This window comes from Pseudomonas ficuserectae (assembly GCF_024584585.1).
Classification (GTDB): Bacteria; Pseudomonadota; Gammaproteobacteria; order Pseudomonadales; family Pseudomonadaceae; genus Aquipseudomonas; species Aquipseudomonas amygdali.
The window spans coordinates 2,016,566-2,073,993 of the sequence record NZ_CP085684.1 but is presented as its reverse complement, the minus strand read 5'-3'; the positions used below and the strand labels follow the sequence as shown (position 1 = coordinate 2,073,993).

Genomic DNA, 57,428 nt, shown 5'->3' with positions numbered 1-57,428 from the left:
CCGCCAGCACTCCCCAATCGATACCCGACGCCGAGACCGTGCGAGTCATTACCGCAGCAATCGGTTTGGCATTGACCGATGTCAGGGTGCGCGCCAGCAGTAGCTCGACCCAGGAGAACATGAAGCAGAAAAACGCGGTAACACCGATACCCGAGCCAATCAGTGGTATGAAAATCTTCACGAAAAACTTGGGAAAGCTATAACCGTCGATGTAGGCCGTTTCATCGATTTCCTTGGGAACGCCGGACATGAAGCCCTCCAGAATCCATACCGCCAGCGGAACGTTGAACAAGCAATGCGCCAGTGCAACGGCGATGTGCGTGTCAAACAGGCCAATGGACGAGTAGAGCTGGAAAAACGGCAGCAGGAACACGGCCGGTGGTGCCATGCGATTGGTCAGCAGCCAGAAGAACAGGTGCTTGTCGCCGAGAAAACGATAGCGAGAGAACGCGTAGGCTGCCGGAAGCGCAACGCTCAGCGATATCACGGTATTGAGGCACACGTAGTACAGCGAGTTCAGATAACCGCTGTACCAGCTTTCGTCGGTGAAAATCACCTTGTAGTTGGCCAGGGTAAAGTCCTGCGGCCACAGGGTCAGGCCACCGAGGATCTCGGTATTGGTCTTGAACGACATGTTGATCAGCCAGTAGATCGGCACCAGCAGAAACAACAGGTAAATCCACAGCGGTATGATTTTGCGCAGACTCATGACCAGCCCCTCAATTCTTTTCGCTGTGAGTCATGGCGGTGTAGAACACCCATGACACCAACAGAATGATCAGGAAATACACCAGCGAGAACGCCGCCGCAGGCCCCAGGTCGAACTGCCCGAGCGCCATGGTGGTCAGGGTCTGACTGAGGAACGTAGTGGAGTTGCCAGGACCGCCACCGGTGAGCACGAACGGCTCGGTGTAGATCATGAAGCTGTCCATGAAGCGCAGCATCACCGCGATCAATAGCACGCTTTTCATCTTCGGCAGCTGGATATGCCGGAAGATGGCCCAGCCGGAGGCACGATCAATCCGCGCCGCCTGATAGTAGACATCCGGGATGGCTCGCAGCCCTGAATAGCACAGCAAAGCCACCAGCGAAGTCCAGTGCCAGACGTCGATGACCAGCACTGTCACCCAGGCATCCGAAGCATTGGCGGCGTAGTTGTAGTTGATGCCAAGCACGTTGTTCAACGTGTAACCCAGCAAGCCGATATCGCCACGGCCGAAGATCTGCCAGATGGTACCGACCACGTTCCACGGAATCAGCAACGGAATGGTCATCACGATCAGGCACAACGATGACCAGCGACCTTTGGTGGGCATGGTCAGAGCAATCGCGATACCCAGCGGGATCTCGATCAGCAGCACGCAACCCGAGTAAATGAACTGGCGCAGCAGCGAATCGTGCAGGCGCGGGTCCTGCAAGACCTGACGGAACCAGTCAGTACCAACAAAATAGCGGCTGGACTGGTCGAAGATGTCCTGCACCGAGTAGTTGACCACAGTCATCATCGGGATAATCGCGCTGAATGCCACCAGCAAAAACACCGGCATCACCAGCCACCAGGCTTTGTTGTTCTGCACCTTACGCATGGGACACCTCACTGGCCGGGCCGGCTTCAAGCAGGTAATCGTCGGCATAGAGCATCAGCCATTGCCCTGGAAAGCTGATCCAGGCCTGACCGTGCGGCACCGGTTTGTCTTCCTGCAAACGAACCTTGAGCAGTTGCCCGGCCAGTTTCAGGGTAATGATCTTGTAGGTACCGAGGTCTTCCACATAGGTCACGTCGGCGCACATCGCATCGTCGTAAGGCCCGTCCCAGACATGCACGAACTCTGGACGAATGCCCACTTTCAGGCTTTTCCACGGTGTACTGGCAAGCTTTTGCTGCAACGACTCAGGCAGCGGCAGATGAATGTCGGCAAAACCGACACCGCCCGGTTGAGGCGTAACGTCAATCAGGTTCATGCCAGGGCTGCCGATGAAATAGCCGACAAAGGTGTGCGAAGGCTTCTCGAACAGCTCCCGCGGCGTGCCGAACTGCACAATCTGTCCGCCATACATCACGGCGATCTTGTCGGCGAAAGTCGACGCCTCCAGTTGATCGTGGGTGACGTAAACCATGGTGATATTGAACTGCTCGTGGATCTGCTTGAGCTTGCGCCGCAGCTTCCACTTCAGGTGCGGGTCAATCACGGTCAGCGGTTCGTCGAAGAGGATCGCCGACACGTCATCGCGCACCAGCCCGCGACCCATGGAGACTTTCTGCTTTTCGTCCGCGCTGAGGTTGCGCGCTTTCTTTTTCAGCAGCGGCTGCAGGTCCAGGACATCGGCAATTTCATTGACCTTGATGAGAATCCGCGCCTCGTCCAGGCCCTGATTGCGCAACGGAAAGGCCAGGTTATCGAACACGGTCATGGTGTCGTAGATCACTGGAAACTGGAAAACCTGAGCGATGTTGCGACGCTCCGGGGGCAGTTCGTTGACCACTTTCGAGTCGAACAGCACTTGCCCTTGAGAGGGACTGAGCAGCCCTGAAATAATATTGAGCAACGTTGACTTGCCGCAGCCGGACGGCCCGAGCAGCGCGTAAGCCCCGCCCTGCTCCCAGATGTGGCTCATCTCGCGAATTGCATAATCGTCAGGACCAGGCTTGGCGCTGTAACTGTGCGCCAGGTTCTGCAAGCGGATCTCGGCCATCAGGCAACCCTCGCCATGCGCAGGCCCGGCGCCTGAATCAGGCCGCCCTGCTGATCGAATACAAATAATTTGTGAGTCGGGATGTACACCCGAATCGATGCGTCAACGTCGTAGGCATGCACGCCCGGCAGGTGCAAAACCATTGAAAACAGCTCGTTTCGCACATGCAGAAAGGTTTCCGAGCCGCTGATTTCTGCCAGCTCGACGGTGACCGCCAGCTCCAGATCATCATCGTTGGAAGGCACAAGGCTCAAATGGCTGGGGCGCACGCCAAAGCGGTACTCACCATCCCCGACGGCCCGCAGGTCGACGTTGAGCGGGAAATGCACAAAGTTGGCGAAGCTGACCTCATTACCGTCTATTCGACCCGGCATCAGGTTGATCGGCGGTTCAGAGAACAGCTCGGCCGCCAATACCGTGCTCGGCCGGTGATAGACCTCGGGAGTCTTGCCGCTCTGCACCACCCGCCCTTCATGCAGAATGGTGGTGGTGCCACCCAGCGCCAGCGCTTCATTGGGCTCGGTAGTGGCATAGATTGCGATGGTATGGCGGGCTGCAAACAGCTCGCGCATTTCCTGACGCAGCTCTTCACGCAGCTTGTAATCGAGGTTGACCAGCGGTTCATCGAAGAGGATCAGTTCGGCGTCCTTGACCAGCGCTCTGGCCATAGCGGTGCGCTGCTGCTGCCCACCGGACAGTTCGAGGGGATGGCGTTGCAGGAATTTTTCGATGCGCAACATCTTCGCCGTTTCCTGCACACGGCTGTGGATAACATCCTTGGACAGACCGGCCTGACGCAGCGGCGAGGCGATGTTTTCGAACACCGTCATGCTTGGGTAATTGATGAACTGCTGATAAACCATCGAGACGTTGCGCAGACGAACCGGTCGATTTGTAACATCGACCCCGTTCATCAGCACCCGCCCGCTGTCAGGCTTGTCCAGCCCGGCCATCAGGCGCATCAGGCTGGTTTTGCCGGACAGGGTTCGCCCCAGCAGAACGTTGAAAGATCCTGGCTCAAAGCTCAGGGAAGCGTCGTCGATCCAGACCTGACCATCGACGGCGCGACTGACGTGCTCCAGCGTGAGTGACATGGCGTGTCCTTTGTTGTTTTTTTCTTAAGGGTGAATGCGTGACTGTTTGCAGATAGCGACATTCGTGCCAGCTCGGCCAGACTGCTTGCGAGCCGCGAAACAGAGCCTTCCCCCGTATTCAGGGGGCGAAAGCGCTTTCACAGCTGAACAATAATGAACAGTAAACACTGAACACTTGAACAAAATGAACATTGACTTTGAACAAAACTGAACGACACTGGACGGACGTTGCGGGCAAGGATGGTCACGCCGACGGGACCTAAAAACAAAAACAAAACGTCATATTCGCAGGCATCCTCATGTCTCAATCCAGCGCTTCGCTCGTTCACGACATCATCATTCAGGATTCATGGAGGCGCTGCCGGGATTTCGGTCTCAGCCATCAGACGCGCCCTTCATTCGGCCAATTGCCGAACGCTGAGGTTTCCAGGCTGCTGGAGCGCCATCACGGGCTGGTGCAGACCACCCATCAGGAAGTCCTGCCGGTTTATGAAAACATTCTGAGCAACTCCAATTGCCTGATTCTGCTGGCCGACCCTCAAGGCCAGTTGCTCAAATCCTGGGGCGAGCAACGCTTCGTCGAGTCTTCTCAGGCACAGGGCTTCATGGCTGGCGCCAGCTGGAGCGAACGGGGCACCGGCACCAATGCCATCGGCACAGCACTGGCCTGTGAGCAGGCCATTCACATTGAACCGGACGAGCACTTCCTCAAGGCGAATCGCTTCATGACCGGTTCAGCTTCACCGATCTTCGATGCCGATCGGCGGATCATTGCCGTGCTGGATGTATCCAGTGACAGTTTCCTGCCCCCCTCGCATACCCTGGGTATGGTCAAGATGATGAGCCAGTCGGTGGAAAACCGACTGATCCTCGATCAGTTCCGCGACTCCCACTATCAGTTGATCTTCAATACGGGCCTGAACAATCTCGACAGCCAATGGGCAGGCCTGCTGATTTTTGACGAAAGCGGCCAGATCCTTTGCGCCAATCGACGCGCTGACAATTTGTTGGGGACGACGCCGTCCGGTGCCAGTATCGAAACGTTGTTCAAATGCCCGATCCTGCAACTGCTCAGCGAGACAGAAGCGCGGCCGTTTGCGCTGCACGCGTTTGGCAACAATCGCTTTCAATGTCTGCTCAAGCGTCCGACCCGCAAGCCGCTGAAGCTGCACAGCGTCCAACCGGCTCAGGCACCTGTCGCGCCGCGGAGCCTGGATCTGGAGGCGATCAGCCTGGGTGATGCAAAAATCGAGAAAGCCGTGAATCAGGCGCAGCGGCTGCTGGAAAAAGACATCCCGCTGCTGATCCACGGGGAAACCGGGGTCGGCAAGGAAGTGTTTGTCAAAGCCCTGCATCAAGCCAGTACTCGCACCACTCAGCCGCTGATCGCTGTCAACTGCGCGGCGATCCCGGCCGAACTGGTCGAGGCCGAGCTATTTGGCTATGAAAGGGGGGCGTTCACCGGTGCCAGTCAAAAAGGCAGCATTGGCCTGATTCGCAAAGCCGACAAAGGCACGCTGTTTCTGGATGAAGTCGGTGACATGCCCCTGCCGGTACAGGCGCGATTGCTGCGTGTGCTTCAAGAGCGCTGCGTTCAGCCGTTGGGCAGCAGTGAATTATATCCGGTAGACATACGCCTGATTTCAGCCACCAATCGCAGCCTGCGCGATCAGGTTCAGACGGGGCACTTTCGCCAGGACCTTTATTATCGAATCAGTGGGCTCAACATCGAGTTGCCGCCGTTGCGCGAGCGCACCGACAAACATGCACTCATCCAGCGTATTTGGGAACGGCATCGCGACGCTCATCAACGGGCGGGGTTTTCCCGGGAAGTGCTCGAGTTATTCGAACATCACCCGTGGCCGGGCAACATTCGTCAGCTCAACAGCGTGATTCAGGTGGCGCTGGCTTTGGCAGATGAACAGCCGATCAGTACCGAGCACCTGCCGGAGGATTTTCTGCTGGATATGGGCATGGATGAGGACTGCCGAGAGCCGGTGAAAACTCAGGAATCCACTGTGCGCCTTCACACGACAGAAGACCTGAGCCAACTGTTTCAAGCGGCTGGCGGAAATATTTCACAGCTGGCAAAACGTCTGGGGGTAAGCCGCAACACGCTGTACAAGCGGTTGCGGGAACAGCGGATTGTCTAGTTTTTGGCTTTCGGCAGACCGCACATCGAGGATCGGACGCGGAGCGTCCAGACCAGCATGCCCACGCAGAGCATGGGCACGATAGTCTTCCGGGTCATTTCGTTCCCATGCTCCGCGTGGGAATGCACTTCGTGACGTTCCGCGTCACTAGCCGCCTTATTTGATCAGTCCGCCAGACGCCAGGTCGTGCCGCCCTTGCCGTCTTCCAGCAGTACGCCCATGGCGGTGATCTGGTCGCGAATCCGGTCGGATTCGGCCCAGTCCTTCGCCGCACGTGCAGCCAGACGTGCCTGAATCAGCGCTTCCACTTGCGCTGCATCGACCCGCCCTTCCGCGCCTGCACGCAAAAAGTCGTCGGCTTCGAGCTGCAGAACACCCAGCACACTGGCCAACTGCTTCAAGCGCGCCGCCAGACCCGCCGCTGCGGTGACATCGGATTCACGCAGGCGGTTGATCTCACGGACCATTTCGAACAGTACCGCACACGCTTCCGGCGTGCCGAAGTCATCATTCATCGCAGTGCTGAAACGCTCGACGAACGCTTCCCCACCCGCAGGCTCGGCAACCGGCAACCCCTTGAGCGCGTGATAGAAGCGTTCCAGCGCCGCCTTCGACTCACGCAGGCTGTCTTCGGAGTAGTTGATCGCGCTGCGGTAGTGGCTGGATACCAGCAGGTAACGCACCACTTCCGGATGGTATTTCTCCAGCACGTCGCGGATGGTGAAGAAGTTGTTCAAGGACTTGGACATCTTCTCGCCATTGATGCGAATCATCCCGCAGTGCAACCAGGCATTGGCGTAGGTCTTGCCGGTGGCCGCTTCGCTTTGGGCAATTTCGTTTTCATGGTGCGGAAACTCCAGATCGCTGCCGCCACCATGAATATCGAAGGTGTCACCCAGGCAGCAGGTCGACATCACCGAGCATTCGATATGCCAGCCCGGACGCCCTGCGCCCCATGGCGACTCCCAGCTCGGCTCGCCAGGCTTGACGCCTTTCCAGAGCACGAAGTCCAGTGGGTCTTCCTTGGACTCATCCACTTCGATCCGCGCGCCGATGCGCAGGTCTTCGATCTTCTTGCGTGACAGCTTGCCGTAACCCTGAAACTTGCCGACCCGGTAATACACATCGCCGTTACCCGGCGCGTAGGCATAGCCCTTGTCGATCAGGGTCTGGATCATGGCGTGCATGCCGGGGATATGATCGGTGGCACGCGGCTCCATGTCCGGCTTGAGGATATTGAGGCGCGCCTCGTCCTCGTGCATGGCGTCGATCATGCGCGCTGTCAGCGCGTCGAACGACTCACCGTTGTCACGCGCACGATTGATGATCTTGTCGTCAATATCGGTGATGTTGCGCACATAAGTCAGCTCGTAACCGCTGAAGCGCAACCAGCGAGTCACTAGATCGAACGCCACCATGCTGCGGCCATGGCCCAGATGGCAGTAGTCGTACACGGTCATCCCGCAGACGTACATGCGCACCTTGTTGCCATCCAGCGGTTTGAATACTTCTTTGCTCTTGGTGAGCGTGTTGTAAATAGAAAGCACTATCTGCCCCTCGGACATATCTCAGGTCCAGGAATCCCGCAACGTGACCGTGCGGTTGAAGACTGGTTGACCGGGTTTCGAGTCCTTGATGTCCGCGCAGAAATAACCTTCGCGTTCGAACTGGAAACGGTCTTCCGGTTGCGCGTGTCCCAATGATGGTTCAGCACGACAACCGGTCAGCACTTGCAGGGAATCGGGGTTGATATTGTCCAGAAAGCTCGCGCCGTCTTCGGCTTTTTCCGGGTTGGCGGAGCGGAACAGGCGGTCATACAGACGCACTTCGCATTCAACGCTCTCGGCCGCTGGCACCCAGTGCACAACGCCCTTGACCTTGCGGCCTTCAGGGTTCTTGCCCAGGGTGTCCGGATCGTAGGAGCAACGCAGTTCGACGATGTTGCCCTCTGCGTCCTTGATCGCTTCGTCGGCGCGAATCACATAGCTGCCACGCAAACGTACTTCACCATTGGGTTCAAGACGTTTGTAGCCTTTTGGCGGCTCTTCCATGTAATCGTCGCGATCGATATAGATCTCCCGCGAAAACGGCAGCTCGCGCATGCCCAGGTCTTCTTTCGGATGGCGCGGCAGTTCCAGCTTCTCGACCTGACCTTCCGGGTAGTTGGTGATGACCACTTTCAGGGGGCGCAGCACACACATGGCGCGCGGCGCGCTGTGGTCCAGGTCGTCGCGAATGCTGAATTCGAGCATACCGAAATCGACCACCCCGTCAGAGCGGTTGGTGCCGATCATATCGCAGAAATTGCGAATCGATTTCGGCGTGTAGCCACGACGACGAAAACCGGACAGCGTCGACATGCGCGGGTCATCCCAGCCACTGACGTGTTTCTCGTCAACCAGTTGCTTGAGCTTGCGCTTGCTGGTGATGGTGTAGTTCAGGTTCAGCCGCGAGAACTCATACTGACGCGGTTTGCACGGCACCGGCAGGTTGTCGAGGAACCAGTCGTACAGCGGACGATGGCTTTCGAACTCCAGGGTGCAGATCGAGTGGGTGATGCCTTCAAGGGCATCCGACTGACCGTGGGTGAAGTCATAGATCGGGTAGATGCACCACTTGTCGCCGGTCTGATGGTGATGCGCATGACGAATGCGGTAGATGATCGGGTCACGCAGGTTCATGTTCGGCGAGGCCATGTCGATTTTGGCACGAAGTACACGAGCGCCATCCTCGAACTCGCCGGCTTTCATGCGCGCGAACAGGTCGAGGTTGTCCTCGACGCTGCGCTCACGGAACGGACTGTTCTTGCCCGGCTCGGTCAGGGTGCCGCGGTATTCGCGCGCCTGCTCGGGGGTCAGATCGTCAACGTAAGCCTTGCCTGCCTTGATCAGCTCGACCGCCCAGTCGTGCAACTGGTCGAAATACTGCGAGGCGTAGCGCACTTCGCCCGCCCACTCGAAGCCCAGCCACTTGACGTCGCTCATGATGGCGTCGATGTATTCCTGGTCTTCCTTGGCCGGGTTGGTGTCATCGAAACGCAGATGCGTATCGCCACCGAACTCCTTGGCCAGACCGAAGTTCACGCAGATCGACTTGGCGTGACCGATGTGCAGGTAACCGTTGGGCTCCGGCGGAAAGCGGGTCACGATTTTGCTGTGCTTGCCCGAGTCCAGGTCTGCCTGCACGATAGGACGCAGGAAATTGGTCGGTACGGCTGGGCCTGCCTTGGAATGGGCAGCGGGTTCTGGAGTGGGCTTGCTCATAGGATCCTTGGACATACGTGCGCGGCCAGGGTAGGCCGACTAAATCAAAGCGCTTATCATAGCCGAAGCTGTCAAGTCCCTGACAACAGAGTGCACATTTGAGGGCATAAAAGCTGCAAAAGCGCTGAAAAATGTAACCTCGTCCGTAAACTGCGCGTCAGGGTCATAATGTGCCCATTCATGCATGACTATTAGAGCGACTTTCCACATGTCCAAAGTAAAGCTGACCACCAACCACGGCGACATCGTTCTGCAACTGAACGCAGAAAAGGCGCCACTGACTGTAGCCAACTTCATCGAATACGTTAACGCTGGCCACTACGAAAACACGGTTTTTCACCGTGTAATCGGTAACTTCATGGTTCAGGGCGGCGGTTTCGAGCCTGGCATGAAAGAAAAGAAAGACAAGCGCCCAAGCATCCAGAACGAAGCCGACAACGGTCTGCCGAACAAGAAGTACAGCGTTGCCATGGCCCGCACCATGGAGCCGCATTCGGCCTCTGCGCAGTTCTTCATCAACGTGGCTGACAACGCCTTCCTGAACCACAGCGCCAAGACCGTTCAGGGCTGGGGTTACGCTGTATTCGGTGAAGTGATCGAAGGCACTGATGTCGTCGACAAGATCAAGGGCGTTGCGACTACCAGCAAAGCCGGTCATCAGGACGTGCCTGCAGAAGACGTGATCATCGAGAAAGCCGAGATCGTTGAGTGATACTGCTGATCTCCGATCTGCACCTTGAACAGGAGCGCCCGGACATTACCCGGGCGTTTCTGGATCTGCTCGCGGGCCGCGCCCGCGAAGCCGAGGCGCTGTATATCCTCGGGGATTTCTTTGAAGTCTGGATCGGTGACGACGCCATGTCACCGTTTCAGCTTTCAATCTGCAAGGCCCTGCGCGTATTGAGTGACAGCGGCACACGAATTTTTCTGATGCACGGCAACCGCGACTTCATGATCGGCAAGGGTTTCTGCAAGGCAGCGGGTTGCACCCTGTTGAGCGATCCGAGCGTCGTCCAGTTGAACGATGAGCGCGTGCTGTTGATGCATGGCGATAGCCTGTGCACCCGCGATGAAGGTTATATCCGGATGCGCCGTTATCTGCGCCATCCGCTGACGCTTTTCATTCTGCGCCATTTGCCGCTGGGCACCCGGCACAAGCTGGCGCGCAAGCTGCGCAATGAAAGCCGTGCGCAAACCCGTATGAAGGCCAATGATATTGTCGATGTGACGCCAGACGAGGTGCCGCGGATCATGCAGCAGTTCGGCGTACGCACCTTAGTCCACGGCCACACTCATCGCCCCGCGATTCATAAGTTGCAGATTGGCGATCAGGCAGCCAGGCGCATTGTGCTGGGCGACTGGGATCGTCAGGGCTGGGTGTTGCAGGTGGATGAGCAGGGTTTCAGTCTGAACTCATTCGACTTTGTGCCCGAGACGACTGCGCTGTTGAATTGATGGCGCGGGAACTCGGCTGAGAGCACAGCGGTTCTGCGATGTCAGGTGGATTGGGGTTCGACTCAGGTCACCTTTTTCGCCCCTCGGCGAGTTACTTTGAGGGGCCATACTAACCAAAGCCCCTCGCTCCTGTTTCCGGCCCGACTTCGTCGGATTCCTTCGGCCTGTCACTAAGGTCGCACTCTGCGTCGCGAGTGCCATCGCGGTTGAAACGCACTGCGTTGGCAGCTGCTATTTATATGGCATGCCGATCGTGACGCTCAGGCAATCGACCCCATCACCGGCTCTTCGCCTGCAACGGGCACATCATGCAGCGAGATTTTCGAGGTCTCCGGTAAGGCCAGGCCGCCAGCCATCGCCATTACAGCTACGGCAATGAGGTAGAACGCTGGCGACAGGTTGCTGCCCGTGACACCGATCAGCCAGGTCGCCACCAGCGGCGCGGTGCCGCCGAACAGGGTGTAGGCCATGTTGTAGGTGATTGCCGAGGCGGTATAGCGGGTGCGGGTCGGGAAGGTTTCCGACAACAGCGCTGCCGTCACTACACCGCACAGCACTGCGCCCACAGCAAGCAGCATGACCCCGACGATCGAGGCAATGAACGAGCCGGAGCTGGCCATCAGGAATGACGGAAACACCACGACCATCAACAGAGTACAGGCCGTTGCCATGGTGACCCGACGGCCTACCCGATCCGAATAGGCACCGGCCAGCGGACAGAGAGCAGCGGCGAAGGCCAGTGCGATCAACGACACCAGCAGCGCCGTCGCCCTGCTCAACCCGCCCGCCACTTGCAGGTAGGTCGCAAAGTAAGTGGTGAACATATAGAACGACAGCGCCGTTAACGACACAAACGCTCCCAGACAACATATGGCTACGGCATGATGGCGCAAGGTGTCCTTGAGTGGCGAGTGAGCCACGGCGTGCTCTTGCGTGACAGCCTGAAAGGCCGGGGTTTCGTCGAGCTTCCAGCGCAAGTACAAGCCGACCAGCCCCAAGGGCGCTGCAATCAGAAACGGCAGGCGCCAGCCCCAACTGCCCATGGCTTCGGTCGACAGTGACGACTCCAGCGCGTAAGCCACCACTGCCGCGGCAGCGAAGGCGGAAAACGTCGACACCGGCACAAAGCTGCCGTACCAGGCCCGCTGCGTGCGTGGCGCGTGCTCCATGAGGTAGGCGCAGGCCCCGGCATACTCGCCACCGGCCGAGAAACCCTGCGCACAACGAATCACGGTCAGCAGAATCGGCGCCATCACGCCAATCGCCGCATACGTCGGCAACAGACCGATCAGTGTGGTCGCGCCTGCCATCAACAGGATGGTCATCGCCAGGGTCTTCTTGCGCCCGATGCGGTCACCCAGCATGCCAAAGAAAATCCCGCCCAATGGCCGGAATGCGAAGGCCACGGCAAACACGGCGAAGGTTTTCAACAACGCGACGCTGCTGTCACCGCTGGGGAAAAACTGCAGCGCGATGGTGGTTGCCAGAAAGCCATACACGGCGAAATCGAACCATTCGACGAAGTTGCCGATGGCCGCCGCGACGATGACCTTTTTCAGCGTGGCAGGATCGACTTGCTCTACGGCGGTAGTTGTCATGGCTGACCTCAGCGTATTGATCTGGAATGGACCAATTATCGAGACAGCGACCCGGATGCCTCACTCCAGAAGTGTCATCCACGTAGTCATGGCCGACGTCTCGCCACCGATCTGCGCAGAATTCATGCCAAAGGCTCTGCCACAAGGCTTACAGGCCCATCGCGCGCCGCCCCTGCAGGCCACCGGTATGGATGAGGACCAGACGGCTGCCTGACTTGAACCGACCGGCCAGCACCTCATCGTGCAGGGCCAGCAAAGCCTTGCCGGTGTACAAGGGCTCCAGAGGTACGCCGCTATGCGCCTCGCTGCTGGCGATGAAGTCGAGCAGCGCGGCATCGGTTCTGGCGAAACCGCCCCGGCTGGCCTCCAGCAGGACACAGGCAGCGGGCAGGTTCGGCGAGGCGTTCACCTGCGATCCTGCGGCTTCTTTCAACACAGCCACGATGTTTTGAGCAACGCCATGATCGTCCGGTACCGCCATCGCGCCATATACCGGATGGGCGCCGGCCTCGGCCAACAGCAAACCGGCAAGCGTTGTGCCGGTGCCGACTGCCAGCCACCAGCCGTGATAATCGTCCCAGCCAAAGTGCCCGAGCTGGCTATCGACCATCTCCCGCAACCTTGCGCAGCCCAGCGCACCGGCAAGCCCGCCACCGCCTTCGGCAATCGGATACAGCTCAGGATATTGCGCCTGCCAGGGCAGCCAGAAATCCGCAGCATGTCGTGCTCGATAACCCGCATAACCCAGCCAGTGCAATTGCATGCCAAAAGCTTGCAGGTCCAGTACCGTCGGCGTCTGCTGGGCGTGACCACGCAACAGGCCCACCGTCGGGAAACCGAAGCGCTTGCCCGCTGCTGCCAGAGCATGGAGATGATTGGAGTGTGCGCCGCCCAGGCTGATCAATCCCTCTGCACCCGCCTCGACAGCCTGGGTCAGGTGTTCGCTGAGCTTGAACCATTTGTTGCCGCTGATGAGCGAGTCAATAAGGTCCAGGCGCAGGATCGCCACCTCGACCCCGGCATCTTGCAGCCAGGGCAGGTTCAAGCGTTGCAGCGCAGCAGTGGGCTGCCAGTCAAGGGCGTCAACGATCATCCGCGCAGTTTACAGACAAGCTCAATCAGAGCGCAGCGGCCAGACGCGAACCCTGATCGATAGCGCGTTTGGCATCCAGCTCGGCGGCAACGTCTGCACCGCCGATCAGATGGACGCTTTGCCCGGCGCTGACCAGATCGTCATACAGCTCGCGCAGCGGGTCCTGCCCGGCGCAAATCACAATGTTATCTACCGCCAGCAGCTTTTCCTCGCCGTCTTCACCAATGCGAATATGCAACCCGGCATCGTCGATTTTCAGGTACTGGACACTGTTTAGCATCTGCACCTGCTTGTTTTTCAGCCCGGTGCGGTGAATCCAGCCGGTGGTCTTGCCCAGGCCGTCGCCCACCTTGGAACTCTTGCGTTGCAGCAGGTACACCTGGCGTGCCGGGGCGTGCACATCAGGTTTGATCCCGGCCACGCCGCCGCGCGCTTCAAGCATGGTATCGATGCCCCACTCTTTCCAGAACGCCTCGCGATCCAGGCTGGTGGCCACGCCCTGGTGTACGAGAAATTCCGACACATCGAAACCGATACCGCCTGCGCCGATCACTGCCACGCTGCGCCCGACCGGCTTGCGCTGCAAAATGACATCCAGATAGCTGAGCACTTTTTGGTTATCGATACCTGGGATGGCAGGAGTGCGCGGTGCGATGCCCGTTGCCAAAATCACCTCGTCAAAGCCGGCCCCCAGCAAGTCTTCTGCTTTTATGCGAGTGCCGAGGCGCAACTGCACGCCGGTTTCTTCCACTTTGTTGCGGAAGTAACGCAGCGTCTCGGAGAACTCTTCCTTGCCCGGCACGCGCTTGGCGATATTGAACTGGCCGCCGATTTCGCTGGCCGAATCGAACAACGTCACCTCATGTCCGCGCTGTGCAGCAACGGTTGCAGCAGCCAGACCGGCAGGACCGGCACCCACCACGGCAATTTTCTTCACCTGCCGGGTGGGCAGGTAGTTGAGTTCAGTCTCGTGACAGGCGCGCGGATTGACAAGGCAACTGGTGAGCTTGCCGCCGAAGGTGTGGTCAAGGCAGGCCTGATTACAGCCGATGCAGGTGTTGATCCGTTCGGCGTGCCCCGCCGCAGCCTTGTTGACGAATTCCGGGTCGGCCAGAAAAGGACGAGCCATCGAGACCATGTCGGCGTCGCCCTCGCTGAGGATGCGCTCGGCAACTTCCGGGGTATTGATGCGGTTGGTAGTGATCAGCGGCACCTTCACCGAACCACGCAGTTTGGCAGTGACCTTGCTGAACGCTGCACGCGGCACCTTGGTGGCGATGGTCGGAATACGTGCCTCGTGCCAACCGATCCCGGTGTTGATCAGCGTCGCACCTGCCTGCTCGACCGCCTTGGCCAGCTGGACGATCTCTTCCCAGGTGCTACCACCCTCCACAAGATCCAGCATCGACAGTCGAAAGATAATGATGAAATCCGCACCGACCGCCTCACGCACCTGCGTAACGATCTCGACCGCCAGGCGCATGCGGTTCTCATAGCTGCCGCCCCAGCGATCGGTGCGGTGGTTGGTATGGGCGGCGAGGAATTGATTGATGAAATAGCCTTCCGAACCCATGATTTCGACACCGTCATACCCGGCACTGCGGGCCAGCGTGGAACAGGTCACGAAATCAGCGATCTGCTTTTCGATGCCCTCTTCGTCCAGCTCACGCGGCGTGAACGGGTTGATCGGTGCCTGGATAGCACTCGGCGCAACCTGCTTGCGGCTATAGGCGTAGCGACCGGCATGCAGGATCTGCAGGCAGATCTTGCCGCCAGCCTCGTGGACCGCACGAGTAACGATGCGATGCTGCTCCGCCTCTTCGGCATTGGTGAGTTTTGCCGCACCGTCGTAGACGCCACCCTCTTCGTTGGGCGCGATCCCGCCGGTCACCATCAACCCGACCCCGCCGCGTGCCCGCTCGGCAAAATAAGCCGCCATGCGCTCGAAACCACCCGGCCGCTCTTCAAGACCAGTGTGCATCGAGCCCATCAAGGTCCGGTTGCGCAAGGTTGTGAAGCCCAGGTCCAGCGGGGCCAGCAGGTGTGGGTAATGAGCAGCAGTCATGGCGAAGCTCCATCGAGTCAATCACGGGAAAACAAGGACCTCTGCGGGTCCTCTCATGGGCAACAGTAAAGACGCATCCAGCCCCACACTCAATGACCGAAAGTGACAAGTTATTGATCCAAACGCGCAGTGGCACTTGGCAAGCGCCTGACGTCGTCCTACCCTAGTCGACAATTCCCTGATGGCAGCCAGCCGGCCTTTTTATGCGCAAACTCTTCGCCATCTGTCTGATCCTGCTGAGCGTAGCCAGCCTTGTCAGTTACGCAGTCTGGACCGGACAACGTCCGGCGGGCCACTACCTGTCCGATCTGCGCATTCGCCTGGCAATCAATGAAGGCGAGCCCAGTGAACGCGGAAACCTGCTGGGCATCGAGCCGGAGCTGTTCCCCACGGACTATCAGAACACTGACCGACTGCACCGCAAGCTGGCCGCCTATCTGCAACAGGCCCGCGACTACGGGCTGATCAACCACAGAACGGTGGTAGTACTCCCCGAGCATATCGGCACCTGGCTGTTCGCCAGTGGCGAGAAGGATGAGCTTTATCAAGCAGCAACAGTCGATGAAGCGATGGACTGGCTGTCCTGGAGCAATCCGCTGCAATTCATCACGGCGATGCTCAGCGCCGAAGGCCGGGACCGTGTGGATGACGCCCATCTGCGCCTCAAGGCACGATCGATGGCACGCGACTATCAGGCACTGTTTGGCGGTCTGGCCAAAGAGTTCGGCATAACACTGGTGGCAGGCTCGATTGTGCTGCCGGAACCAAGCGTTGAAAACGGTCAGTTGAAAGTCGGTAAAGGCGCCCTGTACAACAGCAGCCTGACATTCGGCAGCGATGGCCAGCCGCTCGGCCAGCCTCAGCGTCAGCTGTACCCGGACCGTTTTCAGAAACGCTACGTGCACACGGCGAGCGACGCACCATTGAATGTGCTCGACACGCCCGCAGGGCGTCTGGCCGTGCTGATCGGCAGCGACAGTTGGTACGCGGACAATTACGCACGCTTGAATCAGAGCGGTGCGCAGCTGATTGCGGTGCCTGCTTTTGTGATCGGCAAGGCCACTTGGTCCGAACCGTGGCGCAAGCCTCGGCACTCAAGCATCGATATGGCAGCCGACAATCCAAGCGAGGGCGAAGCCTGGCATCGCCTGACCCTGATCGGCCGTCCAGCGCAAAGCAGCGCACAGGCAGGGGTCAGCGTGTTCATGCGCGGGCAATTCTGGAATCAGGGCGTTGCCGGGCAAAGTTTTGCCAGCCACGCAGGTCAGACAATTGCCGAACCGTCGTCTGACAATGGCCCCGCTGGCGGTGCCCGCCTGATCAACCTCTGGCTTTGACGATGCCGACCTTGACCCTGCGCCTTGGTGACCTGTCGGTGGGCTACATCCAGAGTCTGGCCGGTGCGGTCACTCGCTTAGGCAAGAATCCTGATCCGCTGCTCGAGCAGTACGGTCTGGACCCCGCCCGCCTGAGTCAGGCGCGTGCGCGACTGTCTATCCCACGCTACATGCGCCTGGGGCATGCTGCCATACAGCTTACCGGCCAGCCCGGGCTCGGCTTGCACATGGGCCAGCTCAGTCGTTTCGCGCATGCAGGTCTGGCGGGCGTGACCGCCGCCCAGGCTCCCACAGTGCGCGAGGCCGCCCGCACGCTGATCCGTTTCGAGCCATTGTATGCCTCCAACTATCGCGGTCAGTCGAGCTTTCACGAGGATGCGCAAGGCGCCTGGATGCGCTTCTATTCAATCAGCCCCTATAACGCTTACAACCGCTTTGTTGTGGACTCGATTTTGGCTGGCTGGCTGGCTCAGCTCTCAACACTGGCGGGCACCAGACTACGTGCACAACGTGTCGAGATCGAATTCGATGCGCCTGACTACGCCGCGCAATATGCCAGCCTGAGCGACAGCCCGGTGATATTTGCCGCAGCCACCAATCAACTGCGCCTGGATCAGAGCTGTCTTGCGTTACGCAACCCTGACCACTGCCCGAGCACCTGGCGGCATCTGCTGCAATTATGCGAAGGCGAACTGGAGCAGCAGACCCGTACCCGCAGCTTGCGTGAACGCATCATTCAACTGCTTGGGCCGCTATTGAACGGCGGCAGGGAACCGGATCTGGAAGAGGTGGCGGCAAGGCTCAAGCTGCCGACCTGGACACTGCGACGCAAGCTGGCCGAGGAAGGCACATGCTTTCGCGCCATACTCAATGACACGCGGCGTGATCTGGCGATGACTTATATTCGCGACACTGAACTGGCGTTCGGGGAGATCGCCTACCTGCTGGGGTTCGCTTCTGCCGAAGCCTTTCAACGCGCCTTCAAACGCTGGAACGCACAGACTCCAGGAGAGTTCCGCCGCAGCCAGCGCCAAAGCGCATGAAGCCTTTCATAACTCGGTAGCGTCGTCGGCAGGCTCTACCGGGTCCAGCTCCGATGCACGGTATTCAAGCAGTTCTTCCTGGTATTCGTCCATTTCTTCGCCCTCTTGGCTGATTGAGTATGGGTGATAATTAAAGCTGAAATAACTGACCGCAAGATCAACATTAAAGTGCCAATGTGAAATAAAAATGTTGATCCCTATCAAACAGACGAAAAAGATCGTCGCCGATTCAGCACGTCTCTCGATACGCGGCCAGCCAGGCACTATTGACTTGCAGGCCCGTGTCGACCTAACCTCAGGGCCATGAACCTCATCAAGCAAAACCTCGGCCAGATTATTATTACCGTCATTCCAGTCATGGCGGGTTAGCCGACGTTTGCAAAAACCCGCCCTGGAGGCGGGTTTCTTCTGTCTCCTGGGCAACATTATTGAACCAGGAGTCAGACATGATCGTTATCCCTCGCTCTATCGCCCTTCGCGCCTTCCTGAACCTGATTATCGCTCTGCCACCTGTTGCCGGACTGCGCATGTATGAGGGATCGACGCGATGAGCCAAGGCCAGCACGATCTGCTCAATCATTACGCCCGCAAAATCCTCACCTCCCGTGTTTATGACGTGGCTATCGAAACCCCGCTGCACGGCGCTCGCCAGCTGTCAGAGCGGCTGGGCAATCAGGTGCTGCTAAAACGAGAAGACCTGCAGCCGGTGTTCTCCTTCAAGATTCGCGGCGCGTACAACAAGCTGGCGCAATTGACTGCAGAAGAGGCCGCACGCGGCGTGGTCACGGCCTCGGCGGGTAACCACGCGCAAGGTCTGGCACTGGCGGCACGCGAGCTGGGCATTCTGGCGACTATCGTCATGCCGCGCACCACCCCGGAAATCAAGGTCGAAGGCGTGCGCTCACGAGGCGCCACGGTGGTGCTGCACGGCGACTCCTTCCCCGAGGCGCTGGCCTATTCGCTGAAACTGGTCGACGAACAGGGTTTCGTCTACATCCACCCGTATGACGACCCCGATACGATTGCCGGGCAAGGCACCGTGGCGATGGAGATTCTTCGTCAGCAACCGGGCCAACTGGATGCGATCTTTGTTCCGGTCGGGGGCGGCGGTCTGATCGCCGGTATCGCAGCGTATGTGAAATACCTGCGCCCGGAGATCAAGGTGATCGGCGTCGAGCCGGACGACTCCAACTGCCTGCAAGCGGCGATGGCCGCCGGGGAGCGCGTGGTGCTGAGCCAGGTCGGGCTGTTTGCCGATGGCGTGGCGGTGGCGCAGATCGGCCATCACACCTTTGAAGTGTGCCGTCATTATGTCGATGAGGTGATCACCGTCAGCACCGATGAAATCTGCGCTGCGATCAAGGACATCTACGACGACACCCGCTCGATCACCGAGCCTGCGGGCGCGCTGGGTGTTGCCGGGATCAAGAAATACGTCGAGCAGCGCGGCATCAGCGGTCAGACACTGGTGGCCATCGACTCCGGAGCCAACGTCAACTTCGACCGTTTGCGTCACGTTGCCGAGCGCGCCGAGCTGGGCGAAGGCCGCGAAGCGATCATCGCCGTGACCATTCCCGAGCAGCCGGGCAGCTTCAAGGCATTCTGCGAAGCCATCGGCAAGCGCCAGATCACCGAATTCAACTACCGCTACCATACCGACCGTGAAGCGCACATCTTCGTCGGCGTGCAGACTCACCCGGAGAAAGACCCGCGCAGCGCGCTGATCACCAGCCTGACCGGGCAGGGTTTTCCGGTGCTGGACCTGACCGACAACGAACTGGCCAAACTCGACATCCGCCACATGGTCGGCGGGCATGCCGAGCGCGTCGACGACGAAGTGGTACTGCGTTTCGAATTCCCGGAGCGCCCCGGCGCGCTGTTCAACTTCCTCAACCGCCTGGGCGGACGCTGGACCATCTCGATGTTCCATTACCGCAACCACGGCGCAGCAGACGGCCGAGTGGTCGCTGGCCTGATAGTGCCGGAGGAAGAGCTGCACCTGGTGGGCGCAGCGCTGGACGAGATTGGTTACCCGTATTGGGACGAGAGCGAGAACCCGGCGTATCGGTTGTTTCTGGGCTGAGGACCTGGATACCTCTCGTTCCTCATGCGGACCGGCATACCCACGCGGAGCATGGGCACGATAGAGGTTCTCTGGACACCTTGATTATCGTCCCCACGCTCTGCGTGGGGATGCAGTTCTGGACGCTCTGCGTCCGCCGTGCATGATCACGACAGCCGTTATTGAGCGGGCTCAGCCTCGGTTGGCTTGGTACTGTCTGTTGGCTCGGCTGCCGGTGTGTCGACCGTTTCCGCCTTGAACGATGCAGGCTCGGCTGGCGCTGGCAGTGGTTCGCTTGCCGCGGGCGGCGTGGCTGATTCGGCAGCGGGTTCGGCCTTGGCGGGCGACTCCGTTGCTGCTGGAGCCAGTTTGGCGGGTTCGGCCGCCTTGGCCGGCTCGGCTGCGGCAGGGGCTACATCAGGAACACCCAGATCTGCTTTGGGCTTCTCGACAATATGCGCAGCCTTTTTCACTTCCGGTGGCAGGAAGTTTTCCACCAGACCGAAAAAGCGCTCGTAGAACTTCGCCGATGACACGGTTTCACTGGCCACCTTGACCATCGAGTCGTCAGTGGAGCCTATCGGCATCGAGACAGAGCCCAGCACTCCAACCCCGAGGCTGGCCGAGTTGTTGGTCTTCTTCAGCGCATAGCGATCCTGCAGAGCGTTTGCGAACATGGTCGAACTGCCATCCTTCGCATCAGCGGCGCACACCAGATTGAAGCTGATTTCAATATGCGCATCGCCGGTCTGTTGAAAGCTCTTGCGACCGGCAATCATCTTCGGGTCGCTGCTGGTGATGATATAGCCCTGGCTCAACAAGGCACGCCGCCCCGCTTCGCAATAAGCCAGGTCGGTTGCAGGATAACTGCGGGAGAAGGTCCCGGCGTCATCGAAATGTTCGTGGTCATAAACCGCCTGCTTCGGCGATGAACAACCAGCTGCCATCAACACGGCAGAGATCCAGAATGCGGTACGAACGTTCAGTAGCTTAAACATCGAAAATCCTGAGGAAGGAAAAGACTGCCAGCAAGACTGCGAACTGGGAAATGGCGGTAAGTCTGCAACAAGGCCGACGCTGGATCAACGTACAGATCAAAAGGATTTGGATACAACACGTGTTCAGGCCAACCACCCTACTCGCCTACGGACAAAACGCAGACAACAAAAAAGCGACCCTAGGGTCGCTTTCGTGTTTGCTTCAAGGAGTTCAAGGGCCTTGAAGCGGTGTATGGCGCAGCGGACGGGACTCGAACCCGCGACCCCCGGCGTGACAGGCCGGTATTCTAACCGACTGAACTACCGCTGCGTATCGCTGTAAACCTGTTTGAAACAAACCTTCGGTAGTTTGCTTCCTGTACTGGTGACTGAAAGACCCTTGGGCTTTTCAATCGCAGACCCGGCGAACCCGATCTGTACAAATATGGCGCAGCGGACGGGACTCGAACCCGCGACCCCCGGCGTGACAGGCCGGTATTCTAACCGACTGAACTACCGCTGCGCATTGTGGACTTGCGTCCTTTTGATACTTTGAAAGCCCTCGTACTTCAGCTTTCAAACTCAACGATGGTGGGTGATGACGGGATCGAACCGCCGACCCGCTGCTTGTAAGGCAGCTGCTCTCCCAGCTGAGCTAATCACCCTTTGCTTCGTTGAGGCCGCGAAATTTACGCACCTAACGAACCTAAGTCAATAGCCTGATTGAAGTTTTTTAAAAAACAGGCTCAATCGCAAAACCGCTACCACACATCAAAAGCACAACAAAGAGTCAATGTTGGCAGACTGCACGAAACTATTCGGCGTAGACCATCTTGCGCGTCATGCCGCCGTCGACCACAAATTCCTGTCCGGTCACAAAACCGGCGTTTCTGGACAACAACCACGCAACCATCGCGGCCACATCTTCTACCGTCCCTACCCTGCCGGCAGGATGCTGGGCGTGATCGGTCTCGGACAACGGCTCGGCCTTGCGCAACGAGGGGTCGCGCGCATCAATCCAGCCGGGACTGACGGCGTTTACACGTATCTCCGGCCCCAGACTGATCGCCAGCGCATGTGTCAGCGCCATCAGACCGCCCTTGCTGGCCGCATAAGCTTCGGTGTCGGCCTCCGACTGGCGGGATCGAGTAGAGGTAAGGTTGACTATGCTGCTACAGTGCGCACGCAGGTAAGGCGCGCAATGCTTGGCCAGCAGCATCGGACCGCCGAGGTTGACTGCCAGTACCCGATTCCAGTGCGACAGCTCAAGGCTTTCCAGCGTAGTGTTGTGAGGGTCGGCGATCGCGGCGTTGCACACCAGCGCATCGAGACGGCCAAACTGCCTGAGCACCTCGGCCACACCTGCCGCAACCTGCTCTTCACTGGCAACGTCCATGGCAATGAACAGGGCATTTTCACCCAGTGCACCCGCCACCTTGAAGCCCCTTGCACGATCCAGATCGGTCAGCACGACTTGCCAGCCCTCGGCAATCAGCCACGCCGCGATACCCAGCCCGATGCCGCGCGCGGCACCTGTCACCAGAGCAACACGGCCGTTGTGGGTGCTGGCAAATTTCAACGCCCACTCTTCGCCCGTCTCGCCACTGTTTTTGTTACCGGACTTGTCGTTCACAATGCCGCCAGACCACGAGCCAGGTCGGCTTGCAGGTCCGTCACATCCTCCAGGCCCACTGCAACCCGTATCAGGCTGTCGCGAATACCCGCTGCCTCACGCTCCTGAGGTGCCAAACGACCATGAGACGTGGTGCTCGGGTGGGTAATCGTGGTTTTGCTGTCGCCCAGGTTGGCTGTAATCGAGATCAGCCGTGTGGCATCGATGAAGCGCCATGCGCCATCCTTGCCGCCCTTGACTTCGAAACTCACCACCGCGCCAAAACCCTTTTGCTGACGCTGCGCCAGCTCATGCTGCGGATGACTCTTGAGTCCGGCGTAGTGGACCTTTTCGATACCGTCCTGCTGCTCAAGCCACTCGGCCAGCGCCTGGGCATTGGCACAATGAGCGCGCATGCGCAGGTTCAGGGTTTCGAGACCCTTGAGGAAGATCCACGCATTGAACGGGCTGAGCGTAGGCCCAGCAGTACGCAGGAAGCCGACCACTTCTTTCATCTGCTCGCTGCGCCCGGCAACCACGCCGCCCATGCAACGGCCCTGGCCGTCGATGAACTTGGTGGCCGAATGCACGACGATATCAGCACCCAGCAACAGCGGCTGCTGCAAGGCCGGCGTGCAGAAACAGTTGTCGACGATCAGCATCGTACCTTTGGCGTGAGCGATTTCAGCCAGTGCAGCGATGTCCACCAACTCGGCCAATGGGTTGGACGGCGACTCGACAAACAGCATTTTGGTGTTGGGCTTGATCGCCGCGTCCCAGCCGCTCAGCTCTGCAAGCGGAACGTAATCCACCTCAATGCCAAAGCGTTTGAAGTACTTGTCGAACAGGCTGATGGTCGAGCCAAAGACGCTGCGCGACACCAGCACATGGTCACCGGCACTGCACAGGCTCATCACGACCGCCAGGGTCGCCGCCATGCCAGTGGCCGTAGCAACGGCCTGTTCGGCGCCTTCCAGCGCGGCGATGCGCTCTTCAAAAGAGCGCACGGTCGGGTTGGTATAACGCGAGTAGACGTTGCCGGGCACCTCGCCAGCAAAACGCGCGGCCGCATCGGCAGCCGTGCGAAAGACATAGCTGGAGGTGAAGAACATGGGATCGCCATGCTCACCTTCCGGGGTGCGGTGTTGCCCGGCACGTACGGCAAGGGTATCGAAACCCACACCTTCAAGGTCGCTATCCAGCCGACCTGCATCCCATTCCTGAGTCATGCCGCCCACTCCTTGTCCAATTTAGTTGTTGTACAGATCGATGATCGCGCTCACGGCCTGAGTCTTGATCTTGGAGGCGTCGTTACGCGCGCTCTCGATCCTGTTCAGATAATGCTCGTCGATGTCACCGGTCACGTACTTGCCATCGAAAACCGAGCAGTCGAAGTTGTCGATCTTGATCTTCTTGCTGCCACTGACCGCTTCGATCAGGTCATTCAGATCCTGATAAACCAGCCAGTCGGCACCGATAAGGTCGGCAACGTCCTGAGTGGAACGGTTGTGGGCGATCAGCTCGTGAGCACTCGGCATGTCGATACCGTAGACGTTCGGGTAGCGCACGGCCGGGGCCGCCGAACAGAAGTAGACATTCTTGGCACCGGCTTCACGGGCCATCTGGATGATCTGCTTGCAGGTCGTGCCGCGCACGATGGAGTCATCCACCAGCATCACGTTCTTGCCGCGGAACTCCAGCTCGATTGCGTTGAGCTTCTGACGCACGGATTTCTTGCGTGCTGCCTGGCCCGGCATGATGAAGGTCCGGCCGATGTAGCGGTTCTTGACGAAACCTTCGCGGAACTTGACGCCCAGATGATTGGCCAGCTCCAGCGCAGCGGTACGGCTGGTGTCCGGAATCGGGATGACCACATCGATATCGTGATCCGGACGCTCGCGCAGGATCTTGTCGGCCAGCTTCTCGCCCATGCGCAAACGCGCCTTGTAGACCGAAATGCCGTCGATGATCGAGTCAGGACGTGCCAGATAAACGTGTTCGAAGATGCACGGCGCATACTTGGGGTTGGCCGCACACTGACGGGTATGCAGCTTGCCGTCTTCAGTGATGTAGACCGCTTCGCCCGGTGCCAGGTCGCGAATCAGGGTAAAGCCGAGCACGTCCAGCGACACGCTTTCCGACGCGATCATGTATTCGACGCCTTCGTCGGTATGACGCTGGCCAAACACGATAGGACGAATGGCGTCCGGGTCACGGAAGCCGACAATGCCGTAGCCGGTGATCATTGCCACGACCGCATAGCCGCCACGGCAGCGATTATGCACGTCAGTCACTGCGGCGAAGATATCCTCTTCGGTCGGCTGCAACTTGCCACGCACGGCCAGCTCATGGGCGAAAACGTTGAGCAGCACTTCCGAATCGGAATTGGTGTTCACATGGCGCAGGTCGGATTCGTAAATCTCCTTGGCCAGTTGTTCGACGTTGGTGAGGTTGCCGTTGTGCGCCAACGTGATGCCATAAGGCGAGTTGACGTAGAACGGCTGGGCCTCTGCAGACGTCGAGCTGCCCGCCGTTGGATAGCGCACATGACCGATGCCCATATGCCCGACCAGGCGCTGCATATGACGTTGATGAAACACATCACGCACCAATCCGTTGTCCTTGCGCAGGAATAACCGGCCATCGTGGCTGGTTACGATACCGGCAGCGTCCTGGCCGCGGTGCTGGAGGACGGTAAGCGCGTCATACAGCGCCTGATTGACGTTCGACTTGCCGACGATACCGACGATGCCACACATGCGACACAACCCCTACTTAGTGGAACTGGATTTACCGAGCACATCCTGCGGCATTGTAGACGGCAGGATCTGTTCCTTGAACGGCAGATCAGCGGGTACGCTGATGCCGCTGGCGAGCCACTTGCTGGACATCCCTAGAATCAGGTTTTTCGACCAGTCAGCGACCATGAGAAATTGCGGCACCAGCCTGGACTGCTGCCACCATTGATCCTGTTGCACCGGCCCCAGGCTCAACAGCCCTACCGCCACAACGACAAGCAGGCCTCCGCGCGCTGCGCCGAAGACCATGCCGAGAAAACGATCGGTCCCGGAAAGCCCGGTGACGCGAATCAGCTCGCCTATCAGAAAGTTGACCATGGCGCCTACCAGCAAGGTGGCGACAAAAAGAATGGTGCAGCTCGCAATCACGCGGGCCGAAGGTGTTTCTATGTAATTGACCAGATACTGCGACAGCCCCGCGCCAAACATCCAGGCCACAACGCCTGCAATGATCCACGTCGTCAACGACAGTGCTTCTTTTACGAAGCCGCGCTTCAGACTGATCAGAGCGGAGATGGCGACAATTCCCAGAATTGCCCAGTCAACCGGAGTAAATGGCACGTTGCAGCCTGCAGACGGATAAGGCGGCGCATTTTAGCAGAGCGCCCGCCTGCCGGTAAGCAGCGATTACCGGCGCGAGGCATTTTCCTTTACCGCAAGGGCACGAGGTGCCGAACGGTCAGCCCCGCTCAGGCTGAAAGCGCACCACAATACCTTTGAGCTTTTGCTGTTTGTCGAGCTGATCGCGCAGACGATCAGCTTCGGCACGCTCGATAAGCGGGCCGACAAATACCCGATTAACGCCATCGGCAGTGCGAATGTAAGCATTGTAGCCTTGAGTTCGCAGGGTCTTTTGCAGGTTGTCGGCGTTGGCACGGTTGGACATGCTTGCCAGTTGAACCGACCAGCTGATCGACAGCCCGTTGGCATCGACGCCAGCAGGTGCTGCTGGCTTGGCGGGTGCCGCAGGGGCTGCCGGGGCCGGAGCAGGCGCAGGTGCCGTCTTGGCAGCAGGCTTCGGGGCCGGGGCGCTGGCAACCGGGGGTGCAGCCGGAGTACTTGGGGCAGGTGCGATCGGCATGGAAGGCGGCTGGCTGCTGCTCATGTCATCGTCGCTGGGCACAGGCTCCTGAGGCAGGGCCTGAGGCTCCGGAACAGGCACCGGGTCGACCCGGATCTGCGAAGCCGCAGGTGCCTGGGGTGCGGACGGTGCATCGACCTGCACCTGACGCGTTTCATCTTCCCGCGTGAAGAGCATGGGCAAGAAGATGACCGCCACAGCGATCAGCACCAGTGCTCCAACCATTCGCTGCTTGAATACGTTATCCAGCAAAGCCATTTGCAGCGTCCTCATCGGTGTACCGGGCCACCCATTCCAGGGCCCCGGCAACACAGTAAAATGATCCGAACAGCAGAATCTCGTCATCGGGCGTGGCGTGCGCGCACTGAGCTTCCAGCGCCAACGCAACACTCTGATAGGACGTCACGCAGGCGCCAAGGTTCTGCAAGGCCGAATGCAACTCTTCTGCCGGTCGGCTGCGCGAGGTAGGAAGCGGCGCAACGGCCCACTCATCGATGACCGGCACCAGATGCGCGACCACACCCTCGAGGTCCTTATCGTTCAACAGCCCAAATACGGCGCGACGCTTGCCGACAACCGGCTGGCGCGCAAGGCATTGCTCCAGAAATTGCGCCGCATGGGGGTTGTGACCCACATCGAGAAGCAGATTGAGCCGCTTGCCTTGCCAGCTGACAGTTCTGCGATCAAGACGACCGGCGAGCCGGGTCTGCGCCAGAACCTGCCCTACTGCATCCGTTTGCAGCGGGTACCCCAGCAAGGCAAACGCCTGAAGTGCCAACGCTGCGTTCTGCATAGGCAGGTCCAGCAGTGGCAGACCGCGCAGTTCGACCTGTTCGCCGTGAGCAACACCACGCCAGTCCCAACTGTCCTTGCCTATCGAGAGGTCGAAATCACGACCACGCATCAGCAGCGGGCAACCCAACTCACGAGCCTTGGCCAGCAGCGGCTCGGGTGGTTCCGGATCGCCGCACAACGCTGGGCAACCGGCACGAAAGATTCCGGCCTTTTCGAAGGCGACCGACTCACGGGTGTTACCCAGATACTCGGCGTGATCAACACCGATACTGGTAACCAGCGCGAAATCTGCATCAACAAGATTTACCGCATCCAGGCGACCACCCAGACCGACCTCCAGAACGACCGCATCCAGCCGGGCCTGTTCGAACAGCCAGAATGCCGCCAGCGTGCCCATTTCGAAATAAGTCAGGGTTACATCACCACGCGCCGCTTCAACCGCCGCGAACGCATCGCATAACTCCAGGTCGGTTGCCTCGACACCCTGCACTTTCACCCGCTCGTTATAGCGAATCAAATGTGGGGAGCTGTAGACACCGACTTTCAAGCCCTGAGCCTGCAACAAGGCAGCGACAAAGGCACAGGTTGACCCTTTGCCGTTGGTGCCCGTCACCGTAATCACCCTGGGAGCCGGACGCGTCAGCCCCAACTGCTGCGCTACCTGCCGAGAACGATCCAGCCCCATGTCGATGGCGGATGGATGCAGTTGCTCCAGGTAAGCGAGCCAGTCGCTCAGGGATGTAGAGGTCATATCGTGGCCGGTGCCGGTGGAACGACGATAGGCTCGATGACCGGCGCTACAAAACGAGGCGTCGGCAGGTTCATCATCTGCGCCAGCAGGTTACCCAGACGCGGACGAAGCTCGCTACGCGAGATGATCATGTCGATAGCACCGTGATCCAGCAGGAACTCGCTACGCTGGAAGCCCTCTGGCAGCTTCTCGCGAACGGTTTGCTCGATCACGCGAGGACCGGCGAAACCGATCAGCGCCTTGGGCTCGGCAACGATAACATCGCCCAGCATGGCCAGACTGGCGGAAACGCCGCCGTAGACCGGGTCGGTCAACACCGAGATAAAGGGCAGGCCTTCTTCGCGAAGACGTGCCAGAACGGCCGAGGTCTTGGCCATCTGCATCAGCGAGATCAGTGCTTCCTGCATGCGCGCACCGCCGGAAGCGGCGAAGCAGATCATCGGGCAACGATTTTCCAGGGCGTAGTTGGCGGCGCGCACGAAACGCTCGCCGACGATGGCGCCCATAGAACCGCCCATGAACGAGAACTCGAATGCTGACGCCACTACCGGCATGCCCAGCAGGGTGCCGCTCATGGAAATCAGCGCATCCATTTCACCGGTCTGCTTCTGCGCAGCGGTCAGGCGGTCCTTGTATTTCTTGCCGTCACGGAATTTCAGACGGTCGACCGGCTCAAGATCGGCACCCAGCTCTTCGCGGCCTTCAACATCCAGAAAAATGTTCAGGCGTGCGCGCGCACCGATACGCATGTGGTGGTTGCACTTGGGGCAGACGTCCAAGGTCTTTTCCAGCTCCGGGCGATACAGCACCGCCTCGCAGGACGGGCATTTGTGCCAGAGGCCTTCGGGAACCGAGCTCTTTTTGACCTCGGAACGCATGATCGATGGGATCAGTTTGTCTACCAACCAGTTGCTCATGCTTTATATCTCCAGTACCGGTGTGGCTCGAACGACTGACAAATCAAACGCCAGTCGCATGCCCTCGGATAAATTCGTATATGGACGACGATGAAAGGATAGCGATCGACCCAAGGCCGGACCTGCACACCCCTCACCCCGATTTTTTACAACGACGGCGTTGCACTCTGGCACCACCGCTTACTTGATTCGACCCGCATGCCTTGTGGCAGGGACAGGCTTATGGACGGCGGCCGACCGGCAACCGTCACATCAGGTGCCATGCACCGCACTCATGAACGCAAGGATCTTTTCCCGATCCTTGATGCCCTTGCTCTTTTCGACACCGCCGCTGACATCCACGGCGTAGGGCCGAACCTGGGCAATGGCCTGCGCCACATTCGCCGACGTCAGCCCGCCCGCCAGAATGACCGGTTTATCCAGATCGTCCGGAATCAGCGCCCAATCGAAGGTTTCTCCGGTGCCGCCAGGAACACCCTCTACATAGGTGTCGAGCAGCACGCCTCGCGCATTGCGATAGGTACGGCAAACCTGAGCGATGTCATCACCCGCCTTGACCCGCAAAGCCTTGATGTAGGGGCGATGATAACCATCGCATTCATCCGGTGTTTCATCGCCATGAAACTGCAGCATGTCCAGCGCAACCGCATCCAGCGTCTCGTTGAGTTCGCAGCGGCTGGCGTTGACGAACAGGCCGACGGTGGTAATGAACGGCGGCAACGCGGCAATGATAGCGCGAGCCTGCAGCACTGTTACTGCACGCGGACTTTTCGGGTAGAACACCAGGCCAATTGCATCGGCTCCTGCCTCGGCTGCAGCCAGAGCATCCTCTATGCGGGTAATCCCGCAGATCTTGCTGCGAACGGCTGACATATAGTGAGCAACCTCGGACCTTTCGGAAAGTCCCGGATGTTAGCAAATGCTGCTCGGGTCGTCAGCCGTCCAGTTCTGCAAAGCCCGTAAGAAAATGCGGACCTACAAAACGCTCGGGCAGCGGAAATTCATCACGGTACTCGACCTGAACAAGGTACAGACCATAAGGATGGGCCGTCACACCACCGGTACGCCGAACCCGGCTTTCCAGCACGTCTCGCGCCCATTCGACCGGACGTTCGCCAGTGCCGATGGTCATCAAAACACCGGCGATGTTGCGCACCATATGGTGCAGGAAGGCATTGGCGCGCACGTCGATCACGATCATCTTGCCGTGACGCGTCACGCGCAGGTGGTGCAACTGCTTGACTGGCGACTTGGCCTGACACTGGCCGGCGCGGAAAGCGCTGAAGTCGTGAGTACCGACCAGATACTCGGCTGCCAGTGCCATCCGCTCTACATCCAGCGGGCGATGATTCCAGGTAATTTCCTGATTCAGGTGCGCCGGGCGAATCTGATCGTTGTAGATCACGTAGCGATAACGACGGGCAATGGCCTTGAAGCGGGCATGAAACGTAGCGGGCATGACCCGGGCCCAGGTTACGCTGACGTCATGGGGCAGATTGATATTTGCGCCCATGACCCAGGCCTTCATGGTGCGCTCGGCCTGCGTATCGAAATGCACCACCTGCCCGCAGGCATGCACGCCAGCATCTGTGCGGCCGGCACACATCAGTGATACCGGTGATGCAGCCACTTTTGACAAAGCGTCTTCAAGAGTTTCCTGCACGGTCAGCACACCGGATGCCTGACGTTGCCAGCCGCAATAGCGCGAGCCCTTGTATTCAACGCCCAGCGCGATTCGGGAAAAACCCTCGGCAGCCATTTCGGCTGCCGGGTTGTCTATGTTCGCCAAAGTGGTACAGCCTGTCGGTTCGCAAAAAGTCGGTCATTATACGGCCGCAAGAAAAACACGCTACCAAGCCGGGCAATTGAAATGCAAACGACCGCATAAGCGGCCGTTTGCAGGTTGTTGCCTTAGGGGGATCAGGCCAGCCGCGAAAGCATCTCCCGCGCTTCGCTTTTCTGTCCGTCATCGCCCTCGGTGACCACTTCGTCAAGAATATCCCGGGCACCGTCTGCATCGCCCATGTCGATATAGGCGCGCGCCAGATCAAGCTTGGTCGCGGCTTCGTCAGTGCCGGCCATGAAGTCGAAGTCCGGCTCGTCTTCCAGTGCCGCAGCATCTTCGGCCGTGAACCTTGGTTCATCGAGCGGCGGATGCTCGAGATTCTGTGAAAGGCGGTCCAGCTCGGCATTGACGTCGTCGATTTCGGTCGCGAATGCCTGGCTGGCCTGATCGGTTTCAATCTCGTCCGCCAGCGACAGATCAAAGTCTTCCGGAAGCTCAAGGTCATCACTGACAGGCGGCACAGACGGCGTTTCACCCAGATCAAGTGGATCATTGCCAAGGCCGAGCAGGAAGTCATCTTCGTTCTTGAGCGCCGGATCTTCTTCGGACAGGTCCAGATCGAAGTCGGCAAGGTCTTCCGGCGTAGTCGCCGCACGGGCCTCTTCCTGTTGCTGCATGATCGACTCGAAGCTCAGCTCCTCGTCATCCGCTGCTGCAGACACCTTCGGCTCATCCAGCATCAGGTCGTCAAGCTCGCTCACAGTGGTGACTTCAGGCGTGGGCGCTTCTTCGAATTCATCCAGGCTCAAGTCAAAATCGTGATCGAACGGGTCCGCTTCTTCGGCAGGTTCAGCGGCCAGCGGCGTAACCACTTCAGGTGCGGGCTCGGGATCTGCTGTTACAGCGACTTCAGGCTCAGGTTCAACCTCTTGCTCTGCCGAATCATCGGCCAACAGCTCTTCAACATACTTGGCGTCAAGCTCTGCAACCAGCGCAGCAGCACTGGCAGCTGCTGCCGCCGCGGCCACTGCCGGAGCAGCCGACGCAGTGGCAGATTCAGAAACCGCTGGCGCAGCAACAGGCGCTACCGGCTTCAGGGTCGAGTTAAGTTCTTCCTGCTGCTCGACCTCAGCTTCACGCTTTCCCGCTGCCACCAGTTTGCGTTCGTGGGCGGCGTAAGCTTTGTTATTACCCTGCTCGGCGTAGATTTCCATCAGCTTGAGGCGAATATCATCGCGCTTCGGATCTTCCTTCACTGCTTCTTCAAGCAGTTCGACAGCCTGATTCATGCGCCCGTAAGCAATATGGATCTCGGCCTGAAGCAGCGGATCGGCAGGACGTTCGCGAGCGGCGGTGGCAGCGGCGGCACCAGCAGCCCCCATGCGAACGTTCGGTGGTGGCACGTCCAGGCCATCGAAGCTGGCTGGCGGTGCATTCATGTCCATGTCTGAAACAAAATCCGACTCCTCAGCCAGAGCACGCGCCATACGCTTGTGCTTCTCGGCTTCGGCCTTCGCAGCACGACGACGCGCCAGGAACAACAGCAACAAGGCCAGAATCAACAATACGGCACCGCCGATCAGGCCAAGCAGTACCGGGTTGTTGAGGATTTTCTGCAGCACGTCTTCATCTTCGGCTGCAGCCACCGGTTCCACAGCCAGCGGCTGATCGGCTGCAGGAGTCGCAACCTCGGCGGCACCTGCCGGCAATGCATCCTCAGGAGCAATCTCGCCAGCCGGTTTGACCGGAGCTCCATTGGCATCGACCAGAGAAGCAGGCACTGCCGCATTGGCAGGCGTGGTGGCTTCCGGGGTGGCAGCAGCCGGAGGCACAGCTGCACCGGCGGCCTGCATTTTGGCCAACTGACCGTTTTTCAGCTCAATCAGTCGCTGTAGCTTGTCGAGCTGGCTTTGCAGGTCGTTCATGCGGCTTTTCAGCTCGGCATTGTCACGGCGCGTGGTGTCCAGAGCTTCCTGAGCCACCGCCAGCTTGTTGCCAAGATCACTGTCACCCGCTGCACCTTGTGCCGCAGGCTTGCCGCTTGCCGAAACCAGACTCAGGTTGTCGGAGGTGTCGACCTTTGAAGGAGCAGCGCCAGCGCGATCACGGCGGGTGGCATCGACCTGGCGCGTGCCGGCAGGCAGGCGACGGCCTTCACGCCAGGCGCTGTACTGCCGGGAAACTTCTGCAACTGCCTGCGGTTGTGGCAACGCGGTGGTTTGCTGCGGAGTCGGAAGGCGCAGCACCTGCCCCTTCTTCAAGCGGTTGATGTTGCCACCGATGAAGGCTTCCGGGTTCAACGCCTGAATGGCCAGCATGGTTTGCTGGACAGTGCCGCCAGTACGTACCTTCGCGGCAATTTCCCACAAGGTATCGTTATTGGCGGTGACATATTGTGCCTGTTTGTCCGCGGCTGGCGGCGGCAATACCGGCGCACTGGCGGCAGGTGCTGGAGCCTCGGGTGCCGCAGCCTCTGTCGACGGCGCGACTGTCGCCAGTTGCGCGGGTGCGGCGGGAGCAGCAACTGGTGCCGGGGCGGCGGCCGCAGCGGCGGCCTCTGGAGAAAACTTCGGTGGATCGAGCAGAAGGCTGTATTCACGCAGCAACCGGCCATTTGGCCAGAGCACCTGAACCAGGAACTTCACGTAAGGCTCACGCACCGGCTTGCTGGAAGTAATGCGCAGGACATTTTTACCGCTGGCGTTGATAACCGGGGTAAAAGTGAGATCGTTGAGAAATGCCTGACGGGTAACGCCCGCCTGAGCGAAGTCGGCAGTGGTCGCCAGGCTCGGAACAACTTGCGTTGCGTTAAGCCCCTGCGCCTCAGTCAACTCTATTTCCGCTACCAAGGGCTGATTCAGGGTCGACTTGACCGACAATTCCCCGAGCCCCAGCGCCTGCGCCATACCCGATGACAGCGCTGAAGCCGCAGCGATTGCTAATACCAGTTTACGAACCTGAACCATAGCCCATCCCTTGTTTAAAGATTCCCCGAGATCCGGGGAGGTAGTCCTGCATTTGGGTGTAAGGCGTATCGCCGCTAAAACAATTATTCAAATTGTTGCCAAGTATCTTTTACACATAGTCTTTTATCAACAATTCGCCAACCTGCACAGCATTGAGCGCAGCGCCTTTTCGTACATTATCTGACGTCAGCCACAGATTCAGCTGCTCGGGATCGTCGATTCCTGCCCGAACGCGCCCCACATAAACCACGTCCTGCCCCACGGCATCACCCACCGGCGTAGGGTAATCCCCCTCATCGACCAGTTCGATTCCGGCGGCAGACTCGAGTGCCGCATTGATCGCCGCAACATCGACCGAACCTGCGGTGCGCAGCGTTACGGTAAAGCTGTCGCCAAAGAACACCGGCACTTGAATGCAGGTGACAGACACTTTGAGCGATGGCAGCGTCAGCAGTTCGCGTAATTCATCGACCAGACGCCTTTCCAGCGGCAAATGCCCCGACTCGTCAGGCGTCCCCACCTGGGCCAGTACGTTGAACGCCATCTGACGATCAAAAAAGCGGGTTTCCAGCGGGCGGACATTCAATAGCTCGGTAGTCTGACGCGCCAGCTCACTGACGCCTTCGCGCCCGAGTGCGGAGACCGCCAGACAGGCCGTTACTGTCACCGACTGGATATCGATCAACCCGCGCAACGGCGCCAAAGCCAGTGCGACCGCAGTGGCAGAGGCGCTCGGGCTGGCCACCAGCGAGGCGGCCGCGCCGCTGTGCAAAAGCGTAGCATTTATTTCCGGCACGATATTAGGTGCCTGCACGGCGGGAAATGCACCGGACAAGTCGACGACCGAGCACCCCGCCGCCACGGCCTTTTCGGCGTAACTGCGGCTTACCGCCGGGCCAGCGGCGAAGAATGCCAGGCGCACCTTGCTGAAGTCGAACTCATCGACTTCCCGTACGCGTACATTCTTGCCCCGAAACGGCACCGAGTGACCCGCAGACTCGATACTTGCCAGCAGGTGCAGATTGCCGACCGGGAAGTTGCGCTCCTCCAGCACCTGGACAACGGTTTCGCCGACAGTACCGGTTGCGCCGATTACGGCGATATCAAAGGACTGGCTCATGCAAAAACCTCAGGGAAATCAGGGAGCGGCACTTTAACTGTCGCACTGGCGACAGGCAATTCAAGCCGGCAAATAGCCGTGTTTTTCAAGGTTCAAGACCCACCGGAAAAAACACGCCATGACTCCAGACACCCAGCCAGCGCTGCCCGTTGATCTCGCGGGAGACCGCCAGCTCGACCAGTTGATAAAAGACATTGCGGTGAATCAGCGCCTCAAGATTGCTCCGCACATGGATATACGGCGCTGGCTCCTGAGTATCAGGGTGTGTCACAACCCGCAAAGGGTGCTCCGGCCCCGCTTCAGTCTGATCCTCGACATTGGTCAGGAAGCGCAGCACCTGACCCTCACCCTCTCCCAGCACCTCAAGGGTTACGGCGACAAAAGGCGCGTCATCGACCTTGATGCCGACTTTCTCGACAGGGGTAATCAGAAAATAGTCATCGCCGTCGCGACGCATGATCGTCGAGAACAACCTGACCATTGGTTTGCGGCCGATCGGCGTGCCCAGGTAATACCATGTCCCGTCTCGGGCGATACGCATGTCGATATCGCCACAGAAATCCGGATTCCACAAATGAACAGGCGGCAACCCCTTGGTTTTGGGGATCTGCGCAAACAGATCACCCGCCTTGTTTGAATCGGTCACTCCACTCTCCTGACGCTGGCTTAACGTTCGACGCCCAATAAGGTACGAGCGTAGTCCTCAAGAGGCGGACCCAGCAAATCTTCGGGGCTTTTGTCGTAAAGCGTCAGCAATCCGCCACGGCTGCGAATGCGCGCGCTGTCGATAAGATAACGGGTGCTGGTTTCGATCAGCATCAGTTGAATGACACCGCTGTCGACACCCAGACGGTCCACGGCTTCCTGATCGGCCCACTGATCGCCGGTGCCGATGCGATCATCGGCCTTGGCAAAACGGGTGTAGAGCAAATAATGTGCGCCTGCACTGCGCGCCTCGATCATGGCCTCATCCAGGCCCATTGGCCCACGGGCACGGCGGACCATCGGGAAGTACTCGATGAACCCCTTGAAGGCCTCTTCAGCCACCACATTGGGCCGCGGATAGGCATTGCCTGGCGGCACGAAGGCACCTTGCGCGATGTAAATGAACGAGTCGGGCTGCACACGCCAGTTGGCAGTACGGCGAGTGTCGCTGTGATCGAGCAGACCCGCATCGCTGAATTGCTCGCGAACCCCCTCGCCCATGTCACTGACTTTCATGCAGCCACTCAACGCCAAAAGCGCGAGCAGCATAACCAGGCTACGCATCATCCCCTCCCAAATACCGGTGACGGAAAACCGGCGAATGGTCGTCGGATGCAGCTTCCGCGCCATCTCTGGCACAGCAGGCACCAAAGCCTTGAAGCAGATGCTCAAGACCGGGCCGGGGCGTTATTCCGTAGCAGGGTCGGGTTTGGGCTCGGCGATGACGTCGGCATCGCGCTTGCGCTTGTTGCCCATACGCACGCCGATGTCCAAGAGAAAGTGGAAGAAGCCTTCCTGATCTTCCAGCACATTGCTCCAGAACGGCGAGTGGTACAGCGCAACGGCGCCATGCACCAGCGCCCAGGCGGCACAGTAGTGGTAGTAAGGCGGGACATCTTCGAGCTTGCCTTCGGTGATGCGGCCTTTGATCAGCAGGGTCAGGTGTTCGAAGTTGGAGGCGCGGATCTTGTGGAGCTCTTCGACCAGCTCGGGCACCTGATTGCCCTTGACCACTTTTTCCTCCAGGCGGTCGAACAGGCGATAGCGCTGCGGATCACGCATACGGAATTCGAAGTAGGCACGTGAGAGCGCCTCCTTGTCCTTGTCGACATCAGCGGAGTGCAGCAGCTCGTTCAGGTCTCGCTCATAGTCGAGCATCAGGCGCAGATAGATTTCTGCCTTGGACTTGAAGTGCTTGTAGATGGTGCCTTTACCAATGCCGACGGCGTCCGCGATCATCTCGACAGTGACGCTGTCTTCGCCCTGCTCCAGGAACAGCTTTAGCGCGGTGTCGAGAATTTCCTGCTCACGGCGGCGAAATTCACGGACCTTACGAGGTTCTTTCTGCATAGAGAGGTCTGTCAGGATCGAAATCGAAGCCGGGTATTATGCCCAATCGGCGCTAAATTGCACGGATCATCCTTACTTGTCGACCTTTATGAACGAAACCGGCGAAAAATTCGCATTTTGGCGTCCGCTTCGCAAACCGGACACACGACGGTATGCTACGACACAGGCAGTACCGGGGATGCAGCGACAAACTCCAGGTAACCCGTGATCACTACATACAACGTGAAATAGGCAAAGATCAGCGCCGAGGCAATGTAGGACCAGCGCAACATCCGCTCCCCCATGAAACGCCCACCCTGATGTGCCAGCGCACACAGCGAGATCGACCAGACAACGCCCGCCGCAACGAACCCGGCAAGAAAGGTCGAGGCACTGGCAAGATCAGAACCCTGTCGAGCAATCAGCGCACCGCCGACTGCAGCAAACCAGAGAATGGCGCTGGGTGATGACATCGCCAGAAAAATTCCGCGCAGGAACAACGCCAGGCTGGATTTTTCCGATTGAACATCCTGATTATCGAGGCCGGCGCTGACCGCGGTGGCACTCATGACCATCCTGAAGCAGAACCAGGCCAACACCGCCGTACCGCCGAGCCAGAGCACGTAGCGTACGGCTTCATATTGCAGCAGCACCGCCATGCCGAGCATGGCCAGGACCGCATAGGCCAGATCGCCGACACAGGTTCCCAACCCAAGCCACAGCCCCTTGGAAAAGCCGCGCTGCATGGACAGCGTGATCATGGCTATGTTTGCCAGGCCAATATCCAGGCATAACGACAGACTCAGCAGAAAACCGTTGGAAAACTCCACTCGAACACTCCGACCAGGCACTGAAAAACCTCGGCATGCCTGACCTGCTGGCGTACACGGGCAAATTTGATGCGATGACCTTGTATCCCGTCCGGCAAAAAGTGCTCATCAAGGACTCAAGAATCGCTTTAGTATTCCAAAACTGTTTAAAAAACGATCACAAGGCACTGGACGGTACGCCATGCTGGGCAATACTTAAGCCACTGACGGGTCATCATTCCCCAAATGACTCGCCAGTAAAGGTGCCTAAGGACTAGCGTGCCTTTGTTTTACTCCTAATGGTCTTAACCCGGCTTCACCCCCCCAGAATCCGGGTTTTTTTTGCCCGCGATTTGCCGTCAGTCAACATGTACGCCACTCAGCGTTGAACATGCGCCAGCGGGAACAGGCGAGCGAAGTTAGCGGTGGTCTGCTCAGCGAAATGCTCGTAGGACTCGCCCCGCAGCATTGCCAGAAACTCGGCAACTTCACGTACGTACTGCGGCAGATTCGGTTTGCCCCGATAAGGGATAGGCGCAAGGTACGGGGAATCGGTCTCGACCAGCAGCCGGTCAGCGGGGACTTGCCTTGCGACATCCCGCAGGGCGTCGGCGTTGCGAAAGGTCACGATGCCGGACAGCGAGATGTAGTACCCCATATCCAGCGCCGCCCTGGCCATCTCCCAGTCTTCGGTAAAGCAATGCAGAACGCCCGCCTGAGGCAGCGCCGCATCACGCAGAAGGCTCAATGTATCGGCGCGCGCGCCACGGGTATGGATGATCACCGGCTTGCCAGTGACACTGGCTGCCTCCAGGTGCAACCGAAAAGAAGCCTGCTGCAGCTCGGCAGCTTCGGGTTCGTAGTGATAGTCCAGACCGGTTTCACCTATCGCCACCACTCGTGGGTGATCCAGCTCCTTGAGCAACCAGTCCAGAGGCGGCATCTCACCGGGCTTCACGTCCAGCGGATGAATGCCTACCGAGCAGTCGACATCGGCGTAGCGCTCGGCGAGCGCCTTGACCGCGCCCGCATTTTCGGCGCTGACACCGATGCAGAGAAAATGCCCGACTCCCCTGCCCCGGGCGGCTTCTAGGGCTGCATCCAGCGAGCCATTGTGCTGGGCAAGGTCAAGGCGATCGAGGTGACAATGGGAATCTACAAGCATGGGTTAAAACACAACTACATCGTATGGGTTGGACGATCGGACTTCAGAGCACCGACCAGATGAGTTTCGATCAGATTGCGCGCGGTATTGTCGCCATCATTGAATTGCACGCCGACACCGGCAGTCCGGTTGCCCTGCGCACCTTTTGGCGTGATCCAGGCGACGCGGCCAGCCACCGGAACCTTCTCCGGCTCGTCCATCAGATTGAGCAGCATGAACACTTCGTCACCCAGCTTGTAGCTTTTGCTGGTAGGGATGAACAGGCCGCCGTTTCTGATGAATGGCATGTAGGCAGCGTAAAGCACGGATTTGTCCTTGATGGTCAGGGACAGAATGCCATTACGTGGACCTGTGTTCAGCGGCAGACTCATGACAACACCTCAACGGTTCCGGATAACGCAGAGTCTACGCCTGTCCTGGCAGGCCTGCCCACTGCGCCAGTAATGCTTCAAGCAGCAAGACCCGGTTTAGATTGGCCTTGGACATGACTTTTTGCCTCTGTGCCAGAATCCAGTCCTGAATCTCCAGCACTTTTGCGCGAGAAGACTTCTGCGCCAGGTATTGAACGACCTTGCGCATGTCGCTCAGACCAAGGCCTTCCTCGTCCTGCGTCATCTGATAGCGCAGGATAAGGTGCGACCAGTCACAGAACCAGTCGAACAACAATAACAACGGGATATCCTTCCAGCCTTCGGCCAGCTGGGTAGCCGATTGCTGTTGCTTGAGCAGCTTCTTGACGCCATCCACCACCAGCGCGCGTTGTTCGCGAACGCCTTGCGTGTGAAGTGCCACGGCAGCCAGCGGCGAACCCGCTGCCAGCGTCAGTAATTCGAACCGTTCTTCCTGCGTGCAATCAGGCAGGGCATTGCCCAGCCAGTCCAGACTCATCTGTTCACTGGGCAATGGGCAGGCCTGCTGCACACAGCGACTTTTGACCGTTGGCAGCAAGCGGCTCGGCTGATGGCTGACCAGCAATAGAACGGTATTGCCCGACGGCTCCTCAAGACTCTTCAACAAGGCGTTGGCAGCGTTGATGTTCATCGCTTCCACCGGCTCGACGAGCACCACCTTGCGGCCGCCCATCTGGGCGGTCTGCACAACAAAGCTCACCAGGTCACGGACCTGATCAACCTTGATCGGCTTGTCTGCTTCTTCCGGCTCCAGCACATAGTTGTCCGGATGACTGCCAGCCGCCAGCAGCAGGCAGGATTTGCAATGCCCGCAGGCCTCAAGCGCTTCGGGAGCCTTGCACAGCAGGCTGGCCATCAGGCGCTCGGCCAGTGCCCGCTTGCCGATACCGGCCGGACCGTGCAGCAGATAGGCATGAGCGTGCTGGGCACGACCGGCCATCTGCTGCCAGAGTGACGCCTGCCAGGGGTAGGCTTCAGCCACGTCGCAGCTCCAGCAACTGCGGCAGCAATGTATCAAGGGAAGCCTGAACGTCAGCCAGCGGCTGGGCCGCGTCCACCAGACGATACCGCGCAGAATCCGCCTTCGCCCGCTGCAGATAAGTCGAGCGCACCGCGTCGAAGAAAGCCCGGCCTTCCTGCTCGAAGCGATCGAGTCGGCCACGTGCTGCAGCACGTGACAGACCGATTTCCACCGGCAGGTCAAACACCAGCGTCAGATCAGGCCGCAGATCGCCTTGAACAAACTCTTCCAACACGGCAATACGCTGCTGAGACAAGCCGCGGCCACCACCTTGATACGCGTAGGTTGCATCGGTAAACCGATCACAAAGCACCACCTCGCCACGCGCCAGAGCCGGGCGAATGACCTCGGCCAAATGCTGTGCACGCGCAGCAAACACCAGCAGCAGTTCGGTGTCGGCGCTCATGGCCTCGTCGCTGGGCGCCAGCAGCAGCTCGCGAATGCGCTCGGCCAGCGGAGTGCCGCCCGGCTCGCGGGTCAGCAATACCTGAACGCCCTGCGCGCGAAGCTGCGCCGCCAGGTACTCGCGATTGGTACTTTTGCCAGCACCTTCCGGGCCCTCAAGGGTGATAAACAAACCAGTCACAGGTAATCCTTAATTGTTTCAATCATTGCGCATTCGGCTCGGACTGCGGGGCATCCGGTGCAGTCGCAGGCTCGGGCTCTGAAGAGGGAGAATCAGTTGATGGTGCCGGTGCAGCAGGTGCCGGGCTGGAGCGATAATCTGCGCGGCGCTTGAGCTGATAGTCACGCACCGCTGAGTTATGGGCATCCAGATCGTCCGAGAACACATGGCTGCCGTCCCCCTTGGCCACGAAATACAGGCTGCTGCCCGCTACCGGGTTGAGCGCGGCATGGATCGCCTCGCGCCCCACCAGTGAAATCGGTGTCGGCGGCATACCGGCTATCACGTAGGTATTGTACGGCGTGGGTTCCTTGAGATTGGCCCGGGTCAACTTGCCGTTGTAGCGCTCGCCCATGCCATAGATCACGGTCGGATCGGTCTGCAACTGCATGCCCAGCTTCAAGCGACGCACGAACACACCCGCGATCTGACCACGCTCCTGAGGCATACCGGTTTCCTTCTCGACCAGCGACGCCATGATCAGGGCCTGATAAGGATTGGAATACGGAGCCTCAGACGACCTGGCGTTCCATTCTTCATCCAGCACTTCTTCCAGACGACTGTAAGCCTGCCTGAGCAATTCGGCATCGGTCATGCCGCGCACATAGCGATAGGTGTCAGGAAAGAAACGCCCTTCAGGGAATACATCAGGATGGCCGATTTTTGCCATCAGCTCGCCGTCGGACAAGCCAGCCAGCGTTTGATCGAGCTTGGCCTGTTTGGCCAGCGCAGCCCGCACCTGACGGAAATTCCAGCCCTCGACCAGCGTCAGGCTGTATTGCACAACCTCCTTGCGCTTCCAGACGTCGAACAGCCCCTTGACGTTCATGCCCGGCACCATGCGGTATTCGCCGCTGTGCAGTGCCTGTCCGGAGAGGTTGAAACGCCAGTAGAGGCGCAACCAGAAGGCGTCCTTGATCACGCCATCGGCCTGCAGTCGATTAAGCACACCGGTCGGCGTTGAGCCGGCCGGGACATCCAGCAGTTGCTCCTGAGCGACTTCGAGCGGCTGGTTCAGCGCCTGATGTTGCTGCCAGAACGCAAAGCCGAGCAGAAGGCCTGCCAGAATGACAGCTGTTTCCAGCAACACCAATATTTTTCGGATCACAAATCAGATATCCAGAAGGGTGCGAGCAATACCTTGCAGTTTACGGGTGAGCGGCCCGACCGGCCAGCTCAAGACTGTAAAGCCGCGAACCGGCCAGACGCCGTAGACGCTATTGCATAGAAACACTTCGTCCGCCGATTCAAGGTCGGACAGGTGCAAATCACGGATATCGACAACCAGCCCCAGGTTTCGTGCCTGATCCAGCAACTCGGCACGCATCACACCGGCGACCCCGCAGCGGCTGAGATCGGCAGTCAGCAGACGACCCTGACTGACCAGAAACAGATTGCTGTAGACACCCTCGATCAATCGCCCGGACGTGTCACGCATCAAGCCCTCGGCGTGCTCGCTGTCACTCCACTCGGAGCGAGCCAGTACCTGCTCCAGACGATTGAGGTGCTTGAGTCCAGCCAGAAGCGGCTGTTCCGCCAGACGCGTCTGGCAGGCAAACAGGCGCACGCCCTGCTCGGCATGCACACCCGGATAGGCTGGCGCAGGGCCGCCCTGCAGGATTCGACGCGATTGGGCATTGGGGGCTGGAGCGTAACCGCGCTGGCTGTCGCCGCGGGTAAGGATCAGCTTCATGACCCCATCGCCAAGCTCTGCAGCGAAGCGGGTCATTTCTGCACGGATAAGCGCATGATCGGTTGCGATCGACAAGCGCGCACATCCGTTTTCGAGACGCTGCAGATGGCGCTCCAGGAGCAATGGCTGCCCGGCCTTGACGACGATGGTTTCAAACAGTCCATCGCCGTAGGCCAGCCCCCGGTCCTTGAGGGACAAGGCGTCTGCGGGGCAGCCATCGACCCAGCCAGGCATTACTCGGCGAACCGACGGAATACCAGCGAGCCGTTGGTGCCACCGAAGCCGAAGGAGTTCGACAGAACGACGTCGATCGGCATGCGGCGCGCTTCGTGAGGCACGAAATCCAGATCGCAGCCTTCGCTTGGCTCATCTAGGTTGATGGTCGGCGGAGCCACCTGATCAACCATTGCCAGAACACTGAAGATCGCCTCGACAGCACCAGCAGCACCCAGCAGGTGGCCGGTCATCGACTTGGTCGAACTGACAGCCAGCTTGTAGGCATGATCGCCAAATACCGACTTGATCGCAGAAGCCTCGGCCAGATCGCCCGCAGGCGTCGACGTACCGTGTGCGTTGATGTACTGCACCTGATCGGCATTGACCTTGGCGTCACGCAACGCATTGACGATGCAGCGTGCAGCACCGGCACCGTCATCAGGTGGCGAGGTCATGTGATAGGCATCGCCGCTCATGCCGAACCCGACCAGCTCAGCGTAGATGGTCGCACCACGCGCCTTGGCGTGCTCAAGTTCTTCAAGCACCATCGCACCTGCACCGTCGGACAGGACGAAACCATCACGGCCTTTGTCCCAGGGACGACTGGCACGGGTCGGGTCGTCGTTGCGGGTCGACAGCGCACGCGCGGCACCGAAACCACCCAGCCCCAGGCCACAGGCAGCCATTTCAGCGCCACCGGCAATCATCACGTCCGCTTCGTCATAGGCGATGTTGCGAGCCGCCATGCCGATGCAGTGGGTCGCCGTGGTGCAAGCCGTGGCGATGGAGTAATTAGGCCCCTGTGCACCCAGATGGATAGACAGGAAACCGGAAATCATGTTGATGATCGAGCCCGGCACGAAAAACGGAGAAATCCGTCCTGGCCCTTGCTCGTGCAGCAGACGACTGCTGTTTTCGATATTGGTCAGACCACCGATACCCGAACCCATCGCGACGCCGATGCGTTCACGGTTTGCATCAGTGACTTCGAGGCCTGCATTACGCACCGCCTGAAAGCTGGCCGCGAGACCATACTGAATGAAGAGATCGAGCCGGCGCGCTTCTTTGGGCGCGAGGTATTCTTCGACGTTGAAACCCTTGACCGAACCGCCGAAACGGGTGGTGAAGGCCGACAAGTCCGTGTGCTCGATAAGGCCAATGCCACTGCGGCCCGCCAGAATGCCCTGCCAACTGCTGGGCACGTCATTGCCCAGTGGCGAAAGCATGCCCATCCCGGTGACCACGACGCGTCTACGCGACACAGGACTCTCCTTCTCTCTTGTTTACGGAACAATCATTTACGAACAATCACAGCGTTTTCTAAAGAAAAAACCGCACGCCGGTTAAAGCAGTGCGGTTTTCCCGTGACAGCAGTCAGCGATTACAAATCTTAAGCCTGATGACTAGTGACGTAGTCGATTGCTGCTTGAACGGTAGTGATCTTTTCCGCTTCTTCGTCAGGGATTTCGGTCTCGAATTCCTCTTCCAGAGCCATTACCAGCTCGACAGTGTCCAGGGAGTCAGCGCCCAGGTCTTCAACGAAAGAAGCAGTGTTGACAACCTCTTCTGATTTGACGCCAAGTTGCTCTGCAACGATTTTCTTGACGCGCTCTTCGATGGTGCTCATACCTAGTTTTAACTCCTAGTGGAAATGTTCAGGCATCTGGCCAGTGGGTAAGTGTATAGAAGAGGTTTTGCGAATTTCAAGCTTAACGCTCTCCCGTTATGCCCAACCGTACCTTTGCCCATGCATAGATTGCAGCTTTATAACGGATTTTAGACAGCTCGTATGACATTTTTTTGAAACAGATGGTCACATTAGCTCATGTACATGCCGCCGTTAACAGGGATTGTGGCCCCGGTAACGTACCCTGCGCCTTCGGAGGCAAGAAAAGCGACTACATGCGCAATCTCTTCAGCCTGACCCAGACGGCCCAGGGGTATCTGGGTAATCAGTGACTCACGCTGAGCCTCAGGCAGCTCACGCGTCATATCGGTGTCGATGAAACCGGGCGCAACCGAATTCACGGTTACTGCCCGCGAGCCCACTTCACGGGCCAGAGCCCTGCTGAAACCTTCCAGCCCGGCCTTCGCGGAAGCATAGTTTACTTGACCGGCGTTGCCCATGGCACCCACAACCGAACCAATGCTGATAATACGGCCCCAACGCGCTTTGGTCATGCCGCGCAAAACACCCTTGGAAAGGCGGAAAAGGCTGTTCAGGTTGGTGTTGACGACGTCATACCATTCGTCATCTTTCATGCGCATCATCAGATTATCACGGGTGATGCCGGCATTATTGACCAGAATCAACGGTGCACCGACACGCTCCTGGATAGTCGACAGGACCGAATTCACGGACTCGGCATCGCAGACATCGAGCATCAGGCCAAAGCCTTCGATGCCGTTCTCCTTGAACGTCGCACTGATGCGCTCGGCGCCGGACTCAGAGGTCGCGGTGCCCACAACGACAGCACCATTGCGCCCCAATTCCAGGGCGATGGCTTGACCAATACCGCGACTCGCACCGGTGACCAGTGCAACTTTACCTTGAAGGCTCATACAGGCTTCTCCTAATCAGGCCAGTGCCGCGCGCGCGGCGGCAAAGGCGTCCGGGGTATCAAGGTTGTAAGTAATCACGCCTTCGGCGCAACGCTTGTTCAGACCGGCCAGGACTTTGCCCGGCCCACATTCCACAAGCTGGGTCGCACCACGGCTCGCCAGGCATTGAATGGATTCAACCCAGCGAACCGGCTTGTACAACTGTTCCAGCAAGTCACGCTTGAGCGTCGCCAGATCACTGACCGCGCTGGCGCTGACGTTCTGTACCAATGCGATTTCAGGTGCCTGCCATTCAATGGCTTCAACAGCCTCGGCGAAACGCTCGGCGGCCGGGCGCATCAGTTCGCAATGCGAAGGCACGCTGACCGGCAACGGCAATGCACGCTTGGCACCCCGCGCCTTGCACAGCTCCATGGCGCGCTTGACGGCCTCGGCGGAACCGGCGATCACCACCTGGCCCGGCGAGTTGAAATTCACCGCACTGACAACTTCGCCCTGCGCTGCTTCGGCACAGGCAGCGATAACGTCGGCGTCATCAAGACCCAGAATAGCGGCCATGCCGCCTTGACCGGCCGGCACCGCTTCCTGCATCAACTGGCCACGACACTCGACGAGCTTTACCGCATCAGCCAGGCTCAGGCTTTGCGCAGCTACCAGCGCACTGTATTCACCCAGACTGTGACCTGCGACGAACGCAGGAACGGCGCCGCCCTCGGCCAGCCACACATGCCACAGGGCTATGGAAGCAGTCAGAATGGCAGGCTGGGTCTTGTCGGTCTGATTGAGCAACTCGACAGGACCGCTCTGGGTCAACGCCCACAGGTCATAGTCAAGGGCTTCGGAAGCCTGCTCGAAAGTATCGAGAATCAACGGATGTTGCGCGCCTTGCTCGGCGAGCATGCCGAGCGATTGCGATCCTTGACCCGGAAAGACGAATGCGAGGGATGCAGACATTTGACAAGCCTCTGAATTATTGTCGCCAAAATGGGCGTCCGGACAGGCCGAACGCGGGTATTCAAATTTACATGACTGATCGGTTGGATGACTGACCAGTCTGATGCGTCACATTTTCAGGCTCCGCCGTTCTGGAGAAGCAATTCAAGCCGCCCCTTCAGGCGCTGCGGCAGGTTTTCACGGGATTCAACGATCGCTCGCTGAATCGCACTCTGGAACCCTGAAACACTGGCCGAACCGTGGCTTTTCACCACAACCCCCTGCAACCCGAGCAAGCTCGCGCCATTATGACGAGCAGGCGCCAGATCAGTCTGCAGTCGCTTGAGCAACGGCAACGCCAATGCTCCGACAGCCCTGCTTAGCAAATTGCGGTTGAACAGTGTATCGATTCTGGCGGCAATCATGGTCGCCAGACCTTCGCTCGACTTGAGCAGTACATTGCCAACAAAGCCATCACACACCACAACGTCAGCCTCACCCCGGTACAAACCGTCGCCTTCGACGTAGCCAATGTAGTTGAGCCCCAGGGCTGCCTGCAAAAGACCGGCGGCAAGCTTGACCTGCTGATTGCCCTTGATGTCTTCCGTGCCCACGTTAAGCAAGGCAACCCTGGGCTTTTTGACACCCAGGGTTTCTGCAAGAACAGAGCCCATTACCGCAAACTGATAGAGCGCCTCAGCGCTGCAATCGACATTCGCACCTAGGTCGAGCAACTGACAATGGCCAGACCGAGTGGGAATGGCTGCGATCATCGCGGGACGATCGATACCGGGCAGCGTCTTGAGCACAAACCGCGAAAGCGCCATCAGCGCACCGGTATTACCAGCGCTGACACATGCCTGGGCCTGCCCGCTTGCAACAAGCTCAAGAGCAACACGCATGGACGAGTCAGGCTTGCCACGCAGAGCCTGGGACGGACGCTCGTCCATTGCAATGGCTTCATTGGCGTTTACGACACGCAGGCGCGAGCGATCCACAGCACCATGACGGGCAATGAGTTCTTCAATCAGGGAGGCTTGGCCGACGAGGACCAGATGAAGCGAGGGTGTAGCTGTCAGGCACGCGAGGCTTGCCTGAACAATGTTGCGGGGACCGAAGTCCCCGCCCATTGCGTCGATCGCGATGATCGGAGCGGACAAGAAATTACTCGTCAGCGCCCTTGTCGATCACTTTACGACCACGGTATACGCCTTCTGGCGATACGTGGTGACGCAGGTGAATTTCACCAGTGGTCTTTTCTACCGACAGAGTGCTTGCCTCAAGAGCGTCGTGCGAACGACGCATGTCACGGGCAGAGCGGGATTTTTTGTTCTGCTGAACAGCCATAATTGATTAACTCCTAAACGTTTGGGTCACGCTTTAACTGCGCCAATACACTGAACGGGTTGGACCGCGTTACCTCGTCCACGCTCGGTTCGGGCTCATCGAGACCCGCCGGTTGCTGGCATTCTTCAGGATGATGAGCAGGCACAATGGGCAAGGCGAGCAATAGCTCCTCCTCGATCAATGCCAGCAGATCCAAAGGATCTTCGCCCAGTTCCAGCACGTCATAACCTTTCGGTAACGACTGGGTATTCGCACCCTCCTTCACCACGGCGTAACTGCATTCGCTGTGGATCGGCAGGGTCACCAGCTCAAGACAACGCTGGCAAACCATCTTGACCGGGACGTCTATCGAACTGTGGATAACCACAGAACGGCGTTCGTCACGCTCAAAAACGAATTTCGCCTGCACCGTACCGACAGTGTCGGCAAGCGGGTCGCAAAGTCTCTTCAAATCGCCCAGCAGCACTTCACCCTGAAGGGTAGTGCCGCGATCAGACAATTTGCGCGGGTCAACGTGAGATGGAATCGGGTCATTCAACATAGGCGCAGCATTCTAGGGATGCCCCCTTGGCATGTCAAAGGAAATTCAGGCCTGTTCGTCACTCCGGCCACTCTTTAGAATCGACGCTCAGCCTACGGAGAACCGCATGCCATCCCTGCTCCTTGCCTCCAGCTCTTCATACCGGCGCGAACTGCTCACTCGCCTGCGCCTGCCATTCACCTGCAAGTCCCCGGACATTGATGAAAGTCACCGACCGGACGAAACCGCACACGACCTCGTTCGACGCCTTGCCTTAGAGAAAGCCAAGGCGCTGGCGGGCGAATATCCGCATCACCTGATCATTGGCTCCGACCAGGTTGCCGTCCTCGACGGGCAGATACTCGGCAAGCCACATACCTTCGAGCGCGCACTTGAGCAACTGACGGCTGCCAGTGGCACCAGCGTAACCTTCCTGACCGGACTGGCCCTGCTTAATAGCTCGACAGGCGAGCATCAGGTCGATTGCGTACCCTTTACCGTGCACATGCGCGAACTCGATCAAGCCAGCATCGAACGCTATCTGCATGCAGAGCAACCTTATGACTGCGCCGACAGCTTCAAGGCTGAAGGGTTGGGGGTTAGCCTGTTTCGCAGCACCGAAGGCAGCGACGCGACCAGCCTGATCGGCCTGCCACTGATACGCCTTGTGGACATGCTAATAAAGGAAGGGGTCAGCGTACCCTGACGCTCAGACAAAGAACCCGGCCATTGGCCGGGTTCTTCATTTCTGCATCAAGCCGTCAGCGCAGGCTTGGACCGTTGAAGCCGACCAGCATGGCAATGCGCTCAGCGATACTGGTGCCCAGCTTTTTCGAAAAGCGGTCGAAAGGCGACTCTTCGACGGTATATTCGACGGTATCCTTTTCCTTGATCACATCCCGCGCGACATAACTGGCACTGCCCAGGCCGTCCACCAGACCGAGCGCAACGGCCTGCTCACCGGTCCAGATCAGCCCCGAAAACAGTTCGGGATGATCCTTGTCCTTCAGACGATCGCCACGACCCTGCTTGACGCTGGCGATGAACTGACGATGCGTTGTGTCCAGCACCCCCTGCCAGAACTGCGTCTCATCGGCCTTCTGCGGCTGGAACGGATCAAGGAAAGCTTTGTGCTCGCCCGATGTGTAGGTACGACGATCAACGCCGAGCTTGTCCATGGCACCGACAAACCCGAACCCCGCCGCCGTCACACCTATCGACCCCACCAGACTGGCCTTGTCGGCGTAGATCTGGTCGGCAGCACTGGCAATGTAATAAGCCCCCGAAGCACCCAGATCAGTAATGACCGCATACACCTTGATATCCGGTTTTGCAGCACGCAGACGACGGATTTCGTCATAAACATAGCCCGACTGCACAGGACTGCCGCCCGGACTGTTGATACGCAGAATAACGCCCTTGGTCTTTTCATCCTCGAACGCCTTCTGCAGCGCCGTGACGATATTCTCGGCACTGGCCGACTCCTTGTCGGCAATCACACCCTGCACATCGATCAGCGCTGTGTGGCTGGAGCGGCGCGATGTACCGCCTTCAAAGTCCAGCATCGGAACGACCACTGCGACAAACAGAAACGCGAACGTCAGCAGCTTGAAGAAAATTCCCCAGCGACGCGCACGACGCTGCTCCTGAACACTGGCCAGCAGCGTCTTTTCCAGAAGTTTCCAGCTTTTTGCTTCTTCCTTGCCATTGATGCCCTCGTCCGCGCTTTGCGAGACGGGTGCCTTCCATTCGTCAGACATGTTCCAATCACTCCAACCCTAAAACTAGACGCCGCGCCCATTCAACCAGGTGCGCAGCTCGGAAAAATGCTCAATAGCCAATCGTGGCTGAAACTGGCGCAACGACTCCAGCGACTGAGCGCCATAACCCACCGCAACCGAATCCATACCTGCGTTGCGGGCCATCAGCAAATCGAATGACGCATCGCCGATCATCAACGAACGCTGCGGCGCAACATCACAATGCGCCATGATCTCGTTCAACATCAGCGGGTCCGGCTTGCTGGCGGTTTCGTCGGCAGCCCGGGTGGCATCGAAGTAATCTCCCCAGCCATTGGCCTGCAGCACCCGATCCAGCCCACGGCGCGCCTTGCCGGTAGCGACCGCCAGACGATAGCCGTCCTCGCGAAACGCCTGCATCGACTCCAGAACACCCTCGAACAGCGGCGAAGGCACGTTATCCATGGCCATGTAGCTGTCAGCATAGCGTTGCCGAAAGTCGATCACCTGATTGTCACTGATCTGCGGATAAAGGGTTCGAATCGCCTCTGGCAGACCCAGACCGATAATGCCCTTGATCGCCGGATCGTCACGAACCTCCAGATCAGTCTCGATAGCCGCGGCACGCATGGCCAGAACAATTCGCCCCACAGAGTCGGCCAGCGTGCCGTCCCAGTCAAAAATCAACAGGTCGTAATTACGGCGCACTCAAACGCTCCACTGTCTTGGCCCACATTTCATCCACAGGCGCCTGCACATTCAGTTTGCTGCCATCGGGCATCGGCACCGTCAGCATGTAGGCGTGCAGGAACAGACGCTTGCCGCCCAGATCACGAATCTCGCGACTGAAATTCTCGTCACCGTATTTGGTATCGCCTGCAATGGCGTGCCCCGCATGCAGCGTGTGCACGCGGATCTGGTGCGTGCGCCCGGTCACCGGCTTGGCTTCGACCATGGTGGCAAAGTCACCGAAACGACGCAGTACCTTGAAGATCGTCAGAGCCTCCTTGCCCTCTTCATTCACTTCGACCATGCGCTCGCCGGAGCGCAGATTGCTTTTCATCAGCGGCGCACGCACCTGTTTCTGAGCCGTTGCCCAGTTACCGCGGACGAGCGCCATGTAGCGCTTGTCGACGCCGTCGCCGCGCAGGGCTTCGTGCAGATGACGCAGCATGCTGCGTTTCTTGGCAATCATCAGCAGACCGGACGTGTCGCGATCGAGACGGTGCACCAGTTCGAGCTCCTTGGCATCCGGACGCAACTGACGAAATGCTTCGATTACCCCGAAACTCAGGCCGCTGCCGCCATGCACAGCGATACCCGCAGGCTTGTTGAGCACGATCAGCGCCTTGTCTTCGTAGACAATCGCGGCCTCGAGGCGCTGCAGCAGAGCCTGCGCAACCGGCACCGGCTCGTCGCGCTCAGGCACGCACACAGGAGGAATGCGCACGATATCGCCTGCCTGCAACTTATACTCCGGCTTGATCCGCCCCTTGTTCACACGCACTTCGCCTTTGCGCAAAATGCGGTAAATCAAGGTTTTGGGCACACCCTTGAGATAAGTGATCAGAAAATTATCGATGCGTTGACCGGCAAGTTCCGGGGCAACCTCAACCAGCTGGACGCCGGGGGTTGGAGGGGCAATATTCGTCATGCCGCAAATGATAACAATTTTTTATGGATTTGAAGCACTTAATGATTGCTGCTATAGTCGCGAACGCCGCCAAAAGCGGCCGGACAGCGGACCAACGGTTGACAACCGGCCCTGACCAACGCAATTCACAAGGACGGGAGGCCGTCCTACGCAGTGTTCGGTGACAACGGAGCACGCTGAAAACGTAACGAGCGCAGGTGACATGAGGCCGGAAACACGCCTGACAGCAGAGCAGACAGCTCGCTGACGGTGCGGACAGTTCATGGCCAGTTCACAAAGTGCAGTCGCTTTCAGACGCTACGAGCGAATGCTTCGGGAACAACGCCTCAAGCCATGATGCGCGACCTTCCCTATCGAAGATCGCGGTAAATGCCAACCCGCTGCGGATTCTGCGCGCGGCAGCACCCGAATTATCAGGGATACGTGTAGGGTGGAGACGCACGACCATCGGACTGTGTAGCACAAGGCTTGTTCTAGACGCTTCATCTCGTCCGCTACCGATGGTCGATTCCTCCTCCTGACAAAGCTTTTGCTGAAAAGGGTGTCTTATGCCACCACAGCAAGCAGGAAACGTCGTCGCGACCCTCCGCCCCCTCTGGGCGAGGACCTCGCTAGACACTGGAGTGTCCAACCACTCCTGACGTGCCCTGACACCGACCGTGAGAAGTCGTGTGTGCCGAACGCCGTTTCCGGCAGCCCGGAAACCGACGGTACTACATGAAAAGAATGCTGATTAACGCAACTCAACCCGAAGAGTTGCGTGTTGCACTGGTAGACGGCCAGCGCCTCTACGACCTGGACATCGAGTCAGGTGCACGCGAGCAGAAGAAGGCCAACATCTATAAAGGCCGAATCACTCGCATCGAACCCAGCCTTGAGGCTGCCTTTGTCGATTTCGGCTCTGAGCGCCACGGCTTTCTGCCCCTCAAGGAAATCTCCCGCGAGTACTTCAAGAAAGCCCCTGAAGGCCGCGTCAACATCAAGGACGTCCTGAGCGAAGGCCAGGAAGTCATCGTTCAGGTCGAGAAAGAAGAGCGTGGCAACAAGGGCGCAGCCCTGACCACCTTCATCAGCCTTGCAGGCCGTTATCTGGTCCTGATGCCGAACAACCCTCGCGCCGGTGGCATCTCGCGCCGTATCGAAGGCGAAGAGCGCAACGAACTGCGTGAAGCCCTCAACGGCCTGATCGCTCCAGCCGACATGGGTCTGATCGTTCGTACTGCCGGCCTGGGCCGCAGCAGCGAAGAAATGCAGTGGGACCTCGATTACCTGCTGCAACTGTGGACCGCCATCAAGGAAGCGTCCCTGGACCGTTCGGCCCCCTTCCTGATCTATCAGGAAAGCAACGTCATCATCCGCGCCATCCGTGACTACCTGCGTCAGGATATCGGCGAAGTCCTGATCGACAGCGTCGAAGCCCAGGAAGAAGCCCTGACCTTCATCCGCCAGGTGATGCCGCAGTACGCCAGCAAGATCAAACTGTACGAAGACAGCGTTCCACTGTTCAACCGCTTCCAGATCGAAAGCCAGATCGAAACCGCCTTCCAGCGCGTGGTCGAACTGCCTTCCGGCGGCTCCATCGTCATCGATCCGACCGAAGCCCTGGTGTCCATCGACATCAACTCGGCGCGCGCCACCAAAGGCAGCGACATCGAAGAAACCGCCCTGCAGACCAACCTTGAAGCGGCTGAGGAAATCGCCCGTCAATTGCGTCTGCGCGACATCGGCGGCCTGATCGTCATCGACTTCATCGACATGACACCGGCCAAGAACCAGCGCGCCGTGGAAGAAAAAGTCCGCGAAAGCCTGGAAGCCGACCGCGCCCGCGTTCAGATCGGTCGCATTTCACGCTTCGGCCTGCTGGAAATGTCCCGCCAGCGTCTGCGCCCATCGTTGGGCGAAAGCAGCGGCATCGTCTGCCCTCGCTGCAATGGCACCGGCATCATCCGTGACGTCGAATCGCTTTCTCTGGCCATTCTGCGCCTGATCGAAGAAGAAGCCCTGAAAGACCGCACTGCAGAAGTGCGCGCTCAGGTGCCGATCCCGGTCGCTGCGTTCCTGCTCAACGAGAAGCGCAACTCGATCACCAAGATCGAACTGCGCACCCGTGCGCGCATCATCATCCTGCCGAACGACCAGCTGGAAACCCCGCACTTCGAAGTTCAGCGTCTGCGTGATGACAGCCCGGAAGCACACAACAGCCAGACCAGCTACGAAATCGCCGCGGCTGCAGCCGAAGTAGAAGAAATCGCCCCGCTGGCTGCCGCAACCCGCACTCTTGTTCGCCAGGAAGCAGCCGTCAAGACTGCACCTGCTCGTGCCAATGCGCCGGTTCCGGTTGAAGCCGTTGCGCCTGCCCCAACGCCTGCACCGGTCGCTCACGAGCCAAGCCTGTTCAAGGGCCTGGTGAAATCCCTGGTCAGCCTGTTCGCGACCAAGGAAGAGCCTGCCGCTCCGGTAGTGGTTGAAAAACCTGCTGCCGAACAGCGTCCGGCCCGTAACGAGGAGCGCCGCAACGGTCGCCAACAGAGCCGTGGCCGCAACAACCGTCGTGACGAAGAGCGCAAGCCTCGTGAAGAACGCGCCCCCCGTGAAGAACGTGCCGAACGCGCGCCGCGCGAAGAGCGCGCCCCACGTGAGGAGCGTGCACCTCGTGAAGAGCGTACCGTTCGCGAACCGCGTGAAGCCCGCGAGGATTCAGCACCACGTGAAGAGCGTCCAGCCCGTACTTCCCGCGAGCGCAAGCCACGTGAAGCACGCGAAGATCGTCCGGTCCGCGAACTGCGCGAGCCTCTGGATGCAGCCCCTGCCGTAAACCTTGCTCGTGAAGAGCGTCCTGAACGCGCACCACGCGAAGAACGCCAGCCGCGCGCGCCTCGCGAAGAACGTCAACCACGCGCCGAACAGGCCGCGGCTGCCGTGAGCGAAGAGGAAGTGCTGCTCAACGAAGAGCAGATCAATGACGAGAACCAGGAAGGCAACGACGGTAGCGAAGGCGACCGCCCTCGCCGCCGCTCCCGCGGTCAGCGTCGTCGCAGCAACCGTCGTGAGCGTCAACGTGATGCCAATGGCAACGTGATCGAAGGCTCTGAAGAAAACGGTTCCGAAGAAAACGGCTCGGCAGAAAATGCTGAACAAGGCAGCAGCGCCACCGATCTGTCGGCTGGTCTGGGATTCACCGCAGCAGCTGCGGCTGGCGGCGTGATCAGCGCCACAGCAGAAGCCGATGCACACCAGCAGGCCGAGCGAGCCAACAGCACTGCTGTAGACGCTCCAGCCGTAGAGCCTGCGCAGCAAGCGCCTGTTGCCGAAGCCAATACTGCCAAGGCACCGGAAGCTGACGCACCGGCAATTGAAGCATCCACTCCAGAAACTCCGGCAGCAGCAGAACCGGTCGTTGAAGTGCCTGCTGTTGAAGCGCCGGTTGCAGACGATGCGCCAGTCGCCAAACCGGCTCCAGAAGTGGAGGTTCAACCTGCTGCGGTCGAAGCACCTGCCATTGCTGCGCAGACTGAGCTGTTCGAAGCGCCGCATGCCGAGCGCGTCGTGCCGTTCACACCAACGCCAGAGCCAGCGCCACAAGCGCCTGTCGAAGCAGCGGCTCATGAAGAAGTGCCAGCCACTGAATCGTCCGAACTGCCAACGCCTGCCGCTACTGCTGCCGAGCCTGTCGTCGTGAAGGAGGAGCCTGCTCCTTACGTCGCGCCCAAGGCCGTCGAAGAAGCAGCGCCTGCACCTGCAGAGCAACAACCTGTGATCGTGGAAACACCGGTCGCACCGGTCAGCAGCACCGGCCGTGCACCGAACGATCCTCGTGAAGTTCGTCGTCGCAAGCGTGAAGAAGAAGCACGCCGTCAGCAGGAAGCCGCTGCGGCCAGCACTCCAGTCATCGCCGAAGCAGCACCTGTTGCCGCTGAAGCAGAATCGGTCCAGCCTTCTCAGGCTATCGAGGAAAAGACTGAAGAAGCGGCGACTGAGCAACCAGCAGTCAAACCGCAACATGAAGCCGAGAAAGGAAACGAGCCTAAACCACTCGCCTAACTCCGGCCCATGAAAAAGCCCCGCCTGTGCAGACAGGCGGGGCTTTTTTACGTCTGTGACTCAGGGAAACACATCGACTGCAGGAGCGGACCGGGCGACGCTTCGCTTGTCCGCGAACTGCCGGGAACCGGCAGCAAAACCAGCTGCCTCGGTGCACCAGATACAAACAAGATGGCCGGTTTTGGGTCCGCTTCGCAGCCCATCGCGGACGAGTCCGCTCCTACATTTCCAAAGATCGCGGACGAGCAAAGCGTCGCCCGGTTTCACTACTAGGGTGGCAGTCAGACCTCAGTAGAGGTTCGGCTCCATTTCCAGCTCTACACCAAAACGCTCGACGATGTCGCTTTGGATGCGACGCGCAAGGTTCAATAGCTGCAAGCCACTGGCCTGCCCGTAATTGACTAGTACCAGCGACTGGAGCTTATGCACGCCAGCGTCGCCGTCACGATAACCCTTCCAGCCAGCCTGCTCGATCAACCACCCCGCTGCCAGCTTCACCCGGCCATCGTCCTGCGGGTAGCCGACGACACCAGGGTGCTGCTGTTTGATCGTCGCGTACAGTTGGGCAGGGATAATCGGGTTTTTGAAGAAACTGCCGGCATTGCCCAGCACCGCTGGGTCAGGCAGCTTTTCACTGCGAATGGCGCAGATCGCCCGACTGACATCGAAAGGCGTCGGTTTATCGATACCCAACTCGTCGAGACGCTGACGAACCGGACCATATTCAAGGTGCAGATTGGCTACGCGGCTGAGCTTGAAGCGCACCCGCAGGATCAACCAGCGCGCGACCTGATGCTTGAATACGCTGTCGCGGTAGCCGAACGCACAGTCCTCCAGGGAAAACTCGCGCAATTCACCCGTTTCACGGTCCAGCGCAGTCAGGCTATGGAATATATCCTTGATCTCGACGCCATAAGCACCGATGTTCTGCATGGGTGCCGCCCCAACGGTGCCTGGAATCAGACTGAGGTTTTCCAGCCCTGCCAGCCCCAGCTCCAGACAGGACTGCACGAACGGATGCCAGGGCTCGCCAGCCTCTGCCTCGACAATCGACTCGAGACAGTCCTCATGCACGATGCGAATGCCGCGACTGGCCATGCGCAGCACCAATGACTGCACGTCACTGCTGAGCAGCAGGTTACTGCCACCGCCAATAACCAGCAGCGGTACATCGTGCTCGACCGAATACGCCAGCGCCTCGCGAACATCGTCATCGCTATGCGCTTCGGCAAACAAGCGGGCCTGAACATCCACGCCAAAGGTGTTGAAAGGTTTGAGGGAAATCGCGGACTGCACCTGCAAGGTCATACTCTCGCCTTCCCGAAACACTGGACGAAGCGCATCAACCCTCCAGCAAGCGCCTTACGCGCTCCAGGTCTTCAGGCGTATCGACGCCACCGGGTGGCGCTTCAAGCGCGTCGGCAACGTGAATTCGCACGCCATTCCACAACGCACGCAGTTGCTCCAGGCTTTCGGTGTTTTCCAGCCAGCACGGACCCCAGCTAACGAAGTCATGAAGAAAGCCCGCACGATAGGCGTAAATACCGATATGACGACGATAAGGCACGCCAGCGGGCAACTCGTCCCTGTTTGCGGCCAGCGCGTCACGCGCCCAAGGCAATGGGGCACGGCTGAACGTCAGCGCCAGGCCGTTGATGTCTGTTGCGACCTTGACGATGTTCGGATTGAACAACGCGGCCACATCGTCGATAGGCTCGGCCAGCGTAGACATGCCGGCTTCGGGGTGAGCCGCCAGGTTGGACGCCACCTGATCGATCACCGCAGGCGGGATCATCGGCTCGTCGCCTTGCACATTGACCACAATCGCATCAGCAGCCAGCCCCAGTTGCGCAGCCACCTCGGCCAGACGATCGGTGCCGGAATTGTGATCCTCGCGGGTCAGCAGTACTTCTGCACCAAAAGCCTGACAAGCCTCGACGATGCGCGCATCGTCGGTGGCAATCACCACACGCTCGGCGCTGCTTTTGCACGCCTGCTC

52 protein-coding genes and 3 tRNA genes (2 of these 55 running past the window's edge) are annotated in these 57,428 nt (G+C 59.0%); 8 read left to right on the top strand and 47 right to left on the bottom strand.

Annotated features, from left to right (window positions below; genetic code table 11):
• The 4 genes in view from LJU29_RS09190 to LJU29_RS09175 are tightly spaced (at most 10 nt apart) and all read right to left on the bottom strand, a layout consistent with a single transcriptional unit that may run on beyond the window.
• A protein-coding gene (locus LJU29_RS09190; protein ID WP_003315280.1) for a carbohydrate ABC transporter permease crosses the window boundary here: on the bottom strand, positions 1-709 show its 5' portion. The gene continues 92 nt to the left of window position 1, outside the view; only the first 709 of its 801 coding nucleotides appear in the window; the start codon lies at positions 707-709; the stop codon falls past the left edge of the window.
• A gap of 10 nt (positions 710-719) precedes the next feature.
• Complete coding sequence (locus LJU29_RS09185) at positions 720-1,586, bottom strand: carbohydrate ABC transporter permease (protein ID WP_002552729.1); 867 nt, start codon at positions 1,584-1,586, stop codon at positions 720-722.
• On the bottom strand, positions 1,579-2,694 hold the full coding sequence (locus LJU29_RS09180) for an ABC transporter ATP-binding protein (protein WP_005733169.1): 1,116 nt from the start codon (positions 2,692-2,694) through the stop codon (positions 1,579-1,581). The genes LJU29_RS09185 and LJU29_RS09180 overlap by 8 nt, the downstream gene beginning before the upstream one ends.
• Complete coding sequence (locus LJU29_RS09175) at positions 2,694-3,788, bottom strand: ABC transporter ATP-binding protein (RefSeq protein WP_257112114.1); 1,095 nt, start codon at positions 3,786-3,788, stop codon at positions 2,694-2,696. The genes LJU29_RS09180 and LJU29_RS09175 overlap by 1 nt, the downstream gene beginning before the upstream one ends.
• A 299-nt stretch (positions 3,789-4,087) precedes the next feature.
• On the opposite strand from LJU29_RS09175, the gene LJU29_RS09170 reads away from it, so the two are divergent.
• Positions 4,088-5,941, top strand: coding sequence for a sigma-54-dependent Fis family transcriptional regulator (locus LJU29_RS09170; protein ID WP_257112113.1), 1,854 nt, complete (start codon positions 4,088-4,090; stop codon positions 5,939-5,941).
• Between the two features lie 164 nt (positions 5,942-6,105).
• Here the strand turns inward: LJU29_RS09170 and cysS are convergent, their stop codons facing one another.
• Positions 6,106-7,488 (bottom strand): cysteine--tRNA ligase, encoded by a 1,383-nt coding sequence (gene cysS / locus LJU29_RS09165; RefSeq protein ID WP_005733171.1) that lies wholly within the window; start codon positions 7,486-7,488, stop codon positions 6,106-6,108.
• Between the two features lie 21 nt (positions 7,489-7,509).
• Positions 7,510-9,204, bottom strand: a complete 1,695-nt coding sequence (locus tag LJU29_RS09160) for a glutamine--tRNA ligase/YqeY domain fusion protein (protein ID WP_005756061.1) — start codon at positions 9,202-9,204, stop codon at positions 7,510-7,512.
• Between the two features lie 208 nt (positions 9,205-9,412).
• Here LJU29_RS09160 and LJU29_RS09155 point away from each other — a divergent pair, with 208 nt between their 5' ends.
• Entirely contained in the window at positions 9,413-9,916 is a 504-nt protein-coding gene (locus LJU29_RS09155) for a peptidylprolyl isomerase (protein ID WP_004661308.1), read from the top strand.
• Positions 9,913-10,659, top strand: coding sequence for a UDP-2,3-diacylglucosamine diphosphatase (lpxH, locus tag LJU29_RS09150; RefSeq protein WP_257112112.1), 747 nt, complete (start codon positions 9,913-9,915; stop codon positions 10,657-10,659). The genes LJU29_RS09155 and lpxH overlap by 4 nt, the downstream gene beginning before the upstream one ends.
• Positions 10,660-10,919: 260 nt before the next feature.
• Here lpxH and LJU29_RS09145 read toward each other — a convergent pair whose 3' ends face one another.
• The 3 genes from LJU29_RS09145 to LJU29_RS09135 all read right to left on the bottom strand — a co-directional run bounded on the left by LJU29_RS09145 (position 10,920) and on the right by LJU29_RS09135 (position 15,415).
• Entirely contained in the window at positions 10,920-12,257 is a 1,338-nt protein-coding gene (locus LJU29_RS09145) for an MFS transporter (RefSeq protein ID WP_057423169.1), read from the bottom strand.
• 148 nt (positions 12,258-12,405) lie between these two features.
• Positions 12,406-13,350, bottom strand: a complete 945-nt coding sequence (locus LJU29_RS09140) for a 1-aminocyclopropane-1-carboxylate deaminase/D-cysteine desulfhydrase (protein WP_057453895.1) — start codon at positions 13,348-13,350, stop codon at positions 12,406-12,408.
• Positions 13,351-13,375: 25 nt separating this feature from the next.
• Positions 13,376-15,415, bottom strand: coding sequence for an NADPH-dependent 2,4-dienoyl-CoA reductase (locus LJU29_RS09135; RefSeq protein ID WP_005756072.1), 2,040 nt, complete (start codon positions 15,413-15,415; stop codon positions 13,376-13,378).
• A 203-nt stretch (positions 15,416-15,618) separates the two neighbouring features.
• Here LJU29_RS09135 and LJU29_RS09130 point away from each other — a divergent pair, with 203 nt between their 5' ends.
• Both LJU29_RS09130 and LJU29_RS09125 read left to right on the top strand, forming a co-directional pair.
• Positions 15,619-16,752 (top strand): nitrilase-related carbon-nitrogen hydrolase, encoded by a 1,134-nt coding sequence (locus tag LJU29_RS09130; protein ID WP_057453892.1) that lies wholly within the window; start codon positions 15,619-15,621, stop codon positions 16,750-16,752.
• Positions 16,753-16,754: 2 nt separating this feature from the next.
• Positions 16,755-17,795, top strand: a complete 1,041-nt coding sequence (locus tag LJU29_RS09125; RefSeq protein ID WP_057453890.1) for an AraC family transcriptional regulator — start codon at positions 16,755-16,757, stop codon at positions 17,793-17,795.
• A gap of 6 nt (positions 17,796-17,801) precedes the next feature.
• On the opposite strand, the gene LJU29_RS09120 is transcribed toward LJU29_RS09125, so the two are convergent.
• A complete protein-coding gene (locus tag LJU29_RS09120; RefSeq protein WP_010208991.1) occupies positions 17,802-18,221 on the bottom strand; it encodes a hypothetical protein in 420 nt (139 codons plus the stop codon).
• Positions 18,222-18,342: 121 nt separating this feature from the next.
• On the opposite strand from LJU29_RS09120, the gene ilvA reads away from it, so the two are divergent.
• The gene (gene ilvA, locus LJU29_RS09115; protein ID WP_371321899.1) at positions 18,343-19,878 is read left to right on the top strand and encodes a threonine ammonia-lyase, biosynthetic; all 1,536 of its coding nucleotides are present in this window, start codon (positions 18,343-18,345) and stop codon (positions 19,876-19,878) included.
• Between the two features lie 158 nt (positions 19,879-20,036).
• Here the strand turns inward: ilvA and LJU29_RS09110 are convergent, their stop codons facing one another.
• The 32 genes from LJU29_RS09110 to LJU29_RS08955 form a co-directional block, all read right to left on the bottom strand.
• Positions 20,037-20,855, bottom strand: a complete 819-nt coding sequence (locus LJU29_RS09110; RefSeq protein ID WP_005730413.1) for a DUF2242 domain-containing protein — start codon at positions 20,853-20,855, stop codon at positions 20,037-20,039.
• 233 nt (positions 20,856-21,088) lie between these two features.
• Positions 21,089-21,165 (bottom strand) — tRNA-Asp (locus LJU29_RS09105).
• Positions 21,166-21,280: 115 nt separating this feature from the next.
• Positions 21,281-21,357 (bottom strand) — tRNA-Asp (locus LJU29_RS09100).
• A gap of 66 nt (positions 21,358-21,423) precedes the next feature.
• Positions 21,424-21,499: transfer RNA gene (locus LJU29_RS09095), tRNA-Val, on the bottom strand.
• Between the two features lie 149 nt (positions 21,500-21,648).
• Positions 21,649-22,467 carry an SDR family oxidoreductase gene (locus LJU29_RS09090; protein ID WP_257112109.1) on the bottom strand — a complete coding sequence of 273 codons (819 nt, stop codon included), beginning with the start codon at positions 22,465-22,467 and terminating at the stop codon, positions 21,649-21,651.
• Positions 22,464-23,675 carry an O-succinylhomoserine sulfhydrylase gene (locus tag LJU29_RS09085; protein WP_044318131.1) on the bottom strand — a complete coding sequence of 404 codons (1,212 nt, stop codon included), beginning with the start codon at positions 23,673-23,675 and terminating at the stop codon, positions 22,464-22,466. The genes LJU29_RS09090 and LJU29_RS09085 overlap by 4 nt, the downstream gene beginning before the upstream one ends.
• A gap of 21 nt (positions 23,676-23,696) precedes the next feature.
• Complete coding sequence (purF, locus tag LJU29_RS09080; protein ID WP_004657889.1) at positions 23,697-25,205, bottom strand: amidophosphoribosyltransferase; 1,509 nt, start codon at positions 25,203-25,205, stop codon at positions 23,697-23,699.
• Positions 25,206-25,217: 12 nt separating this feature from the next.
• Complete coding sequence (locus LJU29_RS09075) at positions 25,218-25,805, bottom strand: CvpA family protein (RefSeq protein WP_002552712.1); 588 nt, start codon at positions 25,803-25,805, stop codon at positions 25,218-25,220.
• A gap of 118 nt (positions 25,806-25,923) precedes the next feature.
• A complete protein-coding gene (locus LJU29_RS09070; RefSeq protein WP_122322555.1) occupies positions 25,924-26,583 on the bottom strand; it encodes an SPOR domain-containing protein in 660 nt (219 codons plus the stop codon).
• A complete protein-coding gene (gene folC, locus LJU29_RS09065) occupies positions 26,567-27,871 on the bottom strand; it encodes a bifunctional tetrahydrofolate synthase/dihydrofolate synthase (protein ID WP_257112105.1) in 1,305 nt (434 codons plus the stop codon). The genes LJU29_RS09070 and folC overlap by 17 nt, the downstream gene beginning before the upstream one ends.
• On the bottom strand, positions 27,868-28,788 hold the full coding sequence (gene accD / locus LJU29_RS09060; RefSeq protein ID WP_002552709.1) for an acetyl-CoA carboxylase, carboxyltransferase subunit beta: 921 nt from the start codon (positions 28,786-28,788) through the stop codon (positions 27,868-27,870). Before accD ends, folC begins: the two co-directional genes overlap by 4 nt.
• Positions 28,789-29,040: 252 nt before the next feature.
• Positions 29,041-29,661 (bottom strand): phosphoribosylanthranilate isomerase, encoded by a 621-nt coding sequence (locus LJU29_RS09055; RefSeq protein ID WP_004664334.1) that lies wholly within the window; start codon positions 29,659-29,661, stop codon positions 29,041-29,043.
• A gap of 61 nt (positions 29,662-29,722) precedes the next feature.
• Positions 29,723-30,547, bottom strand: a complete 825-nt coding sequence (gene truA / locus LJU29_RS09050) for a tRNA pseudouridine(38-40) synthase TruA (protein ID WP_011168144.1) — start codon at positions 30,545-30,547, stop codon at positions 29,723-29,725.
• A 161-nt stretch (positions 30,548-30,708) separates the two neighbouring features.
• Positions 30,709-33,540 (bottom strand): motility hub landmark protein FimV, encoded by a 2,832-nt coding sequence (locus LJU29_RS09045; RefSeq protein ID WP_257112104.1) that lies wholly within the window; start codon positions 33,538-33,540, stop codon positions 30,709-30,711.
• Between the two features lie 109 nt (positions 33,541-33,649).
• Positions 33,650-34,660 carry an aspartate-semialdehyde dehydrogenase gene (locus tag LJU29_RS09040; protein WP_122322558.1) on the bottom strand — a complete coding sequence of 337 codons (1,011 nt, stop codon included), beginning with the start codon at positions 34,658-34,660 and terminating at the stop codon, positions 33,650-33,652.
• A gap of 85 nt (positions 34,661-34,745) precedes the next feature.
• Complete coding sequence (locus tag LJU29_RS09035) at positions 34,746-35,306, bottom strand: DUF1285 domain-containing protein (RefSeq protein ID WP_005758279.1); 561 nt, start codon at positions 35,304-35,306, stop codon at positions 34,746-34,748.
• A 20-nt stretch (positions 35,307-35,326) separates the two neighbouring features.
• Positions 35,327-35,929 carry a DUF4823 domain-containing protein gene (locus LJU29_RS09030; protein ID WP_002552702.1) on the bottom strand — a complete coding sequence of 201 codons (603 nt, stop codon included), beginning with the start codon at positions 35,927-35,929 and terminating at the stop codon, positions 35,327-35,329.
• A 123-nt stretch (positions 35,930-36,052) separates the two neighbouring features.
• Positions 36,053-36,715: a TetR/AcrR family transcriptional regulator gene (locus LJU29_RS09025; protein WP_257112103.1), complete on the bottom strand. Its 663-nt coding sequence runs from the start codon at positions 36,713-36,715 to the stop codon at positions 36,053-36,055.
• Positions 36,716-36,870: 155 nt separating this feature from the next.
• Positions 36,871-37,524 (bottom strand): LysE family translocator, encoded by a 654-nt coding sequence (locus LJU29_RS09020; RefSeq protein WP_257112102.1) that lies wholly within the window; start codon positions 37,522-37,524, stop codon positions 36,871-36,873.
• 358 nt (positions 37,525-37,882) lie between these two features.
• Positions 37,883-38,668 carry a TatD family hydrolase gene (locus LJU29_RS09015; protein ID WP_057453667.1) on the bottom strand — a complete coding sequence of 262 codons (786 nt, stop codon included), beginning with the start codon at positions 38,666-38,668 and terminating at the stop codon, positions 37,883-37,885.
• Positions 38,669-38,682: 14 nt separating this feature from the next.
• On the bottom strand, positions 38,683-39,039 hold the full coding sequence (locus LJU29_RS09010) for a PilZ domain-containing protein (protein ID WP_002552698.1): 357 nt from the start codon (positions 39,037-39,039) through the stop codon (positions 38,683-38,685).
• A 34-nt stretch (positions 39,040-39,073) separates the two neighbouring features.
• Positions 39,074-40,060: a DNA polymerase III subunit delta' gene (locus tag LJU29_RS09005; protein WP_257112100.1), complete on the bottom strand. Its 987-nt coding sequence runs from the start codon at positions 40,058-40,060 to the stop codon at positions 39,074-39,076.
• Complete coding sequence (gene tmk / locus LJU29_RS09000) at positions 40,053-40,685, bottom strand: dTMP kinase (protein ID WP_257112099.1); 633 nt, start codon at positions 40,683-40,685, stop codon at positions 40,053-40,055. The genes LJU29_RS09005 and tmk overlap by 8 nt, the downstream gene beginning before the upstream one ends.
• Positions 40,686-40,707: 22 nt before the next feature.
• On the bottom strand, positions 40,708-41,832 hold the full coding sequence (mltG, locus tag LJU29_RS08995; RefSeq protein WP_257112098.1) for an endolytic transglycosylase MltG: 1,125 nt from the start codon (positions 41,830-41,832) through the stop codon (positions 40,708-40,710).
• 3 nt (positions 41,833-41,835) lie between these two features.
• On the bottom strand, positions 41,836-42,651 hold the full coding sequence (gene pabC / locus LJU29_RS08990) for an aminodeoxychorismate lyase (protein ID WP_054995295.1): 816 nt from the start codon (positions 42,649-42,651) through the stop codon (positions 41,836-41,838).
• Positions 42,651-43,895 (bottom strand): beta-ketoacyl-ACP synthase II, encoded by a 1,245-nt coding sequence (gene fabF / locus LJU29_RS08985; RefSeq protein WP_002552693.1) that lies wholly within the window; start codon positions 43,893-43,895, stop codon positions 42,651-42,653. The genes pabC and fabF overlap by 1 nt, the downstream gene beginning before the upstream one ends.
• A gap of 128 nt (positions 43,896-44,023) precedes the next feature.
• Complete coding sequence (gene acpP, locus LJU29_RS08980) at positions 44,024-44,260, bottom strand: acyl carrier protein (protein WP_002552692.1); 237 nt, start codon at positions 44,258-44,260, stop codon at positions 44,024-44,026.
• A gap of 191 nt (positions 44,261-44,451) precedes the next feature.
• Positions 44,452-45,195 carry a 3-oxoacyl-ACP reductase FabG gene (gene fabG, locus LJU29_RS08975; protein ID WP_003318510.1) on the bottom strand — a complete coding sequence of 248 codons (744 nt, stop codon included), beginning with the start codon at positions 45,193-45,195 and terminating at the stop codon, positions 44,452-44,454.
• A 15-nt stretch (positions 45,196-45,210) separates the two neighbouring features.
• Positions 45,211-46,149: an ACP S-malonyltransferase gene (gene fabD / locus LJU29_RS08970; protein ID WP_032704093.1), complete on the bottom strand. Its 939-nt coding sequence runs from the start codon at positions 46,147-46,149 to the stop codon at positions 45,211-45,213.
• A gap of 116 nt (positions 46,150-46,265) precedes the next feature.
• On the bottom strand, positions 46,266-47,288 hold the full coding sequence (gene plsX, locus LJU29_RS08965; protein ID WP_005758293.1) for a phosphate acyltransferase PlsX: 1,023 nt from the start codon (positions 47,286-47,288) through the stop codon (positions 46,266-46,268).
• 4 nt (positions 47,289-47,292) lie between these two features.
• On the bottom strand, positions 47,293-47,475 hold the full coding sequence (rpmF, locus tag LJU29_RS08960) for a 50S ribosomal protein L32 (RefSeq protein ID WP_002552688.1): 183 nt from the start codon (positions 47,473-47,475) through the stop codon (positions 47,293-47,295).
• A gap of 13 nt (positions 47,476-47,488) precedes the next feature.
• Positions 47,489-48,016, bottom strand: coding sequence for a YceD family protein (locus tag LJU29_RS08955; protein WP_002552687.1), 528 nt, complete (start codon positions 48,014-48,016; stop codon positions 47,489-47,491).
• Positions 48,017-48,122: 106 nt separating this feature from the next.
• Between LJU29_RS08955 and LJU29_RS08950 the strand changes: the two genes are divergently transcribed.
• Complete coding sequence (locus LJU29_RS08950) at positions 48,123-48,701, top strand: Maf family protein (RefSeq protein ID WP_257112095.1); 579 nt, start codon at positions 48,123-48,125, stop codon at positions 48,699-48,701.
• A 55-nt stretch (positions 48,702-48,756) separates the two neighbouring features.
• Here LJU29_RS08950 and sppA read toward each other — a convergent pair whose 3' ends face one another.
• The 3 genes from sppA to rluC are packed head-to-tail and all read right to left on the bottom strand — an operon-like array spanning position 48,757 to position 51,388.
• Entirely contained in the window at positions 48,757-49,755 is a 999-nt protein-coding gene (gene sppA, locus LJU29_RS08945; protein ID WP_057423980.1) for a signal peptide peptidase SppA, read from the bottom strand.
• A gap of 24 nt (positions 49,756-49,779) precedes the next feature.
• Entirely contained in the window at positions 49,780-50,442 is a 663-nt protein-coding gene (locus tag LJU29_RS08940) for an HAD-IA family hydrolase (protein ID WP_005758298.1), read from the bottom strand.
• Positions 50,432-51,388 carry a 23S rRNA pseudouridine(955/2504/2580) synthase RluC gene (rluC, locus tag LJU29_RS08935; protein WP_257112092.1) on the bottom strand — a complete coding sequence of 319 codons (957 nt, stop codon included), beginning with the start codon at positions 51,386-51,388 and terminating at the stop codon, positions 50,432-50,434. Before rluC ends, LJU29_RS08940 begins: the two co-directional genes overlap by 11 nt.
• Positions 51,389-52,105: 717 nt before the next feature.
• On the opposite strand from rluC, the gene rne reads away from it, so the two are divergent.
• The gene (gene rne, locus LJU29_RS08930; RefSeq protein ID WP_442628775.1) at positions 52,106-55,429 is read left to right on the top strand and encodes a ribonuclease E; all 3,324 of its coding nucleotides are present in this window, start codon (positions 52,106-52,108) and stop codon (positions 55,427-55,429) included.
• Positions 55,430-55,717: 288 nt separating this feature from the next.
• On the opposite strand, the gene murB is transcribed toward rne, so the two are convergent.
• Together murB and kdsB are read right to left on the bottom strand one after the other, a co-directional pair.
• Positions 55,718-56,737: a UDP-N-acetylmuramate dehydrogenase gene (gene murB / locus LJU29_RS08925; protein WP_005758304.1), complete on the bottom strand. Its 1,020-nt coding sequence runs from the start codon at positions 56,735-56,737 to the stop codon at positions 55,718-55,720.
• 34 nt (positions 56,738-56,771) lie between these two features.
• Positions 56,772-57,428 carry the 3' portion of a 3-deoxy-manno-octulosonate cytidylyltransferase gene (gene kdsB / locus LJU29_RS08920; RefSeq protein WP_004657844.1) on the bottom strand. 108 nt of this gene lie beyond the right edge of the window, so only the last 657 of its 765 coding nucleotides appear in the window; its start codon lies off the right edge, out of view — the gene reads right to left on this strand; its stop codon occupies positions 56,772-56,774.

What these genes read in the sequence shown, in the direction of transcription:
- LJU29_RS09185 (WP_002552729.1), bottom strand. Translation starts at nt 1,586, where the DNA reads ATGCGTAAGGTGCAGAACAACAAAGCCTGGTGGCTGGTGATGCCGGTG.
- LJU29_RS09180 (WP_005733169.1), bottom strand. Translation starts at nt 2,694, where the DNA reads ATGGCCGAGATCCGCTTGCAGAACCTGGCGCACAGTTACAGCGCCAAG.
- LJU29_RS09175 (WP_257112114.1), bottom strand. Translation starts at nt 3,788, where the DNA reads ATGTCACTCACGCTGGAGCACGTCAGTCGCGCCGTCGATGGTCAGGTC.
- LJU29_RS09170 (WP_257112113.1), top strand. Translation starts at nt 4,088, where the DNA reads ATGTCTCAATCCAGCGCTTCGCTCGTTCACGACATCATCATTCAGGAT.
- LJU29_RS09160 (WP_005756061.1), bottom strand. Translation starts at nt 9,204, where the DNA reads ATGAGCAAGCCCACTCCAGAACCCGCTGCCCATTCCAAGGCAGGCCCA.
- LJU29_RS09155 (WP_004661308.1), top strand. Translation starts at nt 9,413, where the DNA reads ATGTCCAAAGTAAAGCTGACCACCAACCACGGCGACATCGTTCTGCAA.
- LJU29_RS09145 (WP_057423169.1), bottom strand. Translation starts at nt 12,257, where the DNA reads ATGACAACTACCGCCGTAGAGCAAGTCGATCCTGCCACGCTGAAAAAG.
- LJU29_RS09140 (WP_057453895.1), bottom strand. Translation starts at nt 13,350, where the DNA reads ATGATCGTTGACGCCCTTGACTGGCAGCCCACTGCTGCGCTGCAACGC.
- LJU29_RS09135 (WP_005756072.1), bottom strand. Translation starts at nt 15,415, where the DNA reads ATGACTGCTGCTCATTACCCACACCTGCTGGCCCCGCTGGACCTGGGC.
- LJU29_RS09130 (WP_057453892.1), top strand. Translation starts at nt 15,619, where the DNA reads ATGCGCAAACTCTTCGCCATCTGTCTGATCCTGCTGAGCGTAGCCAGC.
- LJU29_RS09125 (WP_057453890.1), top strand. Translation starts at nt 16,755, where the DNA reads ATGCCGACCTTGACCCTGCGCCTTGGTGACCTGTCGGTGGGCTACATC.
- LJU29_RS09120 (WP_010208991.1), bottom strand. Translation starts at nt 18,221, where the DNA reads ATGTTGCCCAGGAGACAGAAGAAACCCGCCTCCAGGGCGGGTTTTTGC.
- ilvA (WP_371321899.1), top strand. Translation starts at nt 18,343, where the DNA reads ATGAGCCAAGGCCAGCACGATCTGCTCAATCATTACGCCCGCAAAATC.
- LJU29_RS09110 (WP_005730413.1), bottom strand. Translation starts at nt 20,855, where the DNA reads ATGTTTAAGCTACTGAACGTTCGTACCGCATTCTGGATCTCTGCCGTG.
- LJU29_RS09085 (WP_044318131.1), bottom strand. Translation starts at nt 23,675, where the DNA reads ATGACTCAGGAATGGGATGCAGGTCGGCTGGATAGCGACCTTGAAGGT.
- purF (WP_004657889.1), bottom strand. Translation starts at nt 25,205, where the DNA reads ATGTGTGGCATCGTCGGTATCGTCGGCAAGTCGAACGTCAATCAGGCG.
- LJU29_RS09070 (WP_122322555.1), bottom strand. Translation starts at nt 26,583, where the DNA reads ATGGCTTTGCTGGATAACGTATTCAAGCAGCGAATGGTTGGAGCACTG.
- folC (WP_257112105.1), bottom strand. Translation starts at nt 27,871, where the DNA reads ATGACCTCTACATCCCTGAGCGACTGGCTCGCTTACCTGGAGCAACTG.
- accD (WP_002552709.1), bottom strand. Translation starts at nt 28,788, where the DNA reads ATGAGCAACTGGTTGGTAGACAAACTGATCCCATCGATCATGCGTTCC.
- LJU29_RS09055 (WP_004664334.1), bottom strand. Translation starts at nt 29,661, where the DNA reads ATGTCAGCCGTTCGCAGCAAGATCTGCGGGATTACCCGCATAGAGGAT.
- truA (WP_011168144.1), bottom strand. Translation starts at nt 30,547, where the DNA reads ATGGCTGCCGAGGGTTTTTCCCGAATCGCGCTGGGCGTTGAATACAAG.
- LJU29_RS09045 (WP_257112104.1), bottom strand. Translation starts at nt 33,540, where the DNA reads ATGGTTCAGGTTCGTAAACTGGTATTAGCAATCGCTGCGGCTTCAGCG.
- LJU29_RS09040 (WP_122322558.1), bottom strand. Translation starts at nt 34,660, where the DNA reads ATGAGCCAGTCCTTTGATATCGCCGTAATCGGCGCAACCGGTACTGTC.
- LJU29_RS09030 (WP_002552702.1), bottom strand. Translation starts at nt 35,929, where the DNA reads ATGCGTAGCCTGGTTATGCTGCTCGCGCTTTTGGCGTTGAGTGGCTGC.
- LJU29_RS09025 (WP_257112103.1), bottom strand. Translation starts at nt 36,715, where the DNA reads ATGCAGAAAGAACCTCGTAAGGTCCGTGAATTTCGCCGCCGTGAGCAG.
- LJU29_RS09015 (WP_057453667.1), bottom strand. Translation starts at nt 38,668, where the DNA reads ATGCTTGTAGATTCCCATTGTCACCTCGATCGCCTTGACCTTGCCCAG.
- LJU29_RS09010 (WP_002552698.1), bottom strand. Translation starts at nt 39,039, where the DNA reads ATGAGTCTGCCGCTGAACACAGGTCCACGTAATGGCATTCTGTCCCTG.
- pabC (WP_054995295.1), bottom strand. Translation starts at nt 42,651, where the DNA reads ATGCCTGGCTGGGTCGATGGCTGCCCCGCAGACGCCTTGTCCCTCAAG.
- acpP (WP_002552692.1), bottom strand. Translation starts at nt 44,260, where the DNA reads ATGAGCACCATCGAAGAGCGCGTCAAGAAAATCGTTGCAGAGCAACTT.
- fabG (WP_003318510.1), bottom strand. Translation starts at nt 45,195, where the DNA reads ATGAGCCTTCAAGGTAAAGTTGCACTGGTCACCGGTGCGAGTCGCGGT.
- fabD (WP_032704093.1), bottom strand. Translation starts at nt 46,149, where the DNA reads ATGTCTGCATCCCTCGCATTCGTCTTTCCGGGTCAAGGATCGCAATCG.
- rpmF (WP_002552688.1), bottom strand. Translation starts at nt 47,475, where the DNA reads ATGGCTGTTCAGCAGAACAAAAAATCCCGCTCTGCCCGTGACATGCGT.
- LJU29_RS08955 (WP_002552687.1), bottom strand. Translation starts at nt 48,016, where the DNA reads ATGTTGAATGACCCGATTCCATCTCACGTTGACCCGCGCAAATTGTCT.
- LJU29_RS08950 (WP_257112095.1), top strand. Translation starts at nt 48,123, where the DNA reads ATGCCATCCCTGCTCCTTGCCTCCAGCTCTTCATACCGGCGCGAACTG.
- sppA (WP_057423980.1), bottom strand. Translation starts at nt 49,755, where the DNA reads ATGTCTGACGAATGGAAGGCACCCGTCTCGCAAAGCGCGGACGAGGGC.
- rluC (WP_257112092.1), bottom strand. Translation starts at nt 51,388, where the DNA reads ATGACGAATATTGCCCCTCCAACCCCCGGCGTCCAGCTGGTTGAGGTT.
- rne (WP_442628775.1), top strand. Translation starts at nt 52,106, where the DNA reads ATGAAAAGAATGCTGATTAACGCAACTCAACCCGAAGAGTTGCGTGTT.
- murB (WP_005758304.1), bottom strand. Translation starts at nt 56,737, where the DNA reads ATGACCTTGCAGGTGCAGTCCGCGATTTCCCTCAAACCTTTCAACACC.